Here is a 55,201-nt window from a genome sequence, read left to right as displayed (position 1 = left end):
CCTTGCCCTTGATGTCTTCGAACACGGGCGTTTCCGGCATGGTCCGCCGCACCAGGTAGGCGACCAGCAGCACCAGAGCGGAAAGCAGGAACGGAACGCGCCAGCCCCAGCTCAGAAGCTGGTCCTCCGGCAGGCTCGATACCGGAATGAATACCAGCGTCGCCAGGATCGCACCGGCCTGGGTGCCGCTCAGGGTCCAGCTCGTGAAGAAGGCGCGGTTGGAGTTGGCCGAATGCTCCAGCGTCAGCGAGTTCGCCCCGCTCTGCTCGCCGGCGGCCGAGAGGCCCTGTAACAGGCGAAGCAGCGTCAGGATGACGGGCGCGGCATTGCCGATCGCCTTGGCATCCGGCAACAGGCCGATCGCAAGCGTCGAGCCACCCATCAGTACCAGTGTGAACAGCAGCACCGTCTTGCGACCAATGCGGTCGCCGAAATGGCCGAGGATGACGGCGCCGACGGGGCGCGCGATGTAGCCGATGCCGAAGCTGAGGAGCGCGAGCAGCGTCCCGGTCGAGGGATCGACATTGGCGAAGAACACTTTTGGAAAGATCAGCGCGGCCGCGGTGCCGTAGATGAAGAAGTCGTAGTATTCGAGCATGCTGCCGACGAAGCTGACCAGCGCGGCGCGCTTCGGCAGCTTGCCCGGTGTTGCCTCCGCTGCGGATGACGCGTGCAGCGATGCGGTTGACGTCAACGTCATTGCAAGTCCTCCCCATGTGTCCGGTGCGGCTCGCGTCAGGCGGTCCGCCGCGCGCGCGTTTTGTGGTTCTGGTTGCCGCAACCTTGGTTTGGAGGAATAATGTACGAACTAGTACGTTTATGCAATACGCGTTGGATCCAGGCCCGGACGGGTGAAATTTGCCTTCACCTTCAAGGTGATCCGTGGAAACTGGCGAGAGAAACAGTGATGCTCGAGCGCATGCCGCCCCCATCGAAGCGCACCAACGACCCCGAGCGCACCAAGCGCGACATCCTCGAAGTGGCGATGGCCGAATTCGCCTCGGAGGGCTATTCCGGCGCCCGCGTCGATGCGATCGCGGCCCGCACGCGCACGTCGAAGCGGATGATCTACTATTATTTCGGCGGCAAGGAGCAGCTCTACCTCGCGGTGCTGGAGGAGGCCTATCGCAGCATCCGCGCGCTGGAGGATCAGCTCGACATCGAAAGCTGCGACGCGCGCGAGGGATTGCGCCGGCTGATCGAGGCGACCTTCGACCACGACGAGCGCAATCCGAACTTCATCCGCCTCGTCTCAATCGAGAACATCCACCACGGCAAGCACCTGAAGCAGAACCTGCAACTGCGCCAGCTCAACGCCAGCGTGATCGCGACGCTCGACGGCATCCTCGAGCGCGGCCGCACCGAGGGCGTCTTCCGCGACGACGTCGACGCCATCGACCTGCACCTGGCCATCAGTTCCTACTGCTTCTTCCGCGTCGCCAACCGCCACACCTTCGGCGCCCTGTTCGACCGCGACCTGAGCGAACCCAGGATGCTGGCGAGGAGTCGGACGCAGATCGTGGAGATGATTTTGGCGTGGCTGGGGGCGAAGGGGTAAAGCGGCGAGAATAGCGCCAAATATTCCGTGTCGTCCTGGCGAAGGCCAGGACCCATAACCACCGAACGCAGTTTGGCGAAAACTCGGGGTTACCAGCTCGTGCGGCAACATCTCCCTGGGATAATGGGTCCTGGCTTTCGCCAGGACGACGAACAAGAATCACCCGCTCCGCTTCCCCCGCGTGCTCGCCAGCAGCACCAGCATGAAGGAGGCCGCCGTCATCAACGTCGAGATCGCGGCAATGGTCGGGTCGATCTCGTCGCGGAGCGCGGTGAACATGCGCTTGGTCAGCGGCTGGTACTGCCCGCCGGAAATGAACAGCGCAACGATGGTCTCGTCCATCGCCGAGATGAAGGCGAAGATGCCGCCGGCCACCACGCTGGACTTGATCTGCGGCAGCGTCACCGCGAAGAAGCTGCGCAGGCGGTTCATGCCGAGGCTGCGCGCCACCATCTCCTGCGCCGGATCGAAGCTCTGCAAGCCCGCGAGCACCGAAATGATGACGTATGGCAGGCCCAGCATCACATTGGCGAGCACGAGGCCCGGCAGGGTCGCGACCAGGCCGACCTTGGCATAGACGAAGAAGATGCCGACCGCGGTGATGATGATCGGCACCACCAGCGGCAGCAGCAGCATCATGTGGATGAGACGCATGACGCGCAGCTTGGACTGGCTGATGGCGTAGGCGGCGGCAACCCCGAGCGGCGTCGCGATCAGAACGGTCAGCAGCGCGACCGTCAGCGTCACCCGCGTCGCCTGCATCCAGGCGGGATTGGCGAAATATTGCTGGTACCAGCGCAGCGAGAACGACGGCGGCGGGAAGGTCAGAAAGCGCGCGCTGGAGAAGGAGATCGGCGCGATGATGAGCACGGGCAGGATCAGGTAGACCAGCACCAGCGCGCTGATCACGTAGAGGGCCATCCGTGCGGGGGACAATCGCGTCATTTCTGCCCCAATATGCGATCGAGCGAAATGAAGCGGCTGACGATGAGGAAGATCAGGAGCACGCTGACGAGCAGCACCACCGCGACGGCGCTCGCCGCGCCGAACTGGTTGTAGAGCTCGACATTGCGACTCACCAGCATCGACACCATCACGGTGCGGCCGCCGCCGAGCAACTCCGGCGTAATGTAGAAGCCGAGGCAGAGCACGAACACCATGGTGCAGCCGGCGAGCACGCCCGGCAGCGACAGCGGCAGGAAGACGCGGACGAAAGTGAGCGACGGGCTCGCCCCCAGGCTGGCGCCGGCCTGCATCAGGTCGCCGGGGATCTTCTGCATGGTGGCATAGAGCGGCAGCACCATGAACGGGAGAAGGATGTGCACGGTGGCCACCACCGTGCCGAAGGTGTTGTGCACCAGCGCGAGCGGCTCGGAGATCACATCGAGATAGCGCAGGAACTGGTTGATCACGCCGGTGCGCTGGAGCAGCGCGAGCCACGCATAGGCGCGGACCAGCACGCTGGTCCAGAACGGCAGCACGACCAGCGAGAGGATGAGGATGCTCCACCCTTTCGGGACAGAGTTGGCAAGATAGGCCACGGGATAGCCGAGCAGCAGCGCGATTCCCGTGACCGCGAGGCTGATCTCGAAGGTCAGCGCGAAGCTGCGCCAGTAGATGTCCTCGGTGAAGACGCGGCGATAGTTCTCCAGCGTGAAGCCGTCATGGTAGATCGACTGCCAGACGAGCCAGCCGACCGGCAGCACGATCAGAGCCAGGATCACCAGCAGCGCCGGCGACACCAATGCCAGCATCAGGCCGTGCTCGCGGCGCTGATGCTTTTGGGAGGGATCTGGCACTGATATCGTCAACGCTGCCTCGCTTCGCTCTTCGTCTACTTCTGCATGAACGAGGCCCAGCGCTTCTCGGCCGCCTCGCCGGCCGGCGAGGACCACCAGGCGTAGGACATCAGCGCCTGCTTGGCCGCGTTGGCCGGCTCGCTCGGCAACTGCGCCGCGCGCTCGGGCTTGATCACATTGGTCTCGAACGCCTTGGGATTGCCCGGACCGTAGTCGATATGCAGCGGCAGATTGGCCTGGTGCACGGGATCGACGGCCTCGTTGAGGAATTTCACCGCGGTCTCGAGATTCGGCGCGCCCTTGAGGATGCAGAGCGAGGTGCTCTGAAGGATGCCCTGGTTGTAGGTGAAGGACACCTTGGCGCCCTCCTTGGCCACCGCGCTGACGCGGCCGTTCCAGGCCATCTCCATGTCGACCTCGCCGTCGTTGAGCAGCTGCGCCGACTGCGCGCCTGACGTCCACCACACCGTGATGTGCGGCTTGATCTCCTCCAGCTTCTTGAAGGCGCGATCGACGTCGAGCGGGTAGAGCTTGTCGGGCGCGACACCGTCGGCCATCAGCGCCGCTTCGAGCGTGGCGATCGGATGGTTGCGCAGCGCGCGGCGGCCGGGGAATTTCTTGACGTCCCAGAAATCGACCCAGCTGTTCGGCGCGTCCTTCGGGAAGGTCTTCTGGCTGTAGGCCAGCACGCTGGAATAGAACTCGTAGGACACCGAATAAGGGCTGCGATAGGCCTCCGGCATCGCCGCGGCGTTCGGGATCTTCGAGAAGTCGAGCTTCTCGATCAGCCCCTGCTCGCCGCCGCGCAGGCAATAGCCGGTGGGCGTGTCCACGACATCCCAGATCGGCTTGCCGCTGCCGACCTGGGTCTTGATCGCGGGCCAGGCGTCGGGGATGGAATCCTGGTTGATGGTGATGCCGAGCTTCTTGGCGGAGGGATCGAGGATCGCCACCGTCTGCGCCGCCTGATAGGCACCGCCCTGCGAGACGAAGGTGATCTGCTCGGCCGCGTTCGCCGCCGTGCCGCCAAACGCGATCGCGCCCAACAGGGCGTAGCCCAATGCAGAGTTCTGTTTCGTCGTCATCCTCGCCTCCTCCATCGCCAAAGTGATCTCACTGACCGATCGCATCGAGAAACTGGTACCAGCCGGCGACCATGCGCACGGCGGGCTCGCGCAGCGGATAGAATGGAATCGCCTTCATGCGCCGCGCGTCGAGCAGGCCGACATCCGGCGTCTCGCCGCGCACGAAGGCGGCGAGATAGCGCCCCATCAGGCTCGACATCGCAACGCCCGCGCCGTTGTAGCCCATCGAGAACAGCGTGCGGTCGTCGAGCCGGCCGATATGCGGCACCGAGTCCAGCGTCATGGCGACGAGGCCCGACCATTTGTAGGCGAGCGGCACCTCAGTGAGATCGGGGAAGATGCCGACCATCGCCTTGCGCAAGGCGTCGAACGCGGCTTCGGAGTCCTGCTTGCCGAAAGCGCCGCGGCCACCAAAGATCACGCGATTGTCGACCATGCGGAACCAGCGCATCATGCGCTTGGTCTCGGTGTAGGTGCGCCCCGTCGGCATCAATTTTCCGGCGAGATTGCGCGGCAGCTTGTCGGTCGCAATGATGGCGCTGCGGAACGGGATCAGCGTGCGCTGCATCTGCGCGGTGGCGGTGGTGAGGTCCGAGTAGCTGTTGGTGGCGATGATGGCCTGCTTCGCCCGCACCGCGCCCCGCGGCGTCTCCGCGACGATGCCGCCCTGCTCTCGCATCAGCCTGAGCACCGGCGATTCCTGGAAGATGGGAACACCGCGGCGCGCCACGCCATCGGCAAGACCGCGCAGATAGTTCAGTGGATGAATGCCGCCGGAGCCGGGGTTGAGCACGCCGCCGACGAAGATGTCGGAACCGGTCTCCTCGCGCACCCCGCGCTTGTCGAGGATGCGGACCTCCACATCGCCCATCTCGCGCGTCATCCAGTTGGCTTCGTCGATCGCGGCCCGCAAGGTCGTCTCGTTGTGCGCGGCCTTGACCTGGCCGGCGCGCGTCAACGCGGCGCTGCTGATGCCGAACTCGGACACCAGCTCCTCGACGATGTCGGTGGATTCATGCGCGATCTCGTACATGCGCCGCGCCATGGCGCGGCCGTGCACGGCGTCGATCTCGCGAAACGAGAGGCGGAACTTTGCGGTGATCACCCCGCCATTGCGCCCGCTCGCGCCCCAGCCGGGGCGGTTGGCCTCGAGCACGATCGGCGATAGGCCGCTCTTGGCGATGTGGTGCGCGGCGGAGAGGCCGGTATAGCCCGCACCGATGACCACCACGTCCGCCTGGCTCTCGCCCGACAGCACCGGAAACGCGCGCGCCGGTTCCGCCGTGGCTTCCCACAGCGAATTGGCCGATGGCAGCGCGCTCCAGTCCCGTGTCATGCCCGTGCTCACCCGTCTACGCCGCCGGGCCGATCGCGGCGTCGGCGAGCGCCTTCAGCGTCGGGAAATGGAAGTCCGGCTTGGTCAGCGTCTCCACCGCCGGCGTTCCGCCAAAACCCGCGATGCCCTGGCGGCGCTCGATCCAGCACACCTTGTAGCCGAGCTTCCGCGCGATCCCGATGTCGTGGTACTGGCTCTGCGCGACGTGGAGGATGTCGGACTGCTTGTAGCCGAAGGCCGATTGGCGACCCTTGTTGTAGGCGAAGAATTCCGGGTTCGGCTTGGCGACGCCGGTGTCGTCGGCGCAAACGGTGTCGTCGAAGGGATTGCCGAGCGCGTGTGCGTAACAAGACAGCGCGACGCGATCCGCATTGGTCATCGCCACGAGGCGGAATTTCGTGCGCAGGCGCTTCAGGGCCTCGACCGAGTCCGCGAACGGCCCCCAGCGCAGCACCGAGAGCTGGAAGACGTCGCAGGATGCATCGTCGGAAGGCAATCCGAGCTCCTTGGCGAGATGGCGATAGACGTGGAACATCGCCTCGCTGGAGCGCTCGTAGTGTTTGTCGCGGCCGCGCTTGTACGGCTCGAAGATCTGCTCGTCGCTGAGCTCGGCCGGCGACTTGCCCGAGATCTTGCGCACCGCGGAGAGCACGCCGGTCTCGAAATCGATCAAGGTGCCGACGACGTCGAAGGTGAGGACCTTGAAATTGCTGAACGCGGCTTGGGACGACATTTTGGTCTCTTCTCTCGGGTTGGACTAGGCTGGATTCAGTCCCCCACCCTGGGCACGACGATGGTGTCCTCGGGGTGGAGGGTGACGGTGAGGCTGCCGCCGAGCGGCGGGATGCGGCTGTAGGCCTGGTGGTAGCTCGGCTGGCGCAGGCTGAGCGCGACGCCGCCTTCGAGCGCCAGGAAGATGCGCAGGCTCTCGCCCTGGTAGACGATGTCGGTGACGGTGCCGCTGAGCCGGTTGCAGGCGGCATCCTGCGCGCCGTCGTCGATCAGCAGCTTCTCGCTGTGCACGGCCAGCATCAGGGCGTCGCCGTCGGGAATGGCGCGGGCACTGCGCAACAGGGCGCTGCCGAGCGCCACGCTGGAGGCATCGACGCGGCGGACGGGCAACATCGTCGCCTCGCCGATGAAGCTTGCGACGAAGGAATCGGCGGGATGGTCGTGCAGACGTGCCGGCTCGTCGATCTGGATCAGCCGGCCGTCCTTCATCACGGCGACGCGGTCGCTCATGGTCAGCGCCTCGCGCTGATCATGGGTGACGTAGATGATGGTGGCGCCGATGCGCCGGTGCAGCGCGCGCAGCTCGATCTGCATGGATTCGCGCAGCTGCTTGTCGAGCGCGGATAGCGGCTCGTCCATCAGGATCAGACGCGGCTCGAAGATCATGGCGCGTGCCAGCGCCACGCGCTGGCGCTGGCCGCCGGAGAGCTGCGCGATGCCGCGTTCCTCGTAGCCGGCAAGGCCGACCATCGCGAGCGCCGCGCGCACCTTGTTCGGCCAGCTCGCTTTCGGCAGGTGGCGCGCGCGCAAGGGGAAGGCGACGTTCTCGCCGACGCTCATATGCGGGAACAGCGCGTAGTTCTGGAATACGACGCCGATGTCGCGCTTGTGCGGCGGCATGTAAGTGACGTCGCGGCCGCCAAACAGGATGGTGCCGCTGGATGGCAGGATGAAGCCGCCCAGGATGCCGAGCAGCGTGGTCTTGCCGGAACCGGACGGGCCGAGCAGGGAGACGAACTCACCGGCGCCGACATTGAGGGACACGTCGTCGAGGGCGCGAACCGCGCCGTAAGCCTTGCTTGCGGACCTGATCTCGACGCTTTCCGCTCGTTTGTCCAACGATCGACCTCGCCATGTCCTGAGCCGGCGTGCCTCACTGCGCGCCATAAGCCTGCTTTATAGACAGGGATTTGGAGCACTCCTGGTTGCAGCGTGCACTGCAACCAATCCTTTGCTCGAAGCCCCTGTCTTTAGGCTGTCATGCGAATGACACCAGACTTGGCAAAACTCGGCAATTGCCAAATTCTCACCCGGCTCATAACATGACCTTATGCCCGAGCTCCGCCGGATGCTGCCGTCCAGTAACGCCCTGTTCGTCTTCGACGCAGCAGCGCGCAATGGCAGTTTCACCGCGGCGGCCGCCGAATTGAACGTCACGCAGCCCGCGGTGAGCCGGATGCTCGGCCAGTTCGAGCAGCATCTCGGCGTCCGCCTGTTCGACCGCAAGGCCGGCCGCGCGGTGCTCACCGAGGAAGGCGAGTTGCTCTATCGCCGTGTGCTCGAAGGCTTTCGCAGCATCGAGAGCGGACTCGTGGAAATCGAACGGCGGCGCAAGGGCACCGAGACGGTGACGCTGTCGGTCTCCTCCGCCTTCACCACGCATTGGCTGATGCCGCGCATCGACAAGCTGCAGCGGCAGTTTCCTGAGGTCGATTTGCGCTTCCAGCTGATCTCCGGCGCGCTGCGCGGGCCGGTGGAGAATGTCGATCTCGGCATGCGCTTTCGCGACCGCGACGAGCCGTCGTCCGGCGGCACGCTGGTGATGAAGGAAGTGATGCTGCCGATGTGCAGCCCCGGCTATCTCGGCGAGACCGACCCTGCCGAGGGCAACACCATCATCCGCCTCGCCGAGACGCCGGGCGACTGGGCCGCGGATTACGCCTCGCTTCTCACCGGGCGCCGCGGTGCGGCCAAGGCGCTGAGCTTCACCGACTATGCCGTTGTGATGCAGGCTGCCCTGCTCGGCCAAGGCATTGCGCTCGGCTGGCTGACGGTCGCTTCGCACTGGCTCCTGACCGGCGCGCTGGTGCCGGCGTCCGACACGCTCACCACCACGCGCCGCATCTGCGAATTCCTGCCGCCGCGCAACCGGCCGATGCGCCCCATCGCCACCGAGATCCGCGACTGGATCATCGCGCAGATGAAAAGCGAGATCACCGCGATCGACAAGCTCTATCCGAAACTCGGCGCGATGGCCGCGTGCTATTAGTTGCTCCCTCTCCCCGCCTGCGGAGAGAGGGTCGGGGTGAGGGGGAGTCTCCGCAAGGACGGTGAGAGTTGGACTCGCGGAGAGTCCCCCTCACCCGGATTGCATCTTCGATGCAATCCGGCCTCTCCCCGCAAGCGGGGAGAGGCGAAGCGCACCACGCCGTCACCGATGCTCGATCGCCCTGACGGCGCCGCGGAGCTCGGCGAGGCCGCGCAGGCGGCCGATCGCGGTGTAGCCGGGATTGGTGCGCTTGGTGGCGGCGAGATCGTCGAGCATGCGGTGGCCGTGATCGGGGCGGAACACGATTCTTTTGTCGGGCGAGCGCCGCGCGTTCTCCTTCAGCAGCGCCTTGAGCACGGCGACCATGTCGACGTCGCCGTCGAGATGATCGGATTCGTAGAATGACAGGCCGTCCGCCTCGCGCTTGGTCGCGCGCAGATGCGCAAACGCAATGCGCGGGCCGAAGCGCTCGGCCATTTCAGGCAGGTTGTTCTCGGGCCGCACGCCGAGCGAGCCCGTGCACAGGCAGATGCCGTTGGCCTTCGACGGCACGGCGTCGAACAGCGCCTGATAGTCGTCGGCCGAGGAGGCAATGCGCGGCAGTCCAAACAGCGGACGCGGCGGATCGTCGGGATGCAGGGTCAGCGAGACGCCGAGCTGTTCCGCAACGGGGGTGACGCGCTCCAAAAACTCGGCGAGATGCTGTCGCAGGATTCTTGGCGTGATATCGCGGTACGTTTCGAGCCGGTCGCGGAATTGCGGGATCGTCATCGGCTCGGTTGTCGAGCCGGGCAGCGCGCTGGCGATGACCATGACGAGATAGTCGATGTCGGCCTGGCTCAACTGGTCGAACAGCGTTTTCGCGCGCGCTTGCTGCTCCGGTGAATACTCCTGCGCGGCGGCCGGACGCTTAAGGATGTGCAGCTCGAACGCGGCAAAGCGATCCTGGTCGAACCGCATGGCACGAGCGCCGTTCGGCAGCTCCCATTCCAGATCGGTACGGCACCAGTCCACCACGGGCATGAAATTGTAGCAGATGATCTTGATGCCGGAAGCGGCCACGGCCTCAAGGCTCGCGATCCACGCCTCAATCGACTTCGTCGCCTTACCGCCGAGCCGCTTGACGTCGTCAGGGATCGGAATCGACTCCACCACCGACCACGTCAGTTGCGAGCGGCCGGGCTGGCCGCGCTCGATGAAGTTCTTGCGCTCCTCGACCGCCTTGCGCGTCCAGGCCTCCCCGATCGGCACCTGATGCAGCGCCGAGACGATATCCGTCGCCCCGGCCTGCCTGACGTCATCGAGCGAGACCGGATCGTCCGGTCCGTACCAGCGCCATCCTTGCAACATCATCGAGATTCTCCCGGATCAGTTCGCAGTCAGCACGACCTTGACGCTCTGCGAGCGGTCGAGCGCCAGCCGCAGCGCATCGGGTGCGGTCGAGAGCGGCCGCTCGGCCGTGACCAGCGACAGCACGTCGACGCTGCCAGCGGAAATCAGTTCCACCGCCGTCATGAACTCGAAGCCGAAGCGGAACGAGCCGCGCAGGTCGATCTCCTTCGCCATCACGGCGTTCGACGGCGTCGGGATCTGGCCACCGGGCAGATTGCCGATCTGCACCACGACGCCGCCACGCCGGACGATGCCGATCGCACTGGCAAGGCCCGCGGCCGTGCCCGAGACTTCGAACGCGACGTCGTAGGGACGTGCAGCGGCCTGCGCCTTCAGGCCCTCTTCGCCACCCGATACGTTCTCGACATGAGAGGCGCCAAGCCGGCTCGCAAAGGCGAGCGGTGCCGGTGCGATGTCGGCCACCGTGATGTCGGCCATGCCGGCACGGTGCGCGGCGAGCATGGTCAGAAGCCCGATCGGACCGGCGCCGAAGATGATGCCGCGCTTGCCCTCGATATTGCCGGCGCGCGCGACCGCGTGCAGGCAGACTGCGAGCGGCTCGGCGAGCGCTGCCGCCTGATAGGAGACGTGATCGGGAATCTTGACGCATTGCGCGGGGATCGCGTCGAAGTAATTGGCAAAGCCGCCCTGCATGTGCGGGGTCTTCGAGGCCGAGCCCATGAAATAGATGTTTTCGCAGAGGTTCGGCCGGCCCTCGCGGCAGGCGACGCAATGGCCGCACCAGCGCGACGGATTGACGGCGACGCGGTCGCCGACCTTCAGATTGGCTGCGGAACCCGATATCTCCACGACCTCGCCGGAGATCTCATGTCCCAGCACCAAAGGCGACTTCACCACGAAATCACCGGTCCGCGCATGACGGAAATAATGCATGTCCGAGCCGCAGATGCCGCCGGCGCCGAAGCGGATGCGCACCATGCCTGATGCGAGCTTGTCGAGCGGATGCTCGATCATGCGCAGATCTTCGGGGCCGAACAGGGTTGCGGCGAGAGCAGTGGAGGTCATTTGGAGAGTCCCATGTATTTAGGCAGCCAGAGGGTCAGTTCGGGGATGTAGGTGATCGCGATCAGCGCGAGCATCAGCGGCACCAGCCAGGGCAGGATCGCCACCGTCGTGCGTTCGACCGAGAGTTTTGCCACGCGGGCGAGCACGAACAGCACCATGCCGAGCGGCGGATGCAGCAGGCCGATCATCAGGTTCAGCGTCATGATCAGGCCGAAATGGATCGGATCGATGCCGAGCTTGAGCACGATCGGCAACAGGATCGGCACCAGAATGGTGATCGCCGCCGTGGTGTCGATGAAGCAGCCGACGAACAGGATCAGGACGTTGGCCAACGCAAGGAACACCCATTTGTTGTGGGTGATGCTGAGCATCCAGTCCGAGAGCATCTGGGCGGCCTGCGACACCGTCAGCAGCCAGGCGAAGATCGACGCAGCTGTCACGATGAACAGCACCGAGGCCGTGGTCTCGATGGTGTCGAAAGTCGCCTTCGCCACCGTCTTCAGCGTCATGGTGCGGTAGCGCACGAGCCCGAGGAACAGCGACCAGATCACGGCGGCAACCGCGGCCTCGGTCGGCGTGAACCAGCCCAGCGTCATGCCGCCGATCAGGATCACCGGCGCCATCAGCGCCATCACCGCGGAGAAGTCGAAATACCAGTCGATCGCGAGCAGCACGCCGAGCCCGATGACGACCGCCATGTTGGTCGACATGCCGGCGACCACCATCAGCCAGATCGCGAGCGGGAAAGCGAGCACGATGGCGATCTCGAGGCCGGCCGAGCCGAGCTGCGGCCAGGAGAACGGCGTGTCGCTGCCCCATTTGTTCTTGTGCGCGAAGTAGGTGACGGTGGCCATCATCAGAAGCGTCATGACGATGCCGGGAATGACGCCGCCCAGGAACAGTGCGCCGATCGAGACGTTCGCCATCATGCCGTAGATCACGAAGGGCAGCGACGGCGGGATGATCGGGCCGAGCGTCGCGGACGCCGCAGTGACGCCGACCGAGAACTCGGTCGAATAGCCGTGGTCCTTCATCGCCTTGATCTCGATGGTGCCGAGGCCGGCAGCGTCCGCGATGGCGGTGCCCGACATGCCGGAGAAGATCACCGAGCCGATGATGTTGACGTGGCCGAGGCCGCCGCGCATCCAGCCGACCAGCGCGACCGCGAACTTGTAGATGCGGCCGGTGACGCCGGCGATGTTCATGAGGTTGCCGGCCAGGATGAAGAACGGCACGGCGAGCAGCGGGAAGCTCTCGACGCCGGCGATCATGCGCTGCGCCAGCGTGACGTCGGGCGTCACGCCGCTGACCAGGATGTAGAGCAGCGACGACGCGGCCATGGCGATCGCCACGGGAACGCCGAGCAGCATCAGGAGGAGAAAACCACCAAGCAACAGCAGCATGACCTTACCCTTCAAAACCGTCGTAGGCGCCGGGACGTTCGAGGATCGAGTAGCCCTGTCGCAGATGTTGCAGCGCCACCTGCACCGAGCGCGCGAACATCAGCACGAAGCCGGCCAGCACGGCGTAATAGACGTAGTCCTTGGGAAGATTGATCGTGGTCATCGACTCGTCGCCGATGATCTGGATGTAGACCCAGACCAGCTTGATGGCGTAGCCGAAGAAGGCGATCCGGATCAGGTCGATGACCGTCGACAGCGTGCGCGCGACGAGATGCGGCAGATAACGGTAGATCAGATCGACCTGGATGTGCCGCGACAGCCGCACGCACATCGAGGCGCCGATGAAGACCACGCCGATTAGGCAGTAGGTCGCGATCTCCTCGGTCCAGGCATAGCTGTCGTTGAGGACGTAGCGGGTGAAGAACTGGAGGAAGACGGCGAGCGCCATCACCCAGAAGATCGCCAGCGCCACCCAGTCCTCGAAAGCGTAGATGCCGAGATCGACCTTCGGCGTCGCCTCCTCCTCGAAGGTGTGGGCGATCTCGTCCGCGGTGATCTGCCGGTGTATTTCGGCGGTCGACATGGGGTTACCTCTCTCCAAATCGTCGTTCCGGGGCGACGCGTCAGCGTCGAACCCGGAACCTCGAGATTCCGGGTTCTCGCTTCGCGAGCCCCGGAATGACAGTCACTGCTATTTAACTTCCTGAATCCGTTCCCAATCCGCCTTGCGATAGCCAAACGTCTCGAACGCGACGTTCTTCAGCACGGTGTCGCGGAACTCGTTCTTGTCGACCTCGGTCACGGTCAGGCCCTTCTCCTTGAAGAAGGCGACCAGCTTGGCTTCGTTCTGCTTGATCTCCGCGGTCGCCTTGGCGGCGGCCTCCTGCGCGACGTCGGTGAAGATCTTCTTGTCCTCGTCCGAGAGCTTCTTCCAGAGCGCGCCCGCCACCACCGTGTTGAGGTGGTCGACGATGTGACCGGTCAGCACGATGTGCTTCTGCACCTCGTAGAACTTCTTGGCCTCGATCGTGGTCAGCGGATTCTCCTGTGCCTCGACGGTGCCGTTCTGGAGCGCGAGATAGACTTCGGCGAACGCGATCGGCGCGGTGTTGGCGCCGCAGGCGCGCGGCATTGCGAGATAGGCCGGAACGTCGGGCACGCGCATCTTCAGGCCCTTGAGGTCGGCGCAGCTCTTGATCGGCTTGTTCGACGAGGTCTGGCGCACGCCGTAATAGGTCACGGCGACGATGTGGTGGCCGCTCTTGTCCTCATAGCCCTTGGCGAGTTCCTTGAAGATGTCGCTCTTGGTGTAGGCCAGGATGATCGGCGTCGCGGAAGGTGTAGGGATAGTAGGTCACGCCGATCGGCGGGAAGCTCTTGGCCGCGAAGCTCGAGCCGGAGATGATGATGTCGACCGAGCCGAGCGAAAGGCCCTGGTTGATGTCGGCTTCCTTGCCGAGCTGGGACGCCGGATAGACATCGACCGCATAGCGCCCCTTGGTGCGCTTGCCGATCTCCTGCGCGGCCCAGACCGAAGCGGTATGGAACGGCTCAGAGGTCTCGTAGACATGGGCCCATTTCAGCTTGGTCTGCGCCATGCCGGCCTGGGTCGTTGCAAACATCGCCGCGGCCGAGACCGCGAGCATCATCGTCATCTTCTTCAACACTGACTTTTCCTCCATCGTTCAAGTCTGCTTCTTGTTCGCCCGCCTGCAAGGAATGCGGGCCGCCCAATCTCATCGCCGCCGCGCGCTGCCGCTCTTGGCTTGCTTCTTGGCCTGTTTTTCGGCCTGCTTCTTCGGCGCCCGCTCTGGTTTTGCCGGCGTTGCCGGAGATCGTGCCGGGGACGATCCTGACGCAGCCACGGCGCCGAAATTCTGCGCAAAGCGCTCCTGCGAGCGCGCCAGGTGTTTGCGCATCGCCTCGCGCGCGGCGTCCGGATCATGCGCGGCGATCGCGTCGCGCACGGCGCGATGCTCGTCGAGCGCGGTGCGCCAGGTGCCCGGGTTCTCGAAATAATGCGCAAGCTGCGCGAAATAGGGATTGAGGCGCTGGTCGAACAGCTCGCCGACCACGCGCACCAGGACGGCATTGCCGAGACTTCCGGCGATCGCGACATGGAAGGCGCGGTCGTGGACCATCGAGGCTTCGCCGGGGTGCTCGACATTCTCCATCGCGAGAAGCGACGCGTCGATGCGCGCGACGTCGTCCTTGGTCGCGACGCGCGCGGCCTGCTCGGCGATGGCACTCTCCAGGAATTCGCGGGCGCGCAACAGCTCGAACGGCCCCTCGATGACGGAAGCGGTCGCAGGCGCCGCAACGGCCGCGGGCTCGATCACATAGATGCCGGACCCGACGCGGATGCGCAGGCGGCCTTCGACCTCGAGCGCGATCAGGGCTTCGCGCACCGTCGGCCGCGACACCTTGAGCTGCTCGGCGAGCTCGCGCTCGGTCGGCAAGCGGCTGCCGACCGCGTACTCGCCGCTGTCGATCAGGCTTCGCAATTGATCGGCGACCTGGCGATAGAGCCGTCTCGCCTCCACAGCTTCCAGCGGCACGCTGGTCCTCCCCGAAAGGGTCGCGCGGGGTCGTCCAAACCCGCCGCCCGCCAATTTTGGATAATTGGCCTTACCAATTGACCGGAGCATTGACCGAGGACGGGCGCCATGTCAAGCAGCGGCCAAAGACAGGGAGAGACGACCATGCGCCATAATTCAACGCGTCTTGGCCGCGCCAATCTCGACCGGCTGCCGCCGGCCATCCGCCGCCCGGCCTATGACCGATCGCGCGTCACGCCCGGCATCGTGCATCTGGGCCTCGGGGCCTTTCATCGCGCGCATCAGGCCGTCGTCATCGACGATTGCCTTGCCACAGGCAGCGCATCCTGGGGCATCGTCGGCGCGAGCCTGCGCAGCCCGGATACGCGCGACGCCCTCGCCCCGCAGGATCATCTCTACACCGTTGCCGTTCGTGCCACTGAGGGCACCGAGCACCGCGTCATCGGCGCTTTGCTCGACAGCGTCGTCGCACGCGAGAACCCGGTGCGGTTGATCGAGCGGATGGCCGATCCCGCCATTCGCATCGTCTCGCTCACCGTCACCGAGAAAGGCTATTGTCATACGCCGCAGACCGGCGATCTCGACGAGCGGCATCCGGACGTCGTGCACGATCTCAACAATTTTGACGCGCCGCGCTCGGCCCCCGGCTTCATCGTGGCCGCGCTGGCGCGCCGCCGGGCGCAGGGGCTTGCGCCCTTCACCGTGCTGTGCTGCGACAACCTCGCCGCCAACGGCCACACCGTGCAACGGATCGTGACGCAGTTCGCGGCGCTGCGCTCGAAGGATCTCGGCAAGTGGATCGCGGATACCGCAGCCTTTCCCTCGACCATGGTCGACCGCATCGTGCCGGAGACGACGGATGCCGACCGCGATGCGGTGTCATCCGCGCTGGGCTTCCGCGACGCCTGGCCGGTGATGACCGAGCCCTTCACGCAATGGGTGGTCGAGGACCGCTTCGCGGCGGGCCGGCCCGATCTTGCCGCCGCGGGCGTCGAGCTCGTCACCGACGTCAAGCCGTTCGAGCTGATGAAGCTTCGGCTGCTCAACGCCAGCCATTCCGCGCTCGCCTATCTCGGCTATCTCGCCGGCTACGAGACCATCGCCGACACCATGCAGGATCCGCACTTCGCGCGTCTCGCCGCGCAGGTGATGGAAGAGGCCGCGGTGACGCTGAAGATGCCGGCGAGCACCGACCTTGCCGCCTATCGCGCCTCGCTGCTCAAGCGCTTCGCCAATCCGGCGCTGCATCATCGCACCTGGCAGATCGCGATGGACGGCTCGCAAAAGCTGCCGCAACGCCTGCTCGGCGCGATGCGGGATCGCCTCGCCAAGAACCTGCCGATCGCGACGCATGCGCTCGCGGTGGCCGGCTGGATGCGCTACGTCACCGCGCGCGACGAGCACGGCCGCGCCATCGACGTGCGCGATCCCCTCGCCGGCGAGTTCGCAGGCTTGGCGCGCGAGGCGGGCCCTGTCGCCGAACGGCTCGCGCCCGCACTGCTCGGGGTCGGACAAGTGTTCGGGCCGCTGGGTGCCGAGCCGCGCCTGCGCGAGGCCGTGATCGCGGCGCTCGGCCGTCTCTATACGGACGGCGCGCGGCGGGCGGTGGAGACGCACGTTTCTGCGTGACCACAAACTGGGCAGTAATGCTGCACTGCGGTCCAAATCGAACGCAAAGTCGACGGAAGTCGCGCTTGATTTTTGCCTGTCATTGCCTCACCCGAGAGCAATGGCAAAGGACAGCAAGGTCATCGCCGCGAACGCGGCCTTCTACGCCGCCTTTTCAACGGGCGACTTCGCCGGAATGGAACAGATGTGGGCGGATGACGACGCCATCTCCTGCATCCATCCCGGCTGGCCTGCGATCATCGGGCGGGCCACCGTGATCGGGAGCTGGCGCGACATCCTGCAAAATCCGGAGCGACCGCAGATCGTCTGCGCCGAGCCGCAGGCCATCGTCGACGGCGACTGCGCGCGCGTGCTCTGCATCGAGATCCTCGACGGCACCGCCTTGGCCGCTGCCAACCATTTTCGCCGCGTCGGCGACGACTGGCGCCTGGTTCACCATCAGTCGAGCCCGATTGCGCAGATTGTCGAGCAGGCTGAAGACGATAGAACGAGTCACCGCGTCCACTGAAGGCGGCAGGCCCGCCGGCCCGTTCTACTGTGCATGGGGTTGTTTTTCAGTTTTTTAGTTGGCGACCTCATCGAAGCCCCGACAGATCGTCCAGCACCAACCGTGCCGCGCCGAGATCATCGTCCCGGAAGAACATGCTGCGGGTGATCAGAACCGGGATGTTCGCCCGCGACGCCGCAATCAGGCCGTTGGCGGAATCCTCGATTGCGACGCAGTCGAAAGGCTCCATCTTCAGCCGCGCCAGGACTTCGAGATAGACATCCGGCGCAGGCTTCTTGTGCCGCACGTCGTCGCCGGCAACGATCGCATCGAAGTCCGCGGCCCAGCGCATCCCCAGCGCCCGCGACAGCAGCGCATCGATGTTGCCGTGCGAGGTGGTGGTCGCGATCGCAAGCCGCTGGCCGCGGGCCTTCGCCGCGGTCAGAAGGTCCGTCACGCCCGGCCGCAGCGGGCAACAGCCGGTCTCGATCAGCGCGGCGTAGTGCGCGGTCTTGACGCGGTGGAGTTCGGCGATGTCTTCGTCTGACAATGGCCGGGCAATCCGCAGCCGAGCGTGGTGAGCGCGAATTCGCTCCTTGCCGCCTGTCACCCGCAGCAGGTCCTTGTAGACGGCGCGGTCCCAATGCCAGTCGAGACCGTGGCGGACAAAGGCATGGTTGAAGGCCTGCCGATGCAGTTCCTCCGTCTCGGCCAGGGTGCCGTCGACATCGAAGATCAGCGCGGCCGCGCGCCGGATCAGCTCCGCGGCGTCCAATGGCGGCATAGTGGCCGCTTCTGCCTGCATGATCGACGCTTCCCTGATGACATCTCCGCGACGAGCGATCATCGCCCGCACTGGCGGGCGCGTAAAATTGCAATATCTTTTGCCGGACCCAAAAATCCCTTATGAGCGGGGGCGCGCAGCTGGCGCGACGGGAACTCCGACCTGCACGGGAGAGGCATGCGGCTCTTCATTCTAGGCTTCGGCTACAGCGCCAGGCATTTCGTCCGCAGATTCGGCGGAACGTTCTCGCACATCGCCGGCACGGTGCGCGATCCCGCGAAACGGGATGACCTTGCAGGCATCGAGGTGCACCCGTTTTCCGGCAGCCGCCCGGCTCGCGAGACGGCCGAACGTATCAGCGACGCCGATGTCCTTCTCATCTCGATCCCGCCCGGCAGCGCCGGCGATCCCGCAATCGCGGCCTGCGCGGACGTGCTGGCCGGGGGCCGTCAGCGCAAGATCATCTACCTGTCCACGATCGGCGTCTATGGCGATCACGCAGGCAGCTGGGTGGACGAAAGCACGCCGCCGCAGGCCGCCCTCGACCGCACACGCATGCGGCTCGCAGCGGAGCAGGCCTGGACGGATATCGGGCGCGGCGATGTCGCGATCCTGCGGCTTGCAGGCATCTACGGTCCCGGCCGCAACGCGCTGGTGACGCTGCGCGCCGGAACGGCCCGGCGCATCATCAAGCCCGGACAGGTCTTCAACCGCATCCACACCGACGACATCGCAAGCGCGATCATGGCCGCGGTTCGTCACCAGGGCAGCGGCACCTGGAACGTCTGCGACGACGAGCCCGCGCCGCCGCAGGACGTGATCGCCTATGCGGCCCAGCTCATGGGCGTCGCGCCGCCGCCCGAAGAGGCGTTCGAGACCGCCGAGATGTCGGCGATGGCGCGTAGCTTCTATGCCAGCAGCGCTCGCGTCTCCAACGCGAAATTGAAGCGCGAGCTCGGCGTCACGCTGGCCTATCCGACCTACCGCCACGCCCTGGATGCACTGTGGCGCGCGGGCGAAGGACGATAGGATCCACCTCCGACGCCTCCCAGACATGCCCTGCCTGCGCTTGACTTCGCCCCAGTGCGATCGTGATCTAGGTGCCGCGCGAGCCACAACGAAACGAGCTCGCCTTGGGAGGATACAATGAAGAAGACGATCGCCATGATCGCGGCGGCGGCTGCCGTCATCGCATTCGGTGCAGCGCGCGCCGCACCGCTGCCCGAAGCCAATCCTGACGACGCCGGTTTCTCGAAGCAGGGTCTTGCACGGCTCGACAGTTTCTTCGCCCGCGAAATCGCCGCAAAGCGCGTGCCCGGCGCCGTCGTCGCAGTGGCGCGTGACGGCAAGCTCGTGCACTACAAGGCCTATGGCCTGCTCGATCCGGACAAGGGCACGCCGATGCCGGTCGACGCGATCTTCGCGCTGGCCTCGATGACCAAGCCGATGGCCGCAGTCGCAGGCCTGACGCTGATGGAGAAGGGCCAGTTGCCGCTCCAGGCCAGGCTGTCCGACTACTATCCCGGCTTTGCCGACATGAAGGTCGGCGTTCAGCAGGCCGACGGCTCGCTCAAGCTCGAGCCGCAGGCCTCGCCGATCTTCATCCACGATCTCTACCGGCATACGTCCGGATTGATGTATGGCGGTCGCTCGGACAGTTCGAGCCCGGTGGCGCGGCAATACCCTGATGGCGTCGCGCCGGCGATCGAAGGCGACACGCAGGCCTTCGTCGACCGCATCACAAAGCTGCCGCTGGCGCATCAGCCCTCGACCGAGTTCGAATACGGCTTTTCGATCGATGTGCTCGGCGCCGTCGTCGAGAAGGTGAGCGAACAGCGGCTCGGCGACTATCTCGCCGCCAATGTGTGGCAGCCGCTCGGCATGAAGGACGCGACCTTCCACCCGACCGACGCGCAGCGCCCTCGCCTCGCCCGCCCGTTTGCCAACGATCCGCTGACGGGGAAGCCGCAAGCCATCAAGCTGCTGGACACGCCGACCAGGTTCGACTGCGGCGGCGCCTGTTCGTTCGCGACGGTCGGCGACTACATCCGCTTCGGGCAGATGCTGCTCAACGGCGGCGAGCTCGACGGCCAGCGCATCCTCGGCCCGAAGACCGTGCATCATATGACGACCAACCATCTCGGCCCCGAGATCAAGAACAACGTGGCGGTCATCGAGCCGCATCGCGCCGGTTTCGGCTTTGGCCTCGCGGTTGCGGTCCGCACCGGCGAAGGGGTGTCGTCGGTCCCCGGCAACCCCGGCGAGTTCACCTGGAACGGCGCGTTCGGAACGCAGTTCTTCTGCGATCCCAGGGAGCGTCTCGTCGTCGTGGTGGGAACGGCGGCGCCCGGTGAGCTCAGGAAATACTATCGCGAGCAGGTCCAGGACATCGTCTATGGCGCGATGGTGAAGTGAGATCGGCACGCTGAAACAGAAAGGGCGGCCGTGCGGGCCGCCCTCTTGAATTGCTTGAGCATGATCTTGTCGGAAAACCGCTGCACACTTTTCCGGATCATGCTCCGGCGTCAGCTCAGGACGCCATATTTCTTGAACCAGGCCTCGGCCTGCTTCCAGGCATCTTCCGCGGCGTCCTTGCGGTAGCTGCCGCGGTAGTCGGCATGGAAGCCGTGCGGCGCTTCGGGGTAGATCTTGAATTCGGCCGTCTTCTTGTTCTGCTCGAGCGCCGCCTTGAGCTGCTCGACCTGCGCAACGGGAATGCCGGTATCGGCGCCGCCATAGAGGCCGAGCACCGGCGTCTTCATCTCGGGTGCGAGCTGGAGCGGGCTCTTCGGCCACAGTGGATTGGCGGGGTCGACCACCGTCCCATAGAAGGCGACACCCGCCTTGAGAGTACCGCCGTGAGCGGCATATTCCCAGACGGAGCGCCCGCCGCGGCAGAAGCCGATGATACCGAGCTTGGCGGTATCGCCGCCCTGCGATCCCGCCCACGCCACCGTCACGTCGAGATCGGACAGCAGCTCGGCGTCCGGCTTGGCATTCACGACCGCCAACAGGTCCTTGATGTCGGTCACCTTGGTCAGGTCGACGCCCTTGCGGAAGTAATAGTCGGGCGCGATTGCGAATGCGCCGAGCTTGGCCAGGCGCCGCGTCACGTCCTTGATGTATTCGTGCAGGCCGAAAATCTCCATCGCCACGATGATCACCGGCGCCTTGGTGTTGCCGGCGGGGCGGGCGAAATAGGCAGGCATCTCCTCGGAGCCGACCTTGATCCTGGCGTCGCCGGCCTGGAGGCCCTTGGTATCCGTCGCGATCACCTCGGCACGGACGGGACCTGCCGCAAGCGTGTAGCCAGCGGCGACGGCTGCGGTCGCGCTCATGAATCCGCGGCGCGAGACCGGGGCAACTTTCGTCAGCCCGACGACGTCGGATGTCATGATCGTTTCGAAACTCATCAGTCTATTCCTTCCTGCTGCCTGGTACCCCCGGGGGCGACGCATTCGCCAATAGTTGCCGAGGAAACGCAAATCACCAGCCTGCGAGCATGCGGTCTGCAGGCATGTCCCTGACGCCGCTCCCCCATGTCCTGCCTGAGCTGAATCGAGATGATGCCGCTGGCCGGCGATCGTCCGCGCAAGGCCACGCGCAAGCTTTCCGGATTTGATCGTGTGCCCGATTTAACCGCGTGGCTGCGCTGCGGCGCAACATCCATTAACCGAAAATAGGGGTTCTTCCGCCGCGCCTCACGCGGTCAGAAGCTGCAGACACTCCGCCCCCTCGCGCAATTCGAAACGCTTCGCCGCAACAAACGGGCTGCATGGTGGCCGCAACGACACATCATGTTGCCGGGATGTTGCGCGCTATCGGAATCCCGCACGCGAGCCGCCGTCATTTGACTGAAATTTTCAGAAGAGTTGAGCCGCGCGGTTTACTCGAACTTTCTTTGTGACGCTCTAGTTCCACGGCCGGAAGTTCCATCTCCGGAAACGGAGGACGTCTTCCCAGTGGGCGCGCCGTCCGACCAAGGATCGCCCGCGGGTTTCATTCTCGTCCACCCAGATTGCGCTCCCCCGAAGGCTCAGTTGAATAAAGCTTTATCCGACTTGGAAGTGAAATGAATTTGGCTCGCGAATCGATTGAACTGTTGGAGCAGGTCGCACGAATCCTCTGGTTCGAAGGCACCAAGCACGGCTTGCGCGATCGCGAGTGGATGGCGCTGCGCTTCCTCTCCCGCGCCAACCGGTTTTCCCGCACGCCCTCGGCGCTCGCGAGTTACGTCGGCACCACGCGCGGCACCGCCTCGTTCATCATCGGCGAGCTGGAACGGCTCGGCTATCTCGAGCGAAAGCGCTCGGCCAAGGACAAGCGGTCGGTGATGCTGAGCGTTACGCAGCCGGGCAAGAAGTTCCTGGCGCGCGATCCCGTCAACGTCCTCGTCGAGGCGATTGCTGTGCTCGACGACGAGGCCAAGATCCGCTTCCGCGACGCGCTCCGCCACGTGCTGGACCAGTCGGACGCGGCCGAGCAGCGGCACCATACCGACGTCTGCAAGCGCTGCATCTTCCTCCGGGAAGATCGCACCGCGGCGGACGGCAAGACGACGGTCGAGTTCAGCTGCCGCCTGTTTCGCGCGCCAATCGCGGAGCCGGAGGTCGATCTGCTATGCACCAGCTTCGAGCATCACCGCCAATAGAGGCGGCGCTCGATCACGGCGTTGCCTTGCGCGACGAGTAGATCACGCCCCCGCTGGATTCGACCACAAGGCGCCCGTTCTCGTTCCGGATCTGCTCGATGCGGCCAAGGCCGGGCACCTGCTGCCCCAGCACGGCCTCGATGACGCCGTTCGGGCTTTGCAGGATCGCAATCCCCTCATAGGCCTGGCGCACCGACCAGCCCTTGACCACCTTCCGCGGCACTGATGCGCGCTCGGAGGGAGACACCGAGCCCGTGACCTCGGGCGCTGCGAGCGAAGCCATCATCGGCGCGGCCTGCGACGACGGCTGCGATTGCGCCACTGTCGGCGCCGGAGCCTGGGCTTGCGCCTGGGCGAGCTTGTCGAGCTTGACCGTCGAGGACGAGCTCACCCGCTCGATGCGGTCCAGATTCTCGGCAAACCTGCCGAAGCGATCGTTGGTCGCCTTGCTCGATTGATCGACCGCGGTGCGCAGGCCGTCGAGATTTTCGGACACGCCCGACACCTGCTTGCGCAGCTGGGCGACCGTCTCGCGCAGATTCCTGATCTCCGTATTGGCCGCGACATTGTTCTGGGCGGGCTGCGTGGTGAGATAGGCAATCACACCGGTGCAGGCGCAGACCACCAGGATGGCGGCGACCGCCAACGTTGCGAGCGGCGCGACCCAGGTCGGACGGGGCGGCGGCGGCTTGGCCACGATCACTGCCGGCTTCATCACGACCGGCGCGGGCTTGGGTATCGCCATCTTGTCGAGGCGCGCCTTGGCGCGAATGCGCTTCAGCCCCTCGAGCGCCTCTTTCGCCAGCGCTTCGTCGCTCGCCGCAGCCGACGCACGCTTTGCGCTCGCGGCAGGCTTGGCCGTTTGCGTCGCGCTGTCCCTTGTATTGCGTGGCTCCGGAGCCGGCTTCGCCGCCGAGGAAACGTCAGCGGTCTCGTTGGGACGAGCTTTTCCATCGGACAACATGCGAGAATGCTCCGTTCGGTTAGATCTATCGAACGACGAATTTATTTGTCGAAGCTTGCCCGAAACGTGCGCATCGAAAACTTTTCATCACGCACGATGCGACGTCGCATGAGTCAAACGCGTCACGCACGTGGCGAGAGTGCGACTCGAAAGACACACCCTCGCCAAGATTTCGCCAAGCTGGAGTCGCCTCGCCACACATGAGTCGAATTGTCGCATGTGGAAAACCGGTGGAGAGAGTCAATCCGGGGTTGAAAACCCCTCCATACGCCTACCCCGCAGCACCACCCGAAATAGCTGTGATTATACGGGGATGCGGAACTATAGATCCGTCACGGTGCAAAACTAGTTCAAAATCCAAATCAACTGATGCGATTGAATATATCAAGAAACAACTCGAAACAAACCAACAGCATCAAACACACATAGCAATCGCTTTGATGCGCGCGCTTGATCGGAAATCGGCAATTGTTACGGTCCTATCCAAGTGATTCTCGCCAGTTGGCGAGGAGATCGGCAAGGTTCAGTAGCGTTCGGACGCGATAAGCAACTTGGCGCAACTGTTCTAGGTCGCTGTCTCAATCCGCTCCGCGAGGTGATCCGTAAGACACCCGCCGAGCCTCACGCAGTAAGCGTTCAGTATCGAGTCGAAGTAACAGGCCCGCGGAAAACGCAGGCACTGAATGCGTAGGGCTGCCCGCGAATATCGAAACCATAACAACGGTTCGCGGGATGGAAATATCGTCAAACAGCATGGTCGCCGAGCCGGGCATCACAACAACCAACCGGCCGCGATAAGTGCGAAACAGGGGCGAAAGACTGATGTATATTATCGTTGATGATCGTGAGAGCGTCACGAACAGCTACGTTGGAGGGCTCGTTCGCGAAGGCGTATCGTCGATCGGCTTCTCCTCCGGAGAATTCTGGGACTGGCTGCAATCTGCGAGTGAATCGGACCTGGCAGCGGTCGACGCCTTCCTCCTCGGGGATTGCGACGCCCGCGGAAGCCTGCCGCGGGCGATGCGCAAGCGCTCCTCGGCTCCCATCATCGCCATGAGCGGCCAGAAGATGCTCAAGAACACGCTGGAGCTGTTCGAATCGGGCGTTGACGACGTCGTGTACGTGCCGATTCACCTGCGCGAGATCCTCGCCCGAACGGCCGCGATCGCGCGCCGCCGGGTGGGCGAGTTGCCGAGACCCTGCGAGACCAGGATCCAGGTCTTCTTCAACGGGCGCGACCCCGAGATCGCGGGCCACGCCCTCACCCTGCCCCGCCGTGAATTGCGTATTCTCGAATATATGGTCAGCAACCACGGCAAGTGGATCACCAAGACGCAGATCTTCAACGCGGTCTACGGCATCTTCGAGTCGACCTTCGACGAGAGCGTGATCGAGAGCCACGTCAGCAAACTGCGCAAGAAGCTCCGCGACCGCCTCGGCTTCGACGCGATCGTGGCCCGGCGTTATGTCGGATACCGCCTCAACATCCCCGCCGGCGAGACCGTCGACGTGCCGATGCAGGAGCTCGACGAGGTCGGCATCCTCCTCAACCGGGCGCACATCGCCCCGGCGGCCTATCCGGCCGGTAACTGACGCGGCTGAGCGCTGCCGCGAAAAACGACAACGGCCTCTGCGGAGCACCTTCGCAGAGGCCGTTGTACTTTCGGCGGCTGAGACGGCAGAAGGCAAGGCCCCGAGGCGCGAGGCGCCGCCATACCAAAGCGCTGCGAAATCAGGGGCGCGCTTTGGTTTCCAGGTCGAGCACGATCCTTCCGGAAAGCCGCTTCGCGCCTGTCCGGGCCATGCGCTAGGGTTTCTGCTGGAATTCTTCCTTCGAGACGTAGTTGAAGTCCTCGACCAGGACGTCCTGGACGACGTCGGCCTGCATCCGCTCGTTGACGCGCTGCTTGATGCCCGTCGTGAGGATGGAGAGGTCGTAGCGCGCGAGCTTCCTGAAATCGAGGCGGTCGTCGGCATAGATCCTGCGGAAGGCCTCGTCGACGACGAACGGCTCCGGCGGAACGTTGAGCTGGTGCATGGTCCGCGCCTCCACGGTGTAGACGAAGCGCGCGACGATGTAGCCCTGCACATTGCCGTTCTCGACCATGGGCACGCTCAGCGCCCGCGTCTTCTGGTATTGGAGCCCGTCGAGATATGCGTCCTTTGCCGGCAGCAGGCTGCCGTTTTCCTTCCAATAGGCCACGGCGTAGCTCGTGCCTGCCGTGAGGATGCAGACCCAGAGCCCGGCAAGCACGAGTCTGATCATTTTCCGTCCTGCGTTGCGCGACCGGTATAGGTGCCGTCCGAATCGGCATCCTTGATTGCCTTGACGATGATGGTCGCGACCTCGCGCACCGCGTCGTAATGCATTTCGAGGATGGAACGATTCCGCTCCAGCTTCTCGCGCAGCCGCTGGACCTCCTCGGTGATCTCGACCTCGCTGCCGAGATGCATCCGCGCCCGCATCAGGCGGACGAACTCGAGCATGCTCCGGCTCTTGCGGGCGCTGAAATCGTCGAAATCGATCTTCTTGCCCGTCGCGAGCGCAACCGTCTCCTCCTCGACGATACTCTCGAGCCTGCGGATCGCCGCCAGCAGGCCGCGCACTTCGTCCGCTCTCGCCGCCTCGGCCCTGTCGACCACCGCCTCGCCGCCGACATTCGGCAGCAGCACGGGCAACAGCGCATTGCTCGATGCCGCTTCAACCGTCATCGCCTCGGCGTCCACGACCGGCTGCTCCATCACCAGGACCGCCGCGCCTTCTTGTGCCTGCATTGGAAATTCACCCCTCAACTTCTGTCACCCATTCCTCGGATCATCATCCGGCCTTCCCCGTCACGTCCGGCCCCGCCGGATGCGCGCCGGCAAGCTGCCTCGCAATGCCGATGCCCTTGCCCTTCGCGAGCTGGTTGCCGAGTTGCTCCGCCAGCATCGACTTCCAGACGCTGCCGGCGGTCCCCTTGCCGAAGAGTTCCTCGGATTCCTTCGGCAGCATCGTCTCGACGAAGGTCTGGAGGATGAACGCCTCGAACTTCCGATAGACCTCGCCGGACGCTGGCGCCTTGATCACCTGCACCGGCGCCCCGTTCACCGCACCCGACTGCGCTTCGGAAACCTTCGCCGCGGATTGATCGGCACCAGCCGCCGCGGCCTTGCCGGCCTCCGCGTCCATCGTCGCGGCGAAATCGGCGGCGGATGATTTCAGCGCATCGAGCTTCGCGGTCGCCGCGCGTTGCGTCACGGGATCGGCGGCCTCGATAACGTCGAGAACGAGGTCGGGTGTCGCTGTCACGATCATGTCTTGTTCCGGCTGGCTGGCCGTGGCGTCCACTCGCGCACGGTGAGGCTTGTTCCCGTCATCTCCTCGAGCGAGCGCTTCTCCGCCTCGCGAAGCTTGTCCGCGAGCGCCGCCTTGGCGACTTCCTCGAGCTGTTTCACGCGCCGGCTCTCCGCACGAACCTGGTCGAGCTGCCGCGAAGCCTGCTCATTCACGGCGCGCGCGCCGACGCTCGTCCTGTTGAGGCGCCGCGCGATCGACGCGCTCGACGACCCCGCCGGCGGCTTGCCCTCGTTCAGCGCCCCGACCAGCCATTCCTGTTCGTCCTGCAGGCTGCGCTCCTGCTGCCGCAAGTGCGCGAGCTGCCATTCGGACAGCCGGAGCTGGAGCTTCACGAGCGAGACCATCCGACCGAGCTTGTCTGCGCGCGACCTCATGACGGTCATTCCGACAGCCAGGACGAGACGCCCAGCATGAATTGCGTCAGGAGCTCGTCGCTGGTGAGATAGAGCAGCAGGAAGCCGCCGAACAGCACGAACGGCACGGAGATGAAGTAGACGGGAATCGCCGGCGTCAGCTTGTTGATCAGGCCGACTGCGAGGTTGACGATGACCGAATAGACGATGAACGGGCTGGCGATCCGCAGCGTCAGCACGAACGCCTCCGACAGGCGGCTGACCAGCTGGTCGAGCGCCATGCTGCCGCCGAGCCTCGCACCGGGATGCCAGACGTCGTAGGAGTTCATCAGCCCGCGCAGCACCTGCCAGTGCTGGTCGGTCATGAAGAACAGCGTGGTGACGGACGCCATGATCAGCGGCACCAGGGCCGGCGCCGGATCGGTGTCGCCGATCGGCGTGCCCGGGATATTGCTGAGCCCGATCGCGCTTGCCATCACGGTCGCCATGGTCTGAAGCGCCAGGAAGAACACGCGCCCGCCGAGGCCGATGACGCTTCCGACCAGGACCTCGGAGCCGATCAGGAGTGCCAGCGTCAGCGGCGCCGCTTGGTCCGTCAGAGGTTTCAGGACCGCGATCAGGATTGGCGTCAGTGCAAACGTCGTGACGAGCGCGATGAACAGGCGGACCTGGGCCGGAACGTTGACGCTGGAATAGCCGGGCACGAACATCAGGCAGGCGCCGATCCTGCAGAACACGATGAAGGTCACCAGCACGCTGTCGGCGAGGCTGCTGATCACGATATGGCTCCGAGCGCTCTGATCTCGGCGCTGCGCGCGACCTCCACATGCGACAGGACCGGCAGTGTCGGGAACACCCGTTCCAGGATCATCCGGACATAGGGACGGGCCTCCGGGGTCACCGCCAGCACCACGCTGGTGCCGTTCTCGGTGAACTTGCGGATCGCCGCGCTGGCTTCCGTCGCGAACTGCTCGATCAGGCGCGGATCGGCGTCGAATTCGACGACGTCCCCCTTGGGGTCGCGCTTCAGGCTCTGGTGGAAGGCGAGATCCCAGCGATTGCCGAGGCGGACCACGTTGAGCACGCCGTTGTCGGAGAGGTCGCCGCAGATCTGCTGGGCAAGCCGCGTGCGGACATGCTCCGCCACCTGTTCGGAGCGCCGCACATGGGGCGCGATCTCCGCGATCGCCTCGAGGATCAGATGGAGATTGCGGATCGACACGCGCTCGGCCAGCAGGATCTTCAGGATCGCCAGCAGGCCCGAATAGGAAATCTGTGACGGGCAGAGATCCTCGATCAGGCGCTTGTATTCGGGATCGAGCCGGTCGAGCAGCCCGCGCATGTCCTTGTAGGACAGGAGCTGGGCGAGATTCGCCCTGATCACCTCGCTCAGATGCGTGAGCAGAACCGACAGATTGTCGACCGGTTTGCAGCCCTGTCGCTTGACTTCGTCGGTGAAAGCCTCCGTCACCCACAGCGCCTTCATGCCGAAGGCGGGTTCGATCACCTCCTCGCCGGGCACGTCGGGCTTGCCGTCCTTGTCGACCAGCACCAGCACCTCGCCGAGCCTGAGCTCGCCATGCGCGACGCGGGTGTCGTGGATCCGGATCTGGTATCCCTTGGGATCGATCGACAGATTGTCGGTGAGCTTGATCTCGGGAATGACGAAGCCGTACTGCTTGGCGAACTTCTTGCGAATCTTGGCCACGCGATGGCCGAGCTCGGTGCGCGATCCCAGCAGATGGACCGAAAGATGACCGCCGAGCGCCAGCTCGATCTCGGCGGTCTTTAGCGATTCCTTGACCGATTCCTTGGCCGCGGTCTGGGCGCGCTCGTCGGCCTTGCGCGCATCCTCTTTCCGATCCCGCGCCGCCTGACGCCTGGGCAGCGTGTAGCCGACGAAGGCCATGACGCCGCCGAGCAGCACGAACGGCGCCATCGGCAGCCCCGGCATGATGGCGAGCACGAACATCATCAATGCGGCGGCCGACACCGCGCGCGGATAGCCGCTGAGCTGCCGCAGCACGGCCTGCTCCGCCGAGCCCCTGGTGCCGCCCTTGGAAACAAGCAGGCCCGCCGACAGCGACACGATCAGCGCCGGCATCTGCGACACCAGGCCATCGCCGACAGAGAGCTTCGTATAGACGTCGGCGGCGCGCGACAGCGTCAGGCCGTGATGGGTGACGCCGATGATGATGCCGCCGAAGATGTTGATCGCGGTGATGATCAGGCCGGCGATGGCATCGCCGCGGACGAATTTCGAAGCACCGTCCATGGCGCCGAAGAACGCGCTCTCCTCTTCGAGCTCGCGGCGCCGGCGCTGGGCCTCCTTGTCGTCGATCAGGCCCGCGGACAGGTCAGCGTCGATCGCCATCTGCTTACCGGGGATGGCGTCCAGGGTGAAACGGGCGCCGACCTCCGCGATACGCGTAGCACCCTTGGTGATCACGACGAAATTCACCGTGACCAGGATCGCGAAGATGATCAGGCCGATGACGAAGTCGCCGCCCATGACGAATTTCGAGAAGCCGGCGACGACATGGCCCGCGGCCTGTTCGCCCTCCCCGCCGCGCGACAGGATCAGGCGGGTGGTCGCGACGTTGAGCGCCAGCCGCAGGATCGTTGCGATCAGCAGCACGGTCGGAAATGCGGAGAAGTCGAGCGGCCGCTGGATCCACAGCGCGACCATCAGGATCAGCGCCGACAGCGCGATCGAGAACGCCAGGCCGAGATCGATCAGGATCGGCGGTATCGGCAGGAACAGGATCGTGAGCATGGCCACGATGCCGCCCGCAAAAAAGGCATCCGCCCCGAGTCGTCGCGGGTTTGGCAGGCTAGCAGCTAACGTATCGGCCATGGGTCACCGGCAGAGGGTCCGCCCGGTAATCTGCCGTGCAAAGCTTACGCGAGGGTGGTGGCCGGTCGGCCCGCGGGATCAGAAGCCGCGCTCGATATGCGAATAGACCATCTCGGTAAAGGTGGAGAGATGCGCGCCGATGAAGGAGCCGGAGATCGCGACGACCACCAGGATGACGATGATCTTCGGAACGAAGGTCAGCGTGACCTCCTGGATCTGGGTCAGGGCCTGGATCAGTGCAATGATGGTGCCGACCAGCATCGCCGCGCCGACGGCAGGCCCCGAGGCGACGATGATGGTCCAGATCGCCGCCTGGACGATGTCGAGGGCGTCTCTCTCGTTCATGACTGGCTGATCGTGAGGCCAGGCCCGACCGCGACTTTCGTGCCGTTCTCGAGGGTCGCGACGGAGCCGTCGCTGTTGATGGAGATCGACTTGACCTTGCCGGAGAAGGTCGCTCCGGTCGCGTCGGTGAAGCTGACGGTTTTTCCGATCAGCCCGTCGGCCTGCGACAACGACTGCGAAGACAGCAGCGCATCCAGCTTGGTGTTGGTCTGCATGGCCTGCTCGACCGTCGAGAGTTGGGCGAACTGGCTCATATATTGCGAGGTATCCATCGGATTGGTCGGATCCTGGTTCTTCATCTCGGCGACGAGAAGTTGAAGAAAGGTATTGTAGTCGACGCTGTTGCTCGACGTGGACGTCGTGGAGCTGGTCGAACTGGACGACTTGCTGGTGCTGTCGGTCGCGCTGGTGACGTTCATGTAGCCTCTCCGCTGTCAGGCAGCCTCGAATGGGATGTCGGTGGCGACGCCGGCCAGGATAGCCTGCTCCACCGGGAACAGCGCCCGGATCCGCTTCAGCGCCTCGAAGTAACGGGTTGCCCCGACCAGCTCGTCGATCGCGACAAGCCCGTCCAGCATCTCGCGGCTTTCGCACACCGCAACCAGGGCCGCGTGATGCTGGCCGTAGAGCGCCGAGGCATCGCGGACATCGGTGGGGTTCATCAGCATGAGCTGGACGATGAAATACAGCTGCCGCATCGCCGTGGTGGCGTCGGAGGCCTGCATGATCTGCCCCTCGAGCAGAAACATCACGTCGTTGACGAGCTCGACGGAGACCTTGCGGTCCACGCGCAGCACCGCACCGTTGATGTAGATCCGTTCGCCCGCCCGCAAGGAGATCTTCATTAAAGTGCGTCTCGGATCAGGCGGTTGATTTCGATGAGCTGCATCACGTCGCCCGACTTCTCTTCGCGAAGGCGATCCGCCTCCTTGATGACCCACAAGCCGATCGAGATGATGTCGGCGCGCAGCTTGTCCGGGAGGCCGTTCTCCGGGTGCGAGAGATCCTCGATGAAGATCGTCCACAGCCGGCGCACATAGAGCAGGCTCTGGACCAGATCCTCGAAACTAAAGGGCCCCTTCTCGATCCGCTCGAGCCGGTCGATGCCGAGGCTGAGCGCCTGTCGCTCGCGGCCTCTCTCCTGATAGCCGCTCTCTTCAACGACAGCTTCATAGGCTTCAAACGTCATCAGGACCACTCTGCGGGGAAACCGAATAGCAAGACAAAAGGAGCGAACCTTGCAATGAGCCTTGGCTCAGAGATAGTTGATGAGGCTGATCTTCTGGAGCTGCGAGGTCAGCGCCAGCGCCGTCTGGATCTGGGTCTGCAAGGTGTTGACCCGGACCGATGCCTCGGTTGGGTCGACCTTCTCCATACCGACGATCTGATTGTTCAGAATGTCCTGCTGCGTCTTGAGCTTGTTCGTTGCTGAGGTGATCCGCTGCTGGACCGTGCCGACGCCGCCGCCGAGCGTGGCGAGGTCCGTGATCGCACCACCAATGAGGCCGATGGCCTTGTCCACGACGACCTGGAACGTCTCCTGGCTGAGTTTTGCATTCCCGAGATCCGCCATCATGGTGTAGGCCTCGGCGAGCTTGCGGAAGCCGGTCTGGTTGGCGCTGACGGACGTATCGGCGACCTCGGTCGTGGAGATACGGCTTTGCATGACCTGGTCAGTGGCCGATGACCAGTTGGTATTCCAGGCCGGGCTCGCGAACTCGGCATCAAAGGTGGTGTTGAGAAAGGTCTGCATCTGGGCCGGGGTGATGCTGCTCACGCTCGCCGAGGATTGCGGAAATCCGAAGCCCGTGGGCGGCGCTGCGGCGAAATCCGCGTCGACCTGGTTCTTGCTGGCGGAGCCCGTGGCGTAGGCGGTGATCGGCATGTTCTGCGTGTTGATGCCCGAGAAGAGATACGAGCCGTTATACGAGACGTTGAGCGCGCCGATCAGATCCTGGAGGTTGGCGGACGCAGGCGGCAGGACGATCCGCCCGCCATTGTCGGTACTGCGGGCCGCGATCAGGTCCTTGAGAAAGGACGTTGCGGTCGTGCCGAGCTGGGTGATCCGGGTTTGCGTCACGTCGAGGCGTCCCGAGACGAGCTCGTTGGTATCGACGAGCTGATCGGCGAAGCTCCAGTCCGCCCGCAGGGTGAGGTCGCCTCCCGTCGTGGCACCAAGCTCGAGGCCAACATCGGCGAAACGGCCGGTGGTCGCCTCCTTCGACGCCTTGCTCAGCGCAGCCTGGTTGTTCGTGATCGAGGTCCTCAACGACGAAGACAGCATCAAGGTCGAGATGTAGTTCGCGCTCATCATGGCTTAATTCCCCACGGCGGCCAGCAGGCTCTGCAACATTTGGTCGACGGTCGAGATGATCTTCGACGAGGCCGAATAGGTGCGTTCGACCTGAAGCATCAAGGACATCTCGTCGTCCATGTTGACGCCGCTGACGTTGGACAGCGCCGCGGTGCTGCGGTCGAGCAGCGTCTTCTGGTAGGTTACGTTGGAGTCCGCGGTCTTGCGCTGGTTTTCGATCCAGCTCGTCGACGACGACGCGAAGTCGATCAAGCTGCCACTCGGCTTGCCTTGCGTGGTCACATCGAACGGCTGCGACGCATCCATGCCCCCGATGAGCTGCTGTAGCCGGGCCGAGTAGCCGGCGTTGCCGGCGGTGTTGTATCGGTAAGCAACGTTACCGCTGATCGCACCGTCGCGCAGCAGATTTGGATTGCCGCCCTGCGCCGGATCGACCGACGCCGCGACACTGATCAGGCCGGCAAGGCCGACCGAGACGGTGGCGCTCGCCGGTATCGCCGGCGCGCCGGGATAGGTGAAGAGACCGGGAACGTCGGGCAGCGCCGCCGCGGTCTGATCGCTCTCCCTGAATGTGTTGATCAGGCCGCGCGCGATTTCGTCGAGCTGACTCTGATAGGTGACGGAGTCCTGGTCACGCAGCTGAGCGAGGCCGGCGAGCTTACCCGACTTCAGCGGCATCACCGAATTGGCGCCGGTTACCGGCACACCGTCGATATAGACCGCATTGCCGGTGGTGCCCGCCGTATAGATGTTGGTCGCCGTGAAGCTGACCGTTCGCGCCGTCTTGTCGAACAGCACGACACCGCTATCGGTGTAAAGCGCAGCGTCGCCGTTAGCGCGGATCGACATCGAGACGCCGACCTCCTGCGACAGTTTCGAAACGATGCTGTCCCGCTGGTCGAGGTAGTCGGTGACGTCGTCACCGGCAATCGTCCCCCTCACGACCGCGTTGTTGACCTTGTCGAACTGCGTAAGGAGCTGGTTGATGTTGGCGACCGAGGTCGCCATGTCGGCGTCCGCGCCCTCACGGACCGATTGCACGGTATTGGTCGCCTGGTTGAGCGCCGTCGCCATGTCCTTGGCGGACGTGATCGCCGCCTGCGCCAGCGTGGTGTTGTCGGGGGCGTTGGCATATTGCTGCAGCGCCTTCTTCAGCGCATTGAGCTGCGCCGTCGGCGACTGGTCGAGCTCCGTATCGTCCACCGTGGCAGATGCGATCTTCTGGAGACCGTCATAGATCGCGCCCTGCTTGGCCGACGACGAGGTCGCGGTCAGGACGTTGTTGTAGAGACCTGAGCTGGCGGCGCGCTGGATCGACGCCACATAGACGCCGGCCCCGGGCAGATTGTCCAGCACGGCGATCTTGCGCGAATAGCCGGCGGCGCTGGCACCGGCGATATTGCGCGAGATCGTCGAGGACTGGATGCCCGACGCCATGAGCGAAGCGCGAGCGGAGTCGAGAGCAGCGGTAAGGGACATGATTTGCGCTTGCCCGGAATGGGCGCTGAGGAATTCAGCGCTTCAGGTTGACGACGACGTCGAGCAGATCCGCGCCGGTCTGGAACGATTTCGAGTTCGCGGTGAAGCCGCGCTGGGCCTCGATCATCCCGGTGAGCTCATCCGCGAGATCGACGTTGGAGTCTTCCAGGGCGCCGGACTGGATCGTCCCGAGTCCGCCGGTGCCGGCATTCCCGGCCTGCGCGTTGCCGGAGTTCATATTGGTCGAATAGACGTTACCAGGCTCCGGCGTCAGATTGTCGGGGCTCGGGACATCGGCGAGCATGATCGTGTAGAGCGTCATCTGCTGGCCATTCTTGAGGATCGCCGTGACGTGGCCGGCGTCGTCGACGTCGACCTTGTCGATCGCGGCGGGGGCGCTGCCGTTGACGGTTGCCTTGAAGCTGAAGTCGGTTCCGGTCTGCGTCATGTTCGACAGGTCCATGGTCACCGCCGCACCGCCGGGAACGGTGAAGGAAAGAGTCGTCGGGCTCGCCGCGGCCAGCGCGCCTTTGCCGGTTGCCGTGGTATCGAAGGTGAAGGTGGTGGCGGCGCCGACCGACGTACCCGTCGCGGAGTTATAAGCCTGGATCTGCCAGGTGTCCGAGCCGGCGGCCGTCGCAGTGTGGGACATGTAGACGTCGAGCGTAACGGCCTGGCCGATATTGTTGTAGGCCACGATCGAGCTCTTCGATGAGTACGACGCCGGGCCGGGCGGACCGGCGATCACAGCCGCTTTCGGATCCAGATTGCCGGTCGTGAGCGTCCCCGCCGTCGACGGCACGGGCACTTGCGAAACCTGGGCAATGTTGACGATCTGCATGCCGGACAGGCTGTTCTGCGAGAAATTGGTCACTTTACCGGGCTGCCCCAGAAGGTAATAGCCAGCCGCGTTGACCAGATTACCCTGGGCGTCAGGCACGAACGAGCCGGCACGCGTCAGATATTGCTGCGTGTTGTTGGCGTTCGACACCACGAAGAAGCCGTTGCCCTGGACCGCGAGGTCCGTGGTCGACGTGGTGAACTGCGTGTGTCCTGCGTCGCTGATGGCGTAGCGGACAGTCGTCTCGACGGCGCCGGAATCGTAATTGCCCGAACCGCTCTTCAGGATCAGTGACGAGAATTCCGTCGAAGCCCGCTTGTAACCGGTGGTGTTGACGTTCGCGATGTTGTCCGAGACCGTCGACAGCTTGTTGGATTGCGCGGACATGCCGGAAACGCCGGTGCGCATAACACCATACAGGCTCATGGATTGGGCTCCTTTGGTAGGTTGCAGCTACAATGAGGGTTCTTGCTTGCGCGGGGCTGATGATTGGGAACCGTGCACAACTTCATGTTGTCAGGTCGTTTTCGGCTGACAGAACGAGCGCGCCTTGTCTGTCCACGCGCCGAAACCGCTCGAGACGAGATGAGCGACGATGTGACAGACATAGCGCTTCTGCGCCGGCTGGTTGTTGGGGCCCGCATTGTAGCGGGCGACCGCCATGGTCCAGCTTCCCTCGCGCTGTTTCAGCTCCTTCAGGAAGCGCGCGGCGTAGTCGACATTCCGGGCGGGATCGAACATCGCCCGCACCGAAGTGAACTTGTCGCCGTGGTAGTAGTGGTTGATCTGCATGCAGCCGAGGTCGATCAGCTTGATGCCCTTGGCTCGCATCGCCTCGAAATTCGCGATCGCGTCCTCCATGTCCTTGGCGAACACGGTCTGACCGTCGGCGCCGAGCGCATAAGGATAGAGCGCCCCGCGCCGTCCGGTCTCGGTGAGGCCGACGGCGTAGAGAATGCCGAGCGGGATGCCGTGCTGCTGGGCCGCACGCGCCATCTCGCGCTCGCAGGGGCGCGCGCTGTCGGCGGCCGCCTCGGCGGCGCCGGCGTTACAGATAAACAGGGCCGCGACGAATCTGCGGCGCCACGTCCTGGTCATGACGCGTCTCCTGGTTGGACTGGCGCTCCTGCCGGGCCTGTCTCGCATCGCCGTCCGATTGTCCCGACGACGTGCCGGCGCCGTCGAACGTGCCTTGCGACTGTGACGAGGGCTGTTGCTGGCCCGAGAGCTGCGGCTGCGACTGGCCCGAGCCGCTCTGGAATCCGTCCAGCGAGCCATGCTGGACGGGGGCGACGTCGGCGACGTAGCCGGCCGACTGCATCAGCTCGCGGATCGAGTCGCGCTGCTGGTCCAGCATCTGGCTCGTGTCCTTGCGCTCGGCCGCGAGGTGGACGGAGACCTCCGAGCCGACGAGGCGGAGGCGCACGGTGACATTGCCGAGCGACGGCGGCTCGAGGTTGACGGTCAGGATCTTGAGCGGCTGGTCCGGCGCATTGGTCTGGGACCCGGCGAGATCGGGGGCTGCGGACGCCGTCGGCGCCGAGGATTCCTTCAGCTCGGCGACCACCGCATTGGCGACCTGTTGCGGAGCGTTGAACTGCGCCGGGGGCAGATGGGTCTCCTGCTGGACCACGGTGACCTTGGTCGCCTCCGGCAATGCGTCCCGGGCCGAGGCCTTGACGGCGCGTTCGACATTGGCCGTGAGGGCCTCGAAGCCCGACGTCGCGGGCATTGCCTTTGACGAACTCTCGTTGCCCTGCTGCGCGGCTGCCGCCTGCGAGGCCGCGGCCTGTGAGCGCGCGCCTGTCGGACCTGCCGAGAGTGGCGTGGGATCGGCGGCGGCGGCCTTCGCCATGCCCGTCGCCTGAACCTCGCCCTTCGTGGAGGAACGCCCGTCGCGCGCCGACGCATCCTTCCTGTCTCCCGCGGGCGATTGCAGCTTCACGGCCGGCACGGCGGCGAGCTCCTGTCCGACGATCGCGGCAATGCCCGGCCGGCTCGAAACGTCAGCCTTCGCGGCCTGGTCGAGCGGATTTTGCGTCTCCGACTGGTCGGACGATTTGTGACTGGACTTGGTCTCGTCGGCCGCCTCGGTGCGATCATGCACCGTCTCGTCCTTCTCGGCCGGATGCGAAAGGCGCGTGCGCAGCGTTCCCGCCTTCACGGCCGTATCGCTGCCCTCGTCTTTGAGCGCCCGTTTGGCCAGGTTCGAGACGGTGTGGAGCAGATCGTTGAACGACGAATCAGCCTGCGATTTCGTCCCGGCGCTCTTCGCCGAGCGCGACGTCCCGCGCATATTGAGACTCTCGGCGAGCCCCGAAAAAGCCTGTCCGGCGGTTCCGCTGAGCTTGGTCATGGGCGGCGATCCCTGGTGAGAAGTTCGAGTTCGCCGAGCTCCTTCCGCGCACGCGCGAGGGTCGCGGTCGACGATGCGAGATCGAGACGCGCCGGCGTGGCCGGAGGCTTGTCGGCGGTGGCGGCAGATCCGCTCGCGAACGGTTTGCGCACATCGAGCGCAAGCTGGACCGTTGCATTCAAGAGAGGAAGATCGCGCTCGGGCAGCTTCGACCGGTCGAGCGCCTTCAGCTCGGCGAGGCCGCCGTCATATTCGTCCGTGAGTACCCGCGAGGCGCCACGGAAAAAATGCGCACGCTCGCGCTCTGCCGAGGCATCGGCGCTGAGCGTCAGCGCCCGCTCGCCGGCAAGCCGGGTCACGGCCATCCGTCCACGCACCATCGCGGAGCGCGCGATCACGAGATAGAGCTTGAGGCGGCTTCCGCGATCGATCTGCTCCAGCATGGTGACGATCCGCGCAAAGCGGCGCTCGTCGAGAGCGAGGCTCGATTGCGTCAGGCCGGTGGAGAAGCGCTGCCAGAAATCGCCGGCATAGATCGAGTTGCGGTAATGGCGGATATAGGCCAGCGTCAGGAACTCGAACTTGTCGAAATCCTCGGCCTGCCCGACCAGCAGGATCTCGCGCCGCAGCGCCGCCTCCTCCACCAGCGTGCCGGGCAGGAGCAGGCGCGCATCGTCCAGACGCTCGATCGCGAGCGAGGCCTCGGTGCGAGCGAACAGCGCGCCCTGGACCAGCGCGACCTGTCCGCCCAGGCCCGACGGAATCGTCCTGGGCTTGACGTCCTTGAGCAGCTCGCGCGCTTCGTCCTGTCGGCCCTCGACATAGGCGAGCGCGCCATCGAACAGCCGTGCGTCGACGTTCATCTTGTCGCGCGGCAGCTTGCGGACCAGTTGCGGGGCGCCGCCGCTGAGCAGGTAGATAACGACGGCCTGGCCGTTCTGCGCGTTGCTCCACACGCTCGCATCGGCGGCGAGAAATTTCTCGCCGATCTGCCGGATCAGCGCGATGTGGCTGCCATGCGCCGCGGTGTCGCCGTTGGCGATACCGTCCTGCACGGCCTGCAATGCGCGCACGAGCTCATAGGGCTCGCCCGATGTCGACGCCGGAGCCGGCGCCGGATCGGCCAACGCGCGTGCCGCCGCGAACGGCAGCAGCACCAGCAGGGCGGCACGGAGGAGCGGCCTGATCAAGGGCGCTTCTCCCGGATCAAGATCTCGATCCGGCGATTTTGCGCGGCCGCCGGGTCGTTCTGAAGTTTCGGCCGCCGGTCGGCGTAGCCCTCGACATGCTCGATCCGCTGCGCGTCGACTCCGGAGCGGACCAGCATGTAATAGGCCATCTGCGCACGGGCGGTCGACAGCCGCCAATTGTCGTAGGTCTCCGACTTGTACGGCCGATTGTCGGTGTGGCCGCGGACGATGATCATGCCCTGTCGTTTCATCAGCAGCGGCCCGATCTTGTCGATCACGCGGATGAGCTCGGGCCTCGGCTCGGCCGAGCCGACCGCGAACATGCCGAAGCTCGTATCGTCGGTCAGGCTGACCAGCAGACCTTCCTCGACCTGACGCACCTCGGCCGCCGGTCCGGCGCCCGCCTTGATGTCCGACAGCGCTTCCGCGATCGCGGACTGGAGCTGCTTGACGGTCGGCTGCTGCGTTTGCGCGGCGTCGCGCGGTTCGGAATCCTTCGGCGTATCGCCGGGACGCCCTTGCGCAGCGGCACTGGCCTGAGCACCCGATTGCGCGTTCGCCTGCGCGCTTCCTTCGCGCGAAGACTGCGACGGCGACGGCGCCGGCGCCGGCCCCGGCGGCAGCAGCGGCGACAGGCTTGCGGACGAGGCATCGGCGTTCGGCGCCACGCTTCCGCCGGCATCGTCCGTCTTGGAACGGCGCGCCTGCGGCTCGCCCTGGCCCGTCCCGGTCGCGTTGTCGCGCACGGGTGCATTCGGCTTGGGCTCGCTCTCGATGATGCGATCCGAATCCTTGGACGCCTGCGGCGCCAGCTTCCAATAGCCGGGATCGAAGGGATCGCGGTAGGCGTCGCCGCCCTTGAGGCCGTCCTCTTCCGCGGACGTCAGGGCGCCGGCGCGGCGCTGGCCCGAGGCCTGGTTCGCGCTATTGGCGATCTCGGCAAGCGTCGCATAGGGATCGCGGAACAGAACCTTCTCTTCGTAGAAGGGCGGTTTCTCGGCCGTCGGGGAGTCACCGCGCCGCTCCTCGCTCGGCCCAGCCGGCTGACGCCTGCCGTCCTGACCCTCGAACGTCGTCGGCTCCTTCTTGGAGAGATCCTTGAGGCCCTTCGGGGCGGGTGCGTTCTCCGCGAGCTTGATCGGGTTGAAATAGCTCGCGACCACCTGCTTCTGGTCCTGGTTGAGCGCGTTGAGCAGCCACATGACCAGGAAGAACGCCATCATCGCGGTCATGAAGTCCGCATAGGCGATCTTCCATACGCCACCATGATGCGCCTCCTCGGCGAAGGCACTGCGCCGGCGGACGATCACGAGCTCTTGCTTGACCTCCTCCATGGCGGGCTACCGGCGCGCCTCATTGAGGCGGTCGCTCCAGGCCGCGATCTTCGTCTCGATCACGGTCTGGTCGGCCACGACACGGACCTCGAAAGTCTCGGCGGCCTCGTACTCGATGCCCGTTCGCCGGGCCGTCTCAAGCTGCGTCTTCACCAGGTCAAGCAGTTCGCTCGGCCCGGTGATCTTGAATACCGGCACCGGCGAATTGCCGGTCAGCGCCGCGATTTGCTCGACCAGCGACCCGATCGCCTTGTCGCGGACCGCATCGGCGAGGAACGGCAGCAATATTCGGGCAACGGAGCTCGCAATGTTGGTCTCGATCTCGCGGCAAGCCGCCTCGAAGCCGCTCACGATCGCGACCGCCTGCTGATCGGACCATTTGGCCCGCTCCTCGCCGAGCCGGATCGCGCTGCGCACCCGTTCCTCGGCAACCCTGGCATCGCCTTCCGCGACGCCGGCGGCATGGCCGCGCCGATAGGCATCGTCCAGGAGATTGACCGGCGGGGCTTCCGTCGCGGGCGCCGGAGGCGGCGACTGAGGCTGCGACTGGGCCTGAGGCTGCGGTTGAGATTGAGGCTCGCGCCGGACTTCCTTCGGCCTGGTCAGCACGTCCTGAATCTTGGGCGGCGGAGGCGGCGGCGACGACTTGACCCGGCCGTTCGCGTCGAACTGCGTCAGGAGTTTTCCGATTGCCGCGTTCATGCCGCCTCCTCGCGTCGCATCCAGTCTTTAAGGATCGCTGCTGCCTGCGCCTGATCGAGCCGGACGATCTGCTCCAGTCGCTTCTGCGGCGTGCGCTGCATCTTGCCTTCGAGGTCCTCGACGAGGTTGAGCTCGGGGTCCTGGCTCTCGGCCAATGCAAGGGCTGTGGCAGCTTCAAGCTCAGCGGCCTCCGCCGCCTCGGTCTGCTCCTGCGCCGCGCGGTGGGTCAGAATGCCGTTGACCGCGGGGCGAAGGCCGAACCAGACCAGCATCGAAGCCACGGCCAGGATCGTCACCGCGTTGATGACGCTGCCGAGCTGCTTGTTGATCATCTCGACGAAGCTGATCGGCGGCACCGGCGCCAGTTCGCGCGAGCCCTCGATGAAGTCGACGGCCGTGACCTGGATCTGGTCGCCTCGCTGCTTGTCCAGTCCGCCGGCCGTCGCCGCGAGCTGGCTGATCTCGGCGAGCTTGCTGTCGACGATGGCCTGGTTGCTCTTGTCGCCGAGATCGGCAACGAGGCGCGCGCGGTTGACCAGCACCGCGATGAAGAGCTTCTTGACCAGATAGCCGTCGCTCACCGTCGTCGTGGTCTTGGACGACACCTCGAAATTGGTGACGTCCTCGCGACGGGTCTTGTCCTCGCTGGAGTTCTTGCTGCCGCCGGCGTTGACCTGCTGGTCGGGAAGGTTCTGTTGCACCGTGGTCGGCGTCGAGCGGTCCGCGTTCTGCGACGACTCCTTCTCGCGCACGTTCCGCACGGAACGCTCGGCGCGGCCCTCCGGATCGTAGACGGTCTCGTTGGTCTGCCGCTTGTCGGTGGAGAGCTGCGGCGCGACGCTCACCTCGAAATTGTCGAGACCCAGATACGGCGTCAGCGCCTTGCGGATGTTCTCCTGAACCATCCCGCCGACCGTCTTCTGGAGGCTTGCCATCTTGGTCGGGGCAGCGGTGGCTTCGTCCTCTTCGGCTAGCAGCATCGAACCGTCGGCATCCAGCACCGTCACCTTGTCGCGGCTCATGCCGGGGATGGCGGCCGCGACGAGATGGCGGATCGACTGCGCCGTGCGCGCCTCGATCGCGCCGTCAGTGCGGAGCACGACCGACGCCGAGGGCGGCTGTTGCGTCGCGCGGAACGAGCCGCGCACCGGCATCACGATATGCACCCGCGCCGCCTTCACGCCCTTCATCAACTGCACCGTGCGCGCGATCTCGCCTTCGAGCGCGCGCAGTTTCGTGACTTCCTGCATGAACGATGTCAGGCCGAGCGAGCCGATCTTGTCGAACAGCTCGTAACCGGAATTGGCGCTGGTCGGCAGCCCCTTCTCGGCGAGCAGCATCCGCGCCTGCATGGTCTGGCTCGGACGCACCGAGACCGCGTCTCCGGCCGTATTGACATCGAAGGCAATATTTTGCTCGCGCAAAGCAGCGCCCATGCGCGTCACATCTTCGCGGGAGAGGCCGGTATAGAGCGTTTCGAATTCAGGCCGGCTCAGATAATAGGCGCCGCCGACGACGGTGACGAGAACGGCAAAGCCGATCAATCCCAGGGCCATCAGGCGTCGCGGCCCAAGCTCCAGCAGATTGTTGAGCAGTTGCTGTATCTGCGCACGACTGAACAGCATATGACCTCGTACCAATGCGAACATATGGGACATTCCGCTGCCAACCTTGTCTGAAGGTTGCGCAGGAACACGAATGTGTCGGTTCGCGGGCGAGGCGTTGTAATTTTACAAGAAGTCGGGGGACGCTATCGCGAGGATCGGCAACAGGTGCACGGCCGACGCATCGCGGCGCGATCGGCTGCGGCGTGTTGCTTGAAATCTGGCGTCAGGAGATCGATTGCGGGCACATCTTGTGCCGTCATATCCGCCGTTCATGGCGGAGACCGTGCTCCCGAGGGAGCACGGTCGTTTTCGAAGCCGCGGCTTAGCGGAACAGCGACAGGATGCTCTGGCTGTTCTGGTTGGCGATCGAGAGCGCCTGAACGCCGAGCTGCTGCTGGGTCTGAAGCGCCTGCAGGCGCGTCGATTCCGCGTTCATGTCGGCGTCGACGAGCTGGCCGATACCGCGATCCACGGAGTCCATCAGGTTCTTGACGAATTCCGTGTTGGTCGCGATGCGGTTCTTGACGGCACCGAGATTGGCGGCGGCCGAGGCGACCGAGTTGATCGCAGCGGTGACCTGGTTGATGTAGCCGTCGAGCTTGGTCTGGTCAGTCGCCGAGTCGGTCAGCGCGCCGATGTTGATCGAGGCGACCGACGCGCCGGTCGAGCCGCCGACCACCGTATCCAGGATGCCGGTGGTGGATGAGCCGCCGGTGGTGTAGAGCGCGTAGGTGGCGGTCGTCACCGTGATGGAGCCGATGGTGGGCGTACCGCCGACGCGCGAGTACGACGACACGAGGTTGAAGGTCGTCGGCGTGGCCGTGGACGACGAGGGCGTGATGTCGATGCTCAGCCAGTTGATACCGTTGATCGTTGCCGAGTCGGACTTGAGCTTCATATCCTGCTGGATCTGGGTGACCTCGGCCTGGATCTTGGTCCGGTCGATACCGGCGGTCTTGGCTTCGACCAGCAGCGCCTGGAGCTTGGTCAGGCCGGAGTTCTTGTCGCCGATGACCGTGTTCAGAGCGGTGTATTCGGTGTCGACCATCGCAGCCGACAGACCGAGCGAATCGGAGACTGCGGACAGCGCGGCGTTGTCGGAGCGCATCGAGGTTGCGATCGACCAATAGGCCGAATTGTCCGAAGCGGTCGAGACGCGCTGACCGGTCGAGATCCGGTTCTGCGTGGTCGCGAGCTGCGTGCTGACATTGCGGAGGGTCTGCAGCGCGGTCATTGCAGACGAGTTGGTGAGGAGGCTAGAACCCATTTTGATGTCCCTTTGACGATTGAATTGAGTTTGGGGACATACCGGACTTGCACCGGTACGACAGGGCGGCATCATGCCTTTGGGCCGCGGAAATGCGTGTGAAGGACCCAACCTGTCGTAGCGGTGAGGCTACCCGCCGAAGCTTGTGCGAGGCTTGTGGCTCTGTGACTCGGTTGCAACACCGAGCCGGATCATGGCGTCGACGCGGCGTCACGCCTGACAAAGAAAGGGCCGCGCTTCGCGAGAAGCGCGGCCCTCCCCCAAGATGAGTTGAGGTTTAGCGGAACAGCGACAGGATGCTCTGGCTGCTGTTGTTGGCGATCGAGAGCGCCTGAACGCCGAGCTGCTGCTGGACCTGGAGGGCCGCAAGGCGGGTGGACTCCTGGTTCATGTCGGCGTCGACGAGCTGGCCGACACCGCGATCCACGGAGTCCATCAGGTTCTTGACGAATTCCGTGTTGGTCGAGATGCGGTTCTTGACGGCACCGAGATTGGCGGCGGCCGAGGCGACCGAGCCGATCGCAGCGGTGACCTGCGCGATGTAACCATCGAGCTTGGTCTGGTCAGTCGCCGAGTCGGTCAGCGCGCCGATGTTGATCGAGGAGACCGACGCGCCGGTGGAGCCGCCAACCACCGCATCCAGGATGCCGGTGGTGGATGAGCCGCCGGTGGTGTAGAGCGCGTAGGTGGCGGTCGTCACCGTGATGGAGCCGATGGTGGGCGTATTGCCGACACGCGAGTACGACGACACGAGGTTGAAGCTCGTCGGCGTGGCCGTGGACGAGGAGGGCGTGGTGTCGATGCTCAGCCAGTTGATGCCGTTGATCGTCGCCGAGTCGGCCGTCGACTTCAGCTGATTCTGGATCTGGGTGACGTCGGCCTGGATCTTGGAGCGATCGATACCGGCGGTCTTGGCTTCGACCAGCAGCGCCTGGAGCTTGGTCAGGCCGGAGTCCTTGTCACCGATGACCGTGTTCAGAGCGGTGTATTCGGTGTCGACGGTCGCAGCCGACAGACCGAGCGAGTCGGAGACCGCGGAGAGCGCGGCGTTGTCGGAGCGCATCGAGGTTGCGATCGACCAGTAGGCAGCGTTGTCCGAAGCGGTCGACACGCGCTGGCCGGTGGAGATGCGGGTCTGCGTGGTGGAGAGCTGCGAGCTGACAGACCGCAGGGTCTGGAGCGCGGTCATGGCGGTCGAGTTCGTAAGCAGGCTTGACATTGCGAATGTCCCTTTATGTACGCGTTACATTTTCACGAGGGGACATACCGGGCTTTCACCGGTACGGAGGGGCGGCATCATGCCTTTGGACTGATGTGGGTGGGGTCCAACCCGCCGTGCCGCATTGCTAGCACGCCGAATCTTGCGCCGAGATTAAGATCGGCTTGAATTTCGTAGTAATATCATATGGTTACCATTACCCTCCGGTAACCATAAGCCGGTACTTCTTGCTAACCATGACCCGGCCGGCCGGCGGTCGCCGCCGCTACGAGAACGACCGCACCAGTCCGGAGGCCAGGAGGTTCCAGCCGTCGATCAGCACGAAGAACAGCATCTTGAACGGCAGCGCGAGGATCGTCGGCGGCATCATCATCATGCCCATCGACATGGTCAGCGTCGCCACGATCATGTCGATCACGAGGAACGGCAGCATGATGAGAAATCCGATCTCGAACGAACGCCTGAGCTCGGAGATCATGAAGGCCGGAATGATGACGCGCAAATCGATGCGTTTGTCGTCGAACTTCTTGCGAAAGCTCTCCGCGGCGAGCGCCTCGAAGGTCTGGAGATCCTTGTCGCGAACGTGCGCCAGCATGAACTCGCGGAACGGATCGGTGATCTTCAGATAAGCCTCTTCCTCCGAGATCTCGTTCTTCATGAGAGGCTGGACGCCGGTCTCCCAGGCGCGGTCGAAGGTCGGCGCCATCACGTAGAACGTCATGAACAGCGCGAGGCTGACCAGCACCAGATTGGCCGGCGTGGTCTGGAGGCCGAGACCGGAGCGCAGGAACGACAGCGCCACCGCAAACCGCGTGAAGCTCGTCACCATGATGAGCAGTCCCGGCGCCACCGACAGCACCGTGATCAGCGCCATCAGCTGGATGATGCGGCCGCTGGTCGAGCCGTTGCCGGGCGGCAGCAGGGAGTTGAGGTCCGGAATCTGGGCGAACGCCATTTCGGGCAGCACCGCCAGAATCAACGCGAGCAGCAGGACTCTCAATTTCACTGAATCACCAACGTCTCAATGATCAATTCGCGGACCTTGCCCGACGAGCGGACATTGGCGCGCTCGGCGAGGTCATCGCGCAGATGCTGGAGCCCGCGCGATCCCTCGAACTGCGCAGCCGAGGCCGATCGCAGATAGGTGACGATGTCTTCGCTGATATGGGCGGCCAGGATGCCGGCGTCCTCGTCGCTCATGCTGTCGGTCACCATGGAGGCCTCGACACGGGCCCAGTTGTTGGCCGGCGCGGCGAGATTGGTCACGATCGGGGACAGTTTTCGAAGCCGCGCGCTGCCGGCGTAGCTCGACGCAAGCGGCGGCGGCGTAGGGCTCTTCTTCGCGTCGGCGACGCGCTCGGCGGCTGCAAACAGATGCAGGCCGGCAAGGGCGCCGGCACCGATCGCGACCAGGGTCAGCGCCACGATGGCGGCAATCAGGCGCATCACGTCCCCTGCCCTCGCGACGCGGCCCGGCCGGCGCGAACCTCAGAACGGTGCCACGGCGTCATAGATCCGATGTCCCCATCCAGGCTGCTGCACATCCGACAGATTTCCCTGACCACCATAGGACACGCGCGCCTCCGCGATCTTTTCGTAGGAAATCGTGTTGGTTCGCGAGATATCGCGCGGACGCACGATGCCGCCGACATTGAGCACGCGCATCTCGGTGTTGACGCGGAACTCCTGCGAGCCGCTGATCATCATATTGCCGTTCGGCAACACGTCGGTGACGATGGCGGCGATGGACAGCTTGATGTCCTCCGTGCGATCGATCTGGCCGTTGCCCTTGATCTGGGTGTTGGTGCTGAGGTTGGCGGTGGTTTGCCCCTTGTCGGCCCATCCTGCGACGTCCATCAGCCAGTCGAGCCCGAACTTGATCTGCGAATCGCGCGAGCGGCCGGTCTTGTTGTCGAGCTTGGCCTTGTCCTGCATCGAGATGATCACCGTCACGACGTCGCCGGTGCGCCGGGCGCGGGGATCGCGGTAGAGATCGGTGCCGTCGTCCCAGGTCGAGCGATAGCTGACCGGCGTGCGCATGCGCGGCGTCACCGGGATCGGGTCGGCCTGCGTCCTCAGGCCGCTTCCGACTGGCGACAAGCGCGGGCCGGTCAGGGCGTCCGCCGGATCACCGACGCATCCGGTAAGCATCAAGAGCGGCAGGATGAGGATCAGATTCTTCATCTATTTGGTCTTTCCGTCATCCACGCGACGCATTCCGCCGAGCAAATCGGCGAGGTGCGCGGCGCGCGCCGTATCCATCTCGTTGAAGATCGCGCTCGAGCTCCTCGGGCTGAGCTTGGCGAGCACGGCGGCGGCGGTCTCGTCCGCCATGCCGGCGATCTGGGTGGCCGCGGCGTCCGGCTTCATGCGCGAGTAGATCTCGACGACCTGGGCCTCGGCCTTCTTCAGGAAGTCGTCGCGCAGCGCCATCCACTTCTCGTATTCGGCGCGCTTGGCCTCGACCTCGGCGATCCGCTCGCGGAGCTGGGTCTCGGCCTTCTCCAGCTCCTTGAGCTGCCAGGCCAATCTCGCATCGACGGCGGGATCGGCCACGTTGCTGCAGAACAGCGCGACCTCGTTGTCCGCGGTCGCAGCGGCCTGCGGCGGTGCGGGCTTTGGCGGCGCCGTGACACTGCCGGGCTTGGCCGGACGTAGCGGCGCGGGTGCGGGCACTGGCGCCGGTGCAGGCGTCTCGGAAGCCGGCACCGCACCGGTGATCGCCGGTCCGGTATCTTCGGCCGCCCACGCCGTCGCCCGGGTGGCCGCATTGTCAACCTGGATCGGCGCGCGCGGCTTCTGCGGTCCGGGCGCGCGGGCGCGCGCGAAGGAAAGCAGGTTGAGCGGCTTCGACGATCTGGCCTCATCCAGCGCCAGCACGGGCGAAGCGCTCGCAAGCGCCGCGGCCGCGGCCAGGAGGAGGAGTTTGGCTTTGTGATCCAGCTTCAACATCGGGCCGCGTGCGATTCTCGGTCGAGACCTGAGCATTGAGCGACCAAGCTTGCACGACGCTTATGCGTCATTGGACGATGACATCGGCCTGGAGCGCGCCGGCCGTCTTGATCGCCTGGAGGATCGCGATGATGCCCGATGGTTTGAGGCCGATCTGGTTCAATCCACGCACCAGGCGCTGGAGATCGACGCCGCTCAGGATCGCCACCTGCGATCCGGCCTCGTTGGCCTCGACCACGGTCTGGGGAACGACCACCGTCTGCCCGCGCGAAAACGGCGCCGGCTGCGACACCACGGGCATCTCCGTGACGCGGACGGTCAGATTGCCGTGCGTCACCGCAACCGTCGATATCCGCACGTCCCGTCCGATCACCACCGTGCCGGTGCGCTCGTTGATCACCACCCGCGCCGGCGTGTCCGGCTCGACCGTCAGCTCGCCGATTTCGGCGAGGAAGCGGACCGGGCCGATATGGCGCGGCTTCGACAAGACGATGGTGCGGTAGTCGCGCTCGAAGGCGATCTGCGCGCGATAGCGGCCGCCGGCGTAGCGGTTGATTGCATCGAGGATGCGCGTTGCGGTGACGAAGTCCGGGTTCTTGAGCTCAAGCACCAGGAATTCCATCTCATGGAGGCTTCCCTGCACCTCTCGCTCGACCAGCGCGCCGTTCAGAATGCGGCCCGCGGTCGGGGTGCCCTGGCTGACGTTCTGCGCCTGACCTCCCACGCTGTAGCCGGCGACCGTGACCGCGCCCTGTGCCACCGCATAGACCGCGCCGTCCGCCGCGCGCAGCGACGTCATCACCAGCGTGCCGCCGAGCAGCGAGGTCGCATCGCCGAGCGACGACACGGTCACGTCCATCCGCTCGCCTGCCCCGATCGAAGGTTGCAGGTCCGCGGTCACCATCACGGCGGCGACGTTGCGCGTGCGCAGGGTGGTCGGGCGCGCGGGGTTGGTGGTGCTCGTGGTCTCGTTCCTGACATTGATGCCCATGTTCTCGAGCATCGATTGCAGGGACTGCTCCGTGAACGGAGCATTGCGAAGCGTGTCGCCGGTGCCGTTCAGGCCGATGACGAGGCCGTAGCCGACGATCTGGTTTTCACGCAATCCCTTGATGTCCGCGATGTCCTTGATGCGGACGGCGGCCTGGGCGCTGGCCGCGGAAACGACAAGGATGAGCGCAAGCAGGAGCCTGGTCATGATCCGTCCACGACCTTGACGGTGCCGTCCGGCTGGACGACGCCCCTGATGATCACGCCGGTGTCGGTGTTTCGCACTGGAATCAGTGCGCCGGCGGCGCCCGATTGCATCGCCGAGCCGTAGGTGACGATCGACAGGCCGCTGTCCTCGACGACGACCTTGACCATGGCGCCGCGGGCGACGGTCCAGGGATCTTCCACCGAGTTGGTCGGGATGGGCTGGCCCGGCAGCAGCGCGCGCCGGGCCATGCGACCGACCAGGATCTGGCGCCCTTCGATGAACTGGGCGACGCCGAGCAGGTTCGGCGCGAAGGCGCGCTCCGTGATCATGTCGTCCCGGATCAGCTCGCCGGCGCGGATCGACACGGCCGGCACGGGAAGCCGCTTCTCCTCGGCTGCAGCGACGCGCGCCGAGACGAGAACCAGCAGCACGGCGGCCAACCCGCGCACGATCAGGCCCACCCTGTTCAACATGGACACACCGGAACTAGCGAAGGCCCTTCGATACGGTCGAGGCCATTTCATCCGAGGCCTGGATGACCTTGGCATTCATTTCGTAGGCGCGCTGCGCCGAGATCAGCTCGGTGATTTCCTTGACCGGATCGACGTTCGAGGCCTCGAGATATTTCTGGTTGATCTTGCCGTAGCCGGCATCGCCCGGCAGTCCGACGACCGGCGTGCCGGACGCCGTGGTCTCGCGATAGAGATTGCTGCCGAGCGGCTCGAGGCCCGCCTCGTTGGCGAAGTTGGCGAGGTTGAGCTGGCCGATCTGCCGCGGGTTCACTTCCGTGTCCAGCTTGGCGAACACCTGTCCGGTCTGGTTGACCGTGACCTCGACCGTCCCCTGCGGGATCGTGATTGCGGGATCCAGCAGGTAGCCGTCGGTGGTGACGAGTTGGCTGTTGGCATTGGTGTTGAACGAACCCGCCCGGGTGTATTGCACCTCGTTGTTCGGGCCCAGCACCTGGAACCAGCCGCGGCCGTTGATCGCGAGGTCGTAGGGATTGCCGGTCTGGGTGAGCGCGCCCTGGATGTGCAGCTTGCGGATCGCCGCCGACTTGACGCCGAGGCCGAGATTGGCGCCTTCCGGAATCGGCGACGAGCCGTTGACGTTCGCGACGCCCTGCATCCGGTCCATCTGGTAGAACAGATCGGTGAACTCCGCGCGCGCCCGCTTGTACGACGTCGAGTTGATGTTGGCGATGTTGTTGGCGATGACTTCGATATTGGTCTGCTGGGCATTCATGCCCGTGGCCGCAATGGCAAGCGATTTCACAATGTGACTCCTTCAGATCAAATCGACATACGAACGACTTCTTGGTAGGCCTGCACGACCTTGTCGCGAACCGCGACCGCCGTCTGCAAGGCTTGCTCGGCCGACATCAGCGCCTCGACGACGCGCCGCGTCGATTCCTTGCCCTGCATCGCCGAGATCGACGCCGCCTCGCCCGCCTTCAGCGTGCCGATCGCGTCCGTCGTCACCTGCTTCATCACCGAATCGAAGCCGACGTCGCCGCCGGACTGGATCGCGGTCGGCGCCGCCGGCGCGATCGCCTGCGTCTCGGTTGCGCGGCTCGCCGCCTGGCCCGCGGAGATCGCCGTGGACGAAATTGCCTCAAGCATTGTCAGCTCCTCAGAAGGTCGATGGTCATGCCCAGCATCGACCTCACCTGTTTCACGACCTGGAGATTGGCTTCATAGGACCGGTTGACTTCCCGCATGTCGGCCATCTCGATCATCATGTTGACGTTCGGCAGCTTGACGTAGCCCGACTTGTCGGCGGCGGGATGCCCAGGATCGTACTCCACGCGGTACGGCGTGGTGTCGACGCCGACCTCCTTGACCTTCGCGAGCTGCGCGCCCGAGGCACGGTCCATCGCGGCATCGAAGGTGATCGTCTTGCGCTGATACGGATCGGCGCCGGCGGTCCGTCCCGTCGACGTCGCGTTGGCGAGGTTTTCCGAGACGATGCGCATGCGCGTCGACTGCGCTTCGAGCCCGGAGCTCGCAACCGTCAGGGAGGCGCTCAGTGAGTCCAGCATGTCAATTCACCTCAGGTCTTCACGCTCGACAGCAGCATGCGGTGGAACGACCGCACGACCGCCGAGTTCATCGAGTAGTCGCGATTGACGTCGTTGCCCTTGATCATCTCCTGCTCGAGACTGACGGAATTTCCGGAGTGAACCACGTCCCAGCTGTCCTTCTTGGAGGTCGCGCGCGTGTCGGTCTCGGTCGCGGAAAGCTGCATGTGCGTCGGTGACGTCGTCGCGAGCCTGACCGGCATTCCGTCGAGCACCTTGTTGAACGGCTCGACGTCGCGCGCCTTGAAGCCCGGCGTATTCGCGTTGGCGACGTTGGTGGCGATGGTCGACTGGCGGAGTTCGAGGTACCGCGCTTGCGACGATGCGAGTTCGAAGAGATAAAGCGGTCCCACGACAGTCCCATTCTGGTCCATTCGAGGAGAAGCCTAGGGCGTTAAGCTTTCGTCAAGCTGTTGGGCGAAGCACCATCCTCGGAAATCTACTGGACCTTCTCGGGCCGGGTCGTCTGCTTCGACTGCAGGAAGTAGATGATCTCGGCGACGGGCCGGAAGAATTCGGCCGGAATCACCTGATCGACCTGAACGGCCTCGTAGAGCGCACGCGCCAGAACCTTGTTCTCGATCACGGGGATTCTATTCTTCTCCGCGACTTCGCGGATCTTCAGCGCGATCACGTCCATGCCCTTGGCCACCACGAGCGGCGCCGGGTTTTCCTCGCGGTTGTAGCGCAGTGCGATCGCAAAGTGCGTCGGGTTCGCGATCACCAGCGTCGCGCGCGATGCGGAGGCGATCATCCGCTGTCGCGAGCGGTCGCGCGCCAGCGAACGCAGGCGCGCCTTGACCAGCGGGTCGCCTTCGGCCTGCTTGTGCTCGTCCTTGATCTCCTGCCGGGTCATGCGCAGCTCGCGCCGCCAGTGGAAGCGCGCCCAGGCGAGGTCGATCGCGACCAGGACGATGGTCGCGATGCAGATCGCCGAGACGATCCGCATCGCGATGTTGAGGATCATCTCCGGCAGCGCGACGGGGTCGGTGTACATCGCCTCGAACGCCTTCGCTTCGGACGAGCGCAGCACGAAGGCGACGACGACGGTCACCGAGGCGAGCTTGAACAGCGACTTGGCGAACTCGACGAGGCCCTGCGTTCCGAACAGCCGGTTCCAGCCGCTCACCGGGGAGATTCGCGAAAGGTCCGGCATGATGCGCTGAAGCACCAGGTTGGGCGCGTTTTGCAGCAGCGACGATGCCAGCCCGAACACGAGCAAAACGACCAGCAGCGGCACCAGGAATCGCAGCGCCTCGAGTCCCACCACGGTGAGGAGGTTCTGCGCGTCCGCCCCGGTGGCGAGGGGGAAGCCCTCGGGATCGTCGAGGAGGCTCTTCAGGGTCGGCGTCAATTGCTGCACGCCCTGGCCGATCAGGAACATCTGGATGACCATCAGCGCCGCCATCGACGCGAAGATGGAAGCCTCCCGAGAGACCGGAATTTTGCCCTGTTCGAGCGAATCGCGGACTTTCTTCTCGGTCGGCTCTTCTGTCTTGCTCTCCTGATCGGTTGTTTCTGCCATGCCCGTTCAGCGGTCAGCGGAAGACCAGCTCATCCTCCTGCTCGGGGTTGAGCTCGATTTCGCCCTTCTCCGCGAGGTCGAGCGCGAGATCGGTGATCACGCGCCGGGCCTCCAGCACGTCGCGCTGGTTCGACGGTTCGCCGATCGCGAGCTCGTGCTCGACGACGCGGCGGACGCGCGATGCGACCGACGACAGGATCAGCTCGCGGAAGTTCTTGTCGGTCCCCTTCAGCGCGATGACGATGCGATCGGTCGGCACCTGATCGAAGATCATGGTGCGCGCCTTCGGCGTCAGGTGGATCACGTCGTCGAAGGTGAACAGCAGCTCCTTCAGCACTTCGGCCGATTTCGGCCGCTTCTCCGACAGGCTCTTCAGCATGTCCTCGATGTGGCCGCGCTCCATCTTGTTGATGATGTCGGCGACGCGGGCATAGGTGTCCGCGCCGAGGTTGCGGGCGAAGTTCAGCGTCAGGTCCTCGTGCAGCGTCTTCTCGAGAACCTTCATCGCGTCGTCGGCGATCGGCTTGAGGCTGAGCACGCGCCGCATCAATTCGTTGCGCAGGCTGGACGGCAACTGGCTCATCACCTTGGCGGCACAGGCCGGCTTGACCTTGGACAGGATGAGGGCCGCGGTCTGCGGATGCTCCTTGGACAGGTAGGTGGCCAGCGAATTTTCCGACACCGACGAGACACGATCCCACACCGACCGGCTCGAATTGCCGAGCAGGTCCGTCATGATCGCCGAGACCTGGTCGGCCGGTAGCACGTCGCCAAGCACGGCCTCGAGGCCGCCGAGCGTGCCGAGAATGTTGGCACCCATCGAGAACTGCTGGGCGAACTCCTCGACGATCCCCTCCAGCTCCTGCGCGGTGATCGGCCGCAGCTCGGCCGCGGCCTTGGTCACGATGCGGATATCCTGCGGCTCGAACTGCGCGAGCACGCTCGCGGCCGCCTGCCGGCCCATGGCCAGCAGGAGTGCCGCGACCTTCTCCGTTCCGCCCAGCGTGGCAACGCCTCGCTGCTTGATGGGAGCGATGCCGACCTGTGCCGCCATGGTCAGGTATCACCCTGCCCCAGCGGTCCAACGATCTCCGTGAGCGAGACACCGAAGCGGGAATTGTCCTCTTCGACGACGACCACTTCGCCGCGGGCGACGATACGGCCGTTGACGACGACGTCGACGGGCTCACCGACCCGGTGGTCGAGCGGAACCACCGCGCCGCGCCCGAGCTTCATCAGGTTCGCCACCGGGATGGTAGCCGAACCCAGCACCACCTGCATGGTGACGGGAATGCGCAGGATGGCATCGACATTGGCGAACTTGCCGCTCTCCTCCGCCGTGCGCGCGGCGATCTCGGCCAGCCGCTCCAGCGGAGACGTCTCGGTCTCTTCCGATGCAGATGCAGACTCATAGTCGAAGGATTGCGCCATTTGGTATCGCCTCTTGGTATTTCCGCTCCCGGAGCGCCACGGCGTTCCGGTCGTATCTGGTTCGCCGGCCCCGGCTTCAGTGCTTGTTCACGTCGGCGCCGCTCCCGGTCGCTGCGGACGCGAGCCCGCTCCTGGCGTCGAGCGCCGCGATCGCCTCGTGGGCCTGGTCGATCTTCGTGCTCAGCACGTTGGCGAGCCGTCCGAGATTTGCGGTCGAATCATGCGCCGCGGTGATAACCGTGTCGAAGGCGCCCGCCGTCTCGTGGACGATGGTCGAGAATTCGCCCTGGTAACTGCGCAGCCGCGCCAGCTCGCGGTGCATCCGCGTCACCCGCATGCTGGTGAAGGCAAGCGCAATCAGCAGCACCGCATCAACGAGATAGGATATCATCGACGAACTCCCGTTTCTGATCCACGGGATCTGCCACCTGCATGGCGTAATAGCCATCGAGCTGGCCGATCTGACACCAGAACAGCACCTGGTTGTTGCTTTCGAGACGAGCCAGCGTGCGCGGCGTGGCTTCGAGCTCGAGCACCTGCCCGACCTGGAACTTCACGACGTCGCCGAGGGTCACCATCTTCTCATCGAGCACCGCGCTCAACGTCACTTCGGTGCGGTGGACCTCGCTCTCCATCTGCTCGCGCCAGCGCGGATCGGACGCGCGGCCGTCGCTGACGACGACATGGGCGAGCTTCTGGCGCAGCGGGTTGAGCGCGGAGTGCGGAATGATGAGGAACATCTGGCCGCCGCGGTAGAGCGCCTGCAACATGATGTTCGCGCAGATCGACATGTTGCCGCTCCGCCCGATCGCCAGCGAGGCCATCGCGGTCTCGACCCGCTCGACACGGAAGGTGACGTTGGACGTGCCGGCGAAGGCGGATTGCAGCGCCTTGGCGAAGCGCTCGAACAGCGCCTGGACCAGGCGGATCTCGATGTTCGAGAACGAGCGCTCGACGTCGAGCGGCGGTTCGGCACCATCGGAACCGAACATCGCCTCGACCATCGTGAACACGAAATCGCGGTCGAGCATGATGATGATGCGGGAGTCCCACTGCTCGGCATAGAGCACGGCGGCGACCGCGTTGGCCTCATAGTCCTTGATGATGTCGCCGACCCGATCATTGGTGATGCCGTTGA

Annotated in this window: 59 protein-coding genes and 1 pseudogene (2 of these 60 only partly in view); 8 read left to right on the top strand and 52 right to left on the bottom strand. The window is 64.8% G+C overall.

Features of this window, described 5'->3' with window-relative positions; all coding sequences use genetic code 11:
• Positions 1-700, bottom strand: the 5' portion of a protein-coding gene (locus AB5K84_RS11800) for an MFS transporter (protein WP_011089560.1). Its footprint begins 641 nt before the window's first position; 700 of the gene's 1,341 nt are visible here — the first part of the coding sequence; it begins with the start codon at positions 698-700; the stop codon falls past the left edge of the window.
• Positions 701-907: 207 nt separating this feature from the next.
• Between AB5K84_RS11800 and AB5K84_RS11795 the strand changes: the two genes are divergently transcribed.
• On the top strand, positions 908-1,558 hold the full coding sequence (locus AB5K84_RS11795) for a TetR/AcrR family transcriptional regulator (RefSeq protein WP_028174499.1): 651 nt from the start codon (positions 908-910) through the stop codon (positions 1,556-1,558).
• Positions 1,559-1,717: 159 nt separating this feature from the next.
• Here the strand turns inward: AB5K84_RS11795 and AB5K84_RS11790 are convergent, their stop codons facing one another.
• The 6 genes from AB5K84_RS11790 to AB5K84_RS11765 form a co-directional block, all read right to left on the bottom strand.
• Positions 1,718-2,503 carry an ABC transporter permease gene (locus tag AB5K84_RS11790; protein ID WP_011089562.1) on the bottom strand — a complete coding sequence of 262 codons (786 nt, stop codon included), beginning with the start codon at positions 2,501-2,503 and terminating at the stop codon, positions 1,718-1,720.
• Positions 2,500-3,312, bottom strand: coding sequence for an ABC transporter permease (locus AB5K84_RS11785; protein WP_038965674.1), 813 nt, complete (start codon positions 3,310-3,312; stop codon positions 2,500-2,502). Before AB5K84_RS11785 ends, AB5K84_RS11790 begins: the two co-directional genes overlap by 4 nt.
• Before the next feature lie 80 nt (positions 3,313-3,392).
• The gene (locus AB5K84_RS11780; protein ID WP_178372667.1) at positions 3,393-4,442 is read right to left on the bottom strand and encodes an ABC transporter substrate-binding protein; all 1,050 of its coding nucleotides are present in this window, start codon (positions 4,440-4,442) and stop codon (positions 3,393-3,395) included.
• Positions 4,443-4,470: 28 nt separating this feature from the next.
• Positions 4,471-5,778, bottom strand: a complete 1,308-nt coding sequence (locus AB5K84_RS11775) for an NAD(P)/FAD-dependent oxidoreductase (RefSeq protein ID WP_038965673.1) — start codon at positions 5,776-5,778, stop codon at positions 4,471-4,473.
• 16 nt (positions 5,779-5,794) lie between these two features.
• Positions 5,795-6,511 (bottom strand): HAD family hydrolase, encoded by a 717-nt coding sequence (locus AB5K84_RS11770; RefSeq protein WP_011089566.1) that lies wholly within the window; start codon positions 6,509-6,511, stop codon positions 5,795-5,797.
• Between the two features lie 35 nt (positions 6,512-6,546).
• Entirely contained in the window at positions 6,547-7,629 is a 1,083-nt protein-coding gene (locus AB5K84_RS11765) for an ABC transporter ATP-binding protein (RefSeq protein WP_038965672.1), read from the bottom strand.
• 211 nt (positions 7,630-7,840) lie between these two features.
• Between AB5K84_RS11765 and AB5K84_RS11760 the strand changes: the two genes are divergently transcribed.
• Positions 7,841-8,779, top strand: a complete 939-nt coding sequence (locus AB5K84_RS11760) for a LysR family transcriptional regulator (RefSeq protein ID WP_011089568.1) — start codon at positions 7,841-7,843, stop codon at positions 8,777-8,779.
• A 162-nt stretch (positions 8,780-8,941) separates the two neighbouring features.
• Here the strand turns inward: AB5K84_RS11760 and uxuA are convergent, their stop codons facing one another.
• The 6 genes and pseudogenes from uxuA to AB5K84_RS11730 all read right to left on the bottom strand — a co-directional run bounded on the left by uxuA (position 8,942) and on the right by AB5K84_RS11730 (position 15,158).
• Positions 8,942-10,132, bottom strand: a complete 1,191-nt coding sequence (uxuA, locus tag AB5K84_RS11755) for a mannonate dehydratase (RefSeq protein ID WP_011089569.1) — start codon at positions 10,130-10,132, stop codon at positions 8,942-8,944.
• A 15-nt stretch (positions 10,133-10,147) separates the two neighbouring features.
• Positions 10,148-11,197 (bottom strand): L-idonate 5-dehydrogenase, encoded by a 1,050-nt coding sequence (locus AB5K84_RS11750; protein WP_011089570.1) that lies wholly within the window; start codon positions 11,195-11,197, stop codon positions 10,148-10,150.
• Entirely contained in the window at positions 11,194-12,600 is a 1,407-nt protein-coding gene (locus AB5K84_RS11745; RefSeq protein WP_011089571.1) for a TRAP transporter large permease, read from the bottom strand. Before AB5K84_RS11745 ends, AB5K84_RS11750 begins: the two co-directional genes overlap by 4 nt.
• Before the next feature lie 4 nt (positions 12,601-12,604).
• On the bottom strand, positions 12,605-13,183 hold the full coding sequence (locus AB5K84_RS11740; protein ID WP_011089572.1) for a TRAP transporter small permease: 579 nt from the start codon (positions 13,181-13,183) through the stop codon (positions 12,605-12,607).
• A 108-nt stretch (positions 13,184-13,291) separates the two neighbouring features.
• A pseudogene (locus tag AB5K84_RS11735) lies at positions 13,292-14,249 on the bottom strand (sialic acid TRAP transporter substrate-binding protein SiaP).
• An 87-nt stretch (positions 14,250-14,336) separates the two neighbouring features.
• On the bottom strand, positions 14,337-15,158 hold the full coding sequence (locus tag AB5K84_RS11730; protein WP_038965671.1) for a FadR/GntR family transcriptional regulator: 822 nt from the start codon (positions 15,156-15,158) through the stop codon (positions 14,337-14,339).
• A 144-nt stretch (positions 15,159-15,302) separates the two neighbouring features.
• Here AB5K84_RS11730 and AB5K84_RS11725 point away from each other — a divergent pair, with 144 nt between their 5' ends.
• Positions 15,303-16,787 (top strand): mannitol dehydrogenase family protein, encoded by a 1,485-nt coding sequence (locus AB5K84_RS11725; RefSeq protein ID WP_038965670.1) that lies wholly within the window; start codon positions 15,303-15,305, stop codon positions 16,785-16,787.
• A gap of 100 nt (positions 16,788-16,887) precedes the next feature.
• Positions 16,888-17,295, top strand: a complete 408-nt coding sequence (locus AB5K84_RS11720; protein WP_011089576.1) for a nuclear transport factor 2 family protein — start codon at positions 16,888-16,890, stop codon at positions 17,293-17,295.
• Between the two features lie 67 nt (positions 17,296-17,362).
• Here AB5K84_RS11720 and AB5K84_RS11715 read toward each other — a convergent pair whose 3' ends face one another.
• Positions 17,363-18,079 carry an HAD family hydrolase gene (locus AB5K84_RS11715; RefSeq protein ID WP_038965679.1) on the bottom strand — a complete coding sequence of 239 codons (717 nt, stop codon included), beginning with the start codon at positions 18,077-18,079 and terminating at the stop codon, positions 17,363-17,365.
• Positions 18,080-18,235: 156 nt separating this feature from the next.
• On the opposite strand from AB5K84_RS11715, the gene AB5K84_RS11710 reads away from it, so the two are divergent.
• Positions 18,236-19,087 carry an SDR family oxidoreductase gene (locus AB5K84_RS11710; RefSeq protein WP_011089578.1) on the top strand — a complete coding sequence of 284 codons (852 nt, stop codon included), beginning with the start codon at positions 18,236-18,238 and terminating at the stop codon, positions 19,085-19,087.
• A 117-nt stretch (positions 19,088-19,204) separates the two neighbouring features.
• A complete protein-coding gene (locus tag AB5K84_RS11705) occupies positions 19,205-20,473 on the top strand; it encodes a serine hydrolase domain-containing protein (protein WP_011089579.1) in 1,269 nt (422 codons plus the stop codon).
• Between the two features lie 110 nt (positions 20,474-20,583).
• Here AB5K84_RS11705 and AB5K84_RS11700 read toward each other — a convergent pair whose 3' ends face one another.
• Entirely contained in the window at positions 20,584-21,471 is an 888-nt protein-coding gene (locus AB5K84_RS11700; RefSeq protein WP_011089580.1) for a dienelactone hydrolase family protein, read from the bottom strand.
• Positions 21,472-22,130: 659 nt separating this feature from the next.
• Here AB5K84_RS11700 and AB5K84_RS11695 point away from each other — a divergent pair.
• A complete protein-coding gene (locus tag AB5K84_RS11695) occupies positions 22,131-22,709 on the top strand; it encodes a MarR family winged helix-turn-helix transcriptional regulator (protein WP_011089582.1) in 579 nt (192 codons plus the stop codon).
• 13 nt (positions 22,710-22,722) lie between these two features.
• On the opposite strand, the gene AB5K84_RS11690 is transcribed toward AB5K84_RS11695, so the two are convergent.
• Positions 22,723-23,673, bottom strand: coding sequence for a hypothetical protein (locus AB5K84_RS11690; protein ID WP_441232398.1), 951 nt, complete (start codon positions 23,671-23,673; stop codon positions 22,723-22,725).
• An 822-nt stretch (positions 23,674-24,495) separates the two neighbouring features.
• Between AB5K84_RS11690 and AB5K84_RS11685 the strand changes: the two genes are divergently transcribed.
• Positions 24,496-25,266 carry a response regulator transcription factor gene (locus AB5K84_RS11685; RefSeq protein WP_028175236.1) on the top strand — a complete coding sequence of 257 codons (771 nt, stop codon included), beginning with the start codon at positions 24,496-24,498 and terminating at the stop codon, positions 25,264-25,266.
• Between the two features lie 214 nt (positions 25,267-25,480).
• Here the strand turns inward: AB5K84_RS11685 and AB5K84_RS11680 are convergent, their stop codons facing one another.
• The 36 genes from AB5K84_RS11680 to AB5K84_RS11505 all read right to left on the bottom strand — a co-directional run.
• The gene (locus AB5K84_RS11680) at positions 25,481-25,939 is read right to left on the bottom strand and encodes a hypothetical protein (protein ID WP_011089586.1); all 459 of its coding nucleotides are present in this window, start codon (positions 25,937-25,939) and stop codon (positions 25,481-25,483) included.
• Entirely contained in the window at positions 25,936-26,448 is a 513-nt protein-coding gene (locus tag AB5K84_RS11675) for a hypothetical protein (protein WP_011089587.1), read from the bottom strand. The genes AB5K84_RS11680 and AB5K84_RS11675 overlap by 4 nt, the downstream gene beginning before the upstream one ends.
• Before the next feature lie 43 nt (positions 26,449-26,491).
• Complete coding sequence (locus AB5K84_RS11670; RefSeq protein ID WP_028175235.1) at positions 26,492-26,971, bottom strand: rod-binding protein; 480 nt, start codon at positions 26,969-26,971, stop codon at positions 26,492-26,494.
• On the bottom strand, positions 26,968-27,387 hold the full coding sequence (locus tag AB5K84_RS11665; protein WP_028175234.1) for a hypothetical protein: 420 nt from the start codon (positions 27,385-27,387) through the stop codon (positions 26,968-26,970). Before AB5K84_RS11665 ends, AB5K84_RS11670 begins: the two co-directional genes overlap by 4 nt.
• A gap of 5 nt (positions 27,388-27,392) precedes the next feature.
• The gene (gene fliR, locus AB5K84_RS11660) at positions 27,393-28,145 is read right to left on the bottom strand and encodes a flagellar biosynthesis protein FliR (RefSeq protein WP_011089589.1); all 753 of its coding nucleotides are present in this window, start codon (positions 28,143-28,145) and stop codon (positions 27,393-27,395) included.
• On the bottom strand, positions 28,142-30,223 hold the full coding sequence (flhA, locus tag AB5K84_RS11655; protein WP_011089590.1) for a flagellar biosynthesis protein FlhA: 2,082 nt from the start codon (positions 30,221-30,223) through the stop codon (positions 28,142-28,144). Before flhA ends, fliR begins: the two co-directional genes overlap by 4 nt.
• A gap of 78 nt (positions 30,224-30,301) precedes the next feature.
• Positions 30,302-30,568, bottom strand: coding sequence for a flagellar biosynthesis protein FliQ (gene fliQ / locus AB5K84_RS11650; RefSeq protein WP_008130649.1), 267 nt, complete (start codon positions 30,566-30,568; stop codon positions 30,302-30,304).
• Positions 30,565-30,987 (bottom strand): flagellar hook assembly protein FlgD, encoded by a 423-nt coding sequence (flgD, locus tag AB5K84_RS11645; protein WP_011089591.1) that lies wholly within the window; start codon positions 30,985-30,987, stop codon positions 30,565-30,567. Before flgD ends, fliQ begins: the two co-directional genes overlap by 4 nt.
• A gap of 15 nt (positions 30,988-31,002) precedes the next feature.
• Positions 31,003-31,413: a flagellar biosynthesis repressor FlbT gene (flbT, locus tag AB5K84_RS11640; RefSeq protein WP_011089592.1), complete on the bottom strand. Its 411-nt coding sequence runs from the start codon at positions 31,411-31,413 to the stop codon at positions 31,003-31,005.
• Positions 31,413-31,757, bottom strand: coding sequence for a flagellar biosynthesis regulator FlaF (flaF, locus tag AB5K84_RS11635; protein WP_028175231.1), 345 nt, complete (start codon positions 31,755-31,757; stop codon positions 31,413-31,415). Before flaF ends, flbT begins: the two co-directional genes overlap by 1 nt.
• A 66-nt stretch (positions 31,758-31,823) precedes the next feature.
• Positions 31,824-32,882 (bottom strand): flagellar hook-associated family protein, encoded by a 1,059-nt coding sequence (locus tag AB5K84_RS11630; RefSeq protein WP_011089594.1) that lies wholly within the window; start codon positions 32,880-32,882, stop codon positions 31,824-31,826.
• 3 nt (positions 32,883-32,885) lie between these two features.
• Entirely contained in the window at positions 32,886-34,361 is a 1,476-nt protein-coding gene (gene flgK / locus AB5K84_RS11625) for a flagellar hook-associated protein FlgK (RefSeq protein WP_011089595.1), read from the bottom strand.
• Positions 34,362-34,395: 34 nt separating this feature from the next.
• Positions 34,396-35,628: a flagellar hook protein FlgE gene (locus AB5K84_RS11620; RefSeq protein ID WP_011089596.1), complete on the bottom strand. Its 1,233-nt coding sequence runs from the start codon at positions 35,626-35,628 to the stop codon at positions 34,396-34,398.
• Positions 35,629-35,718: 90 nt separating this feature from the next.
• Positions 35,719-36,300, bottom strand: a complete 582-nt coding sequence (locus AB5K84_RS11615) for a lytic transglycosylase domain-containing protein (protein WP_011089597.1) — start codon at positions 36,298-36,300, stop codon at positions 35,719-35,721.
• A complete protein-coding gene (gene fliK / locus AB5K84_RS11610) occupies positions 36,251-37,558 on the bottom strand; it encodes a flagellar hook-length control protein FliK (RefSeq protein ID WP_011089598.1) in 1,308 nt (435 codons plus the stop codon). Before fliK ends, AB5K84_RS11615 begins: the two co-directional genes overlap by 50 nt.
• Positions 37,555-38,748: a chemotaxis protein gene (locus AB5K84_RS11605; RefSeq protein WP_011089599.1), complete on the bottom strand. Its 1,194-nt coding sequence runs from the start codon at positions 38,746-38,748 to the stop codon at positions 37,555-37,557. The genes fliK and AB5K84_RS11605 overlap by 4 nt, the downstream gene beginning before the upstream one ends.
• Complete coding sequence (locus tag AB5K84_RS11600) at positions 38,745-40,082, bottom strand: MotB family protein (protein ID WP_011089600.1); 1,338 nt, start codon at positions 40,080-40,082, stop codon at positions 38,745-38,747. Before AB5K84_RS11600 ends, AB5K84_RS11605 begins: the two co-directional genes overlap by 4 nt.
• A gap of 6 nt (positions 40,083-40,088) precedes the next feature.
• Positions 40,089-40,784: a hypothetical protein gene (locus tag AB5K84_RS11595; RefSeq protein ID WP_011089601.1), complete on the bottom strand. Its 696-nt coding sequence runs from the start codon at positions 40,782-40,784 to the stop codon at positions 40,089-40,091.
• The gene (fliF, locus tag AB5K84_RS11590) at positions 40,781-42,409 is read right to left on the bottom strand and encodes a flagellar basal-body MS-ring/collar protein FliF (RefSeq protein WP_063921537.1); all 1,629 of its coding nucleotides are present in this window, start codon (positions 42,407-42,409) and stop codon (positions 40,781-40,783) included. Before fliF ends, AB5K84_RS11595 begins: the two co-directional genes overlap by 4 nt.
• A 304-nt stretch (positions 42,410-42,713) precedes the next feature.
• Positions 42,714-43,658: a flagellin gene (locus tag AB5K84_RS11585; protein WP_011089603.1), complete on the bottom strand. Its 945-nt coding sequence runs from the start codon at positions 43,656-43,658 to the stop codon at positions 42,714-42,716.
• 277 nt (positions 43,659-43,935) lie between these two features.
• Complete coding sequence (locus AB5K84_RS11580) at positions 43,936-44,877, bottom strand: flagellin N-terminal helical domain-containing protein (protein ID WP_011089604.1); 942 nt, start codon at positions 44,875-44,877, stop codon at positions 43,936-43,938.
• Positions 44,878-45,142: 265 nt separating this feature from the next.
• On the bottom strand, positions 45,143-45,883 hold the full coding sequence (gene fliP / locus AB5K84_RS11575) for a flagellar type III secretion system pore protein FliP (RefSeq protein WP_011089605.1): 741 nt from the start codon (positions 45,881-45,883) through the stop codon (positions 45,143-45,145).
• Positions 45,880-46,323: a flagellar basal body-associated FliL family protein gene (locus AB5K84_RS11570; RefSeq protein WP_028175224.1), complete on the bottom strand. Its 444-nt coding sequence runs from the start codon at positions 46,321-46,323 to the stop codon at positions 45,880-45,882. Before AB5K84_RS11570 ends, fliP begins: the two co-directional genes overlap by 4 nt.
• Positions 46,324-46,365: 42 nt before the next feature.
• A complete protein-coding gene (gene flgH / locus AB5K84_RS11565) occupies positions 46,366-47,061 on the bottom strand; it encodes a flagellar basal body L-ring protein FlgH (RefSeq protein WP_011089607.1) in 696 nt (231 codons plus the stop codon).
• Entirely contained in the window at positions 47,062-47,829 is a 768-nt protein-coding gene (locus AB5K84_RS11560) for a MotE family protein (RefSeq protein ID WP_038965655.1), read from the bottom strand.
• A gap of 67 nt (positions 47,830-47,896) precedes the next feature.
• Positions 47,897-49,027, bottom strand: coding sequence for a flagellar basal body P-ring protein FlgI (gene flgI, locus AB5K84_RS11555; protein ID WP_011089609.1), 1,131 nt, complete (start codon positions 49,025-49,027; stop codon positions 47,897-47,899).
• Entirely contained in the window at positions 49,024-49,500 is a 477-nt protein-coding gene (gene flgA, locus AB5K84_RS11550) for a flagellar basal body P-ring formation chaperone FlgA (RefSeq protein WP_161533556.1), read from the bottom strand. Before flgA ends, flgI begins: the two co-directional genes overlap by 4 nt.
• A gap of 13 nt (positions 49,501-49,513) precedes the next feature.
• Complete coding sequence (gene flgG, locus AB5K84_RS11545; protein ID WP_011089611.1) at positions 49,514-50,302, bottom strand: flagellar basal-body rod protein FlgG; 789 nt, start codon at positions 50,300-50,302, stop codon at positions 49,514-49,516.
• A 17-nt stretch (positions 50,303-50,319) separates the two neighbouring features.
• Positions 50,320-50,649 (bottom strand): flagellar hook-basal body complex protein FliE, encoded by a 330-nt coding sequence (locus AB5K84_RS11540; RefSeq protein ID WP_011089612.1) that lies wholly within the window; start codon positions 50,647-50,649, stop codon positions 50,320-50,322.
• A gap of 2 nt (positions 50,650-50,651) precedes the next feature.
• Positions 50,652-51,068, bottom strand: coding sequence for a flagellar basal body rod protein FlgC (flgC, locus tag AB5K84_RS11535; protein WP_011089613.1), 417 nt, complete (start codon positions 51,066-51,068; stop codon positions 50,652-50,654).
• An 11-nt stretch (positions 51,069-51,079) separates the two neighbouring features.
• On the bottom strand, positions 51,080-51,481 hold the full coding sequence (gene flgB, locus AB5K84_RS11530; RefSeq protein WP_011089614.1) for a flagellar basal body rod protein FlgB: 402 nt from the start codon (positions 51,479-51,481) through the stop codon (positions 51,080-51,082).
• Between the two features lie 65 nt (positions 51,482-51,546).
• On the bottom strand, positions 51,547-52,632 hold the full coding sequence (gene flhB / locus AB5K84_RS11525) for a flagellar biosynthesis protein FlhB (protein ID WP_011089615.1): 1,086 nt from the start codon (positions 52,630-52,632) through the stop codon (positions 51,547-51,549).
• 13 nt (positions 52,633-52,645) lie between these two features.
• Positions 52,646-53,686, bottom strand: a complete 1,041-nt coding sequence (locus AB5K84_RS11520; protein ID WP_011089616.1) for a flagellar motor switch protein FliG — start codon at positions 53,684-53,686, stop codon at positions 52,646-52,648.
• A gap of 2 nt (positions 53,687-53,688) precedes the next feature.
• A complete protein-coding gene (fliN, locus tag AB5K84_RS11515) occupies positions 53,689-54,063 on the bottom strand; it encodes a flagellar motor switch protein FliN (protein ID WP_011089617.1) in 375 nt (124 codons plus the stop codon).
• A 76-nt stretch (positions 54,064-54,139) separates the two neighbouring features.
• Positions 54,140-54,454, bottom strand: coding sequence for a hypothetical protein (locus AB5K84_RS11510; protein WP_011089618.1), 315 nt, complete (start codon positions 54,452-54,454; stop codon positions 54,140-54,142).
• On the bottom strand, positions 54,435-55,201 hold the 3' portion of the coding sequence (locus AB5K84_RS11505) for a flagellar motor switch protein FliM (RefSeq protein ID WP_011089619.1). The gene runs 175 nt beyond the window's last position; the window shows 767 of its 942 coding nt (coding positions 176-942); its start codon lies beyond the right edge, outside the window; it ends in the stop codon at positions 54,435-54,437. The genes AB5K84_RS11510 and AB5K84_RS11505 overlap by 20 nt, the downstream gene beginning before the upstream one ends.

The organism is Bradyrhizobium sp. 1200_D9_N1_1, from assembly GCF_052075915.1.
Classification (GTDB): Bacteria; Pseudomonadota; Alphaproteobacteria; order Rhizobiales; family Xanthobacteraceae; genus Bradyrhizobium; species Bradyrhizobium diazoefficiens.
The sequence above is the reverse complement of the archived record's forward strand: the minus strand, read 5'-3'. Positions and strand labels throughout refer to the sequence as shown.

Excerpts from the sequence above, each read along its gene's own strand:
- AB5K84_RS11715 (WP_038965679.1), bottom strand. The coding sequence starts at position 18,079 with ATGCAGGCAGAAGCGGCCACTATGCCGCCATTGGACGCCGCGGAGCTG.
- AB5K84_RS11570 (WP_028175224.1), bottom strand. The coding sequence starts at position 46,323 with ATGCGCCTGATTGCCGCCATCGTGGCGCTGACCCTGGTCGCGATCGGT.
- flgI (WP_011089609.1), bottom strand. The coding sequence starts at position 49,027 with ATGACCAGGCTCCTGCTTGCGCTCATCCTTGTCGTTTCCGCGGCCAGC.
- AB5K84_RS11725 (WP_038965670.1), top strand. The coding sequence starts at position 15,303 with ATGCGCCATAATTCAACGCGTCTTGGCCGCGCCAATCTCGACCGGCTG.
- uxuA (WP_011089569.1), bottom strand. The coding sequence starts at position 10,132 with ATGATGTTGCAAGGATGGCGCTGGTACGGACCGGACGATCCGGTCTCG.
- AB5K84_RS11770 (WP_011089566.1), bottom strand. The coding sequence starts at position 6,511 with ATGTCGTCCCAAGCCGCGTTCAGCAATTTCAAGGTCCTCACCTTCGAC.
- AB5K84_RS11685 (WP_028175236.1), top strand. The coding sequence starts at position 24,496 with ATGTATATTATCGTTGATGATCGTGAGAGCGTCACGAACAGCTACGTT.
- AB5K84_RS11795 (WP_028174499.1), top strand. The coding sequence starts at position 908 with ATGCTCGAGCGCATGCCGCCCCCATCGAAGCGCACCAACGACCCCGAG.
- AB5K84_RS11670 (WP_028175235.1), bottom strand. The coding sequence starts at position 26,971 with ATGATCGTGACAGCGACACCCGACCTCGTTCTCGACGTTATCGAGGCC.
- AB5K84_RS11700 (WP_011089580.1), bottom strand. The coding sequence starts at position 21,471 with ATGAGTTTCGAAACGATCATGACATCCGACGTCGTCGGGCTGACGAAA.
- AB5K84_RS11615 (WP_011089597.1), bottom strand. The coding sequence starts at position 36,300 with ATGACCAGGACGTGGCGCCGCAGATTCGTCGCGGCCCTGTTTATCTGT.
- AB5K84_RS11750 (WP_011089570.1), bottom strand. The coding sequence starts at position 11,197 with ATGACCTCCACTGCTCTCGCCGCAACCCTGTTCGGCCCCGAAGATCTG.
- fliF (WP_063921537.1), bottom strand. The coding sequence starts at position 42,409 with ATGCTGTTCAGTCGTGCGCAGATACAGCAACTGCTCAACAATCTGCTG.
- AB5K84_RS11560 (WP_038965655.1), bottom strand. The coding sequence starts at position 47,829 with ATGTTGAAGCTGGATCACAAAGCCAAACTCCTCCTCCTGGCCGCGGCC.
- AB5K84_RS11595 (WP_011089601.1), bottom strand. The coding sequence starts at position 40,784 with ATGAACGCGGCAATCGGAAAACTCCTGACGCAGTTCGACGCGAACGGC.
- AB5K84_RS11630 (WP_011089594.1), bottom strand. The coding sequence starts at position 32,882 with ATGATGAGCGCGAACTACATCTCGACCTTGATGCTGTCTTCGTCGTTG.
- AB5K84_RS11665 (WP_028175234.1), bottom strand. The coding sequence starts at position 27,387 with ATGAGGTCGCGCGCAGACAAGCTCGGTCGGATGGTCTCGCTCGTGAAG.
- AB5K84_RS11580 (WP_011089604.1), bottom strand. The coding sequence starts at position 44,877 with ATGTCAAGCCTGCTTACGAACTCGACCGCCATGACCGCGCTCCAGACC.
- AB5K84_RS11740 (WP_011089572.1), bottom strand. The coding sequence starts at position 13,183 with ATGTCGACCGCCGAAATACACCGGCAGATCACCGCGGACGAGATCGCC.
- AB5K84_RS11540 (WP_011089612.1), bottom strand. The coding sequence starts at position 50,649 with ATGCTTGAGGCAATTTCGTCCACGGCGATCTCCGCGGGCCAGGCGGCG.
- AB5K84_RS11790 (WP_011089562.1), bottom strand. The coding sequence starts at position 2,503 with ATGACGCGATTGTCCCCCGCACGGATGGCCCTCTACGTGATCAGCGCG.
- AB5K84_RS11680 (WP_011089586.1), bottom strand. The coding sequence starts at position 25,939 with ATGATCAGACTCGTGCTTGCCGGGCTCTGGGTCTGCATCCTCACGGCA.
- flhB (WP_011089615.1), bottom strand. The coding sequence starts at position 52,632 with ATGGCAGAAACAACCGATCAGGAGAGCAAGACAGAAGAGCCGACCGAG.
- AB5K84_RS11720 (WP_011089576.1), top strand. The coding sequence starts at position 16,888 with ATGGCAAAGGACAGCAAGGTCATCGCCGCGAACGCGGCCTTCTACGCC.
- AB5K84_RS11745 (WP_011089571.1), bottom strand. The coding sequence starts at position 12,600 with ATGCTGCTGTTGCTTGGTGGTTTTCTCCTCCTGATGCTGCTCGGCGTT.
- flgD (WP_011089591.1), bottom strand. The coding sequence starts at position 30,987 with ATGAACGTCACCAGCGCGACCGACAGCACCAGCAAGTCGTCCAGTTCG.
- AB5K84_RS11705 (WP_011089579.1), top strand. The coding sequence starts at position 19,205 with ATGAAGAAGACGATCGCCATGATCGCGGCGGCGGCTGCCGTCATCGCA.
- fliQ (WP_008130649.1), bottom strand. The coding sequence starts at position 30,568 with ATGAACGAGAGAGACGCCCTCGACATCGTCCAGGCGGCGATCTGGACC.
- flgB (WP_011089614.1), bottom strand. The coding sequence starts at position 51,481 with ATGGACCAGAATGGGACTGTCGTGGGACCGCTTTATCTCTTCGAACTC.
- AB5K84_RS11675 (WP_011089587.1), bottom strand. The coding sequence starts at position 26,448 with ATGCAGGCACAAGAAGGCGCGGCGGTCCTGGTGATGGAGCAGCCGGTC.
- AB5K84_RS11600 (WP_011089600.1), bottom strand. The coding sequence starts at position 40,082 with ATGGAGGAGGTCAAGCAAGAGCTCGTGATCGTCCGCCGGCGCAGTGCC.
- AB5K84_RS11710 (WP_011089578.1), top strand. The coding sequence starts at position 18,236 with ATGCGGCTCTTCATTCTAGGCTTCGGCTACAGCGCCAGGCATTTCGTC.
- AB5K84_RS11620 (WP_011089596.1), bottom strand. The coding sequence starts at position 35,628 with ATGAGCCTGTATGGTGTTATGCGCACCGGCGTTTCCGGCATGTCCGCG.
- AB5K84_RS11510 (WP_011089618.1), bottom strand. The coding sequence starts at position 54,454 with ATGATATCCTATCTCGTTGATGCGGTGCTGCTGATTGCGCTTGCCTTC.
- fliK (WP_011089598.1), bottom strand. The coding sequence starts at position 37,558 with ATGACCAAGCTCAGCGGAACCGCCGGACAGGCTTTTTCGGGGCTCGCC.
- AB5K84_RS11695 (WP_011089582.1), top strand. The coding sequence starts at position 22,131 with ATGAATTTGGCTCGCGAATCGATTGAACTGTTGGAGCAGGTCGCACGA.
- AB5K84_RS11520 (WP_011089616.1), bottom strand. The coding sequence starts at position 53,686 with ATGGCGGCACAGGTCGGCATCGCTCCCATCAAGCAGCGAGGCGTTGCC.
- flbT (WP_011089592.1), bottom strand. The coding sequence starts at position 31,413 with ATGAAGATCTCCTTGCGGGCGGGCGAACGGATCTACATCAACGGTGCG.
- AB5K84_RS11785 (WP_038965674.1), bottom strand. The coding sequence starts at position 3,312 with ATGCTGGCATTGGTGTCGCCGGCGCTGCTGGTGATCCTGGCTCTGATC.
- flhA (WP_011089590.1), bottom strand. The coding sequence starts at position 30,223 with ATGGCCGATACGTTAGCTGCTAGCCTGCCAAACCCGCGACGACTCGGG.
- flgK (WP_011089595.1), bottom strand. The coding sequence starts at position 34,361 with ATGTCCCTTACCGCTGCTCTCGACTCCGCTCGCGCTTCGCTCATGGCG.
- flaF (WP_028175231.1), bottom strand. The coding sequence starts at position 31,757 with ATGACGTTTGAAGCCTATGAAGCTGTCGTTGAAGAGAGCGGCTATCAG.
- flgH (WP_011089607.1), bottom strand. The coding sequence starts at position 47,061 with ATGAAGAATCTGATCCTCATCCTGCCGCTCTTGATGCTTACCGGATGC.
- flgA (WP_161533556.1), bottom strand. The coding sequence starts at position 49,500 with ATGTTGAACAGGGTGGGCCTGATCGTGCGCGGGTTGGCCGCCGTGCTG.
- AB5K84_RS11760 (WP_011089568.1), top strand. The coding sequence starts at position 7,841 with ATGCCCGAGCTCCGCCGGATGCTGCCGTCCAGTAACGCCCTGTTCGTC.
- fliN (WP_011089617.1), bottom strand. The coding sequence starts at position 54,063 with ATGGCGCAATCCTTCGACTATGAGTCTGCATCTGCATCGGAAGAGACC.
- flgC (WP_011089613.1), bottom strand. The coding sequence starts at position 51,068 with ATGCTGGACTCACTGAGCGCCTCCCTGACGGTTGCGAGCTCCGGGCTC.
- AB5K84_RS11780 (WP_178372667.1), bottom strand. The coding sequence starts at position 4,442 with ATGACGACGAAACAGAACTCTGCATTGGGCTACGCCCTGTTGGGCGCG.
- AB5K84_RS11775 (WP_038965673.1), bottom strand. The coding sequence starts at position 5,778 with ATGACACGGGACTGGAGCGCGCTGCCATCGGCCAATTCGCTGTGGGAA.
- AB5K84_RS11690 (WP_441232398.1), bottom strand. The coding sequence starts at position 23,673 with ATGTTGTCCGATGGAAAAGCTCGTCCCAACGAGACCGCTGACGTTTCC.
- AB5K84_RS11585 (WP_011089603.1), bottom strand. The coding sequence starts at position 43,658 with ATGGGTTCTAGCCTCCTCACCAACTCGTCTGCAATGACCGCGCTGCAG.